51 protein-coding genes (1 of these 51 running past the window's edge) are annotated in these 57,671 nt (G+C 56.2%); 31 read left to right on the forward strand and 20 right to left on the reverse strand.

Annotated features, from left to right (window positions below):
• Positions 1-104: 104 nt before the first annotated feature.
• Complete coding sequence (locus NG99_RS09805; RefSeq protein WP_034891624.1) at positions 105-368, reverse strand: GrxA family glutaredoxin; 264 nt, start codon at positions 366-368, stop codon at positions 105-107.
• A gap of 200 nt (positions 369-568) precedes the next feature.
• Here NG99_RS09805 and NG99_RS09810 point away from each other — a divergent pair, with 200 nt between their 5' ends.
• The 10 genes from NG99_RS09810 (at position 569) to rlmC (ending at position 9,919) form a co-directional block, all read left to right on the forward strand.
• Complete coding sequence (locus tag NG99_RS09810) at positions 569-850, forward strand: DUF1418 family protein (RefSeq protein ID WP_034891627.1); 282 nt, start codon at positions 569-571, stop codon at positions 848-850.
• Positions 834-1,556: an oxygen-insensitive NADPH nitroreductase gene (nfsA, locus tag NG99_RS09815; protein WP_034891629.1), complete on the forward strand. Its 723-nt coding sequence runs from the start codon at positions 834-836 to the stop codon at positions 1,554-1,556. The genes NG99_RS09810 and nfsA overlap by 17 nt, the downstream gene beginning before the upstream one ends.
• An 18-nt stretch (positions 1,557-1,574) precedes the next feature.
• Positions 1,575-2,477 carry a 30S ribosomal protein S6--L-glutamate ligase gene (gene rimK / locus NG99_RS09820; protein ID WP_034891632.1) on the forward strand — a complete coding sequence of 301 codons (903 nt, stop codon included), beginning with the start codon at positions 1,575-1,577 and terminating at the stop codon, positions 2,475-2,477.
• A gap of 85 nt (positions 2,478-2,562) precedes the next feature.
• Complete coding sequence (locus tag NG99_RS09825; protein ID WP_034891635.1) at positions 2,563-3,042, forward strand: YbjN domain-containing protein; 480 nt, start codon at positions 2,563-2,565, stop codon at positions 3,040-3,042.
• A 420-nt stretch (positions 3,043-3,462) separates the two neighbouring features.
• Positions 3,463-4,572, forward strand: coding sequence for a spermidine/putrescine ABC transporter substrate-binding protein PotF (gene potF, locus NG99_RS09830; RefSeq protein ID WP_034891955.1), 1,110 nt, complete (start codon positions 3,463-3,465; stop codon positions 4,570-4,572).
• A 118-nt stretch (positions 4,573-4,690) separates the two neighbouring features.
• Entirely contained in the window at positions 4,691-5,824 is a 1,134-nt protein-coding gene (gene potG, locus NG99_RS09835; protein ID WP_157032602.1) for a putrescine ABC transporter ATP-binding subunit PotG, read from the forward strand.
• Between the two features lie 11 nt (positions 5,825-5,835).
• Positions 5,836-6,798 (forward strand): putrescine ABC transporter permease PotH, encoded by a 963-nt coding sequence (gene potH / locus NG99_RS09840; RefSeq protein WP_034891640.1) that lies wholly within the window; start codon positions 5,836-5,838, stop codon positions 6,796-6,798.
• Positions 6,795-7,640, forward strand: a complete 846-nt coding sequence (potI, locus tag NG99_RS09845; RefSeq protein WP_034891643.1) for a putrescine ABC transporter permease PotI — start codon at positions 6,795-6,797, stop codon at positions 7,638-7,640. Before potH ends, potI begins: the two co-directional genes overlap by 4 nt.
• A 611-nt stretch (positions 7,641-8,251) precedes the next feature.
• On the forward strand, positions 8,252-8,731 hold the full coding sequence (locus NG99_RS09850) for a YbjO family protein (protein WP_034891646.1): 480 nt from the start codon (positions 8,252-8,254) through the stop codon (positions 8,729-8,731).
• 57 nt (positions 8,732-8,788) lie between these two features.
• On the forward strand, positions 8,789-9,919 hold the full coding sequence (gene rlmC, locus NG99_RS09855; RefSeq protein WP_034891648.1) for a 23S rRNA (uracil(747)-C(5))-methyltransferase RlmC: 1,131 nt from the start codon (positions 8,789-8,791) through the stop codon (positions 9,917-9,919).
• On the opposite strand, the gene NG99_RS09860 is transcribed toward rlmC, so the two are convergent.
• The 6 genes from NG99_RS09860 to NG99_RS09885 all read right to left on the reverse strand — a co-directional run bounded on the left by NG99_RS09860 (position 9,916) and on the right by NG99_RS09885 (position 14,393).
• The gene (locus NG99_RS09860; protein ID WP_034891651.1) at positions 9,916-10,653 is read right to left on the reverse strand and encodes a transporter substrate-binding domain-containing protein; all 738 of its coding nucleotides are present in this window, start codon (positions 10,651-10,653) and stop codon (positions 9,916-9,918) included. The two genes, rlmC and NG99_RS09860, sit on opposite strands and share 4 nt — an antisense overlap.
• 127 nt (positions 10,654-10,780) lie before the next feature.
• Complete coding sequence (gene artM / locus NG99_RS09865; RefSeq protein WP_034891654.1) at positions 10,781-11,449, reverse strand: arginine ABC transporter permease ArtM; 669 nt, start codon at positions 11,447-11,449, stop codon at positions 10,781-10,783.
• The gene (gene artQ / locus NG99_RS09870) at positions 11,449-12,165 is read right to left on the reverse strand and encodes an arginine ABC transporter permease ArtQ (RefSeq protein ID WP_034891657.1); all 717 of its coding nucleotides are present in this window, start codon (positions 12,163-12,165) and stop codon (positions 11,449-11,451) included. The genes artM and artQ overlap by 1 nt, the downstream gene beginning before the upstream one ends.
• Positions 12,166-12,172: 7 nt before the next feature.
• Positions 12,173-12,904, reverse strand: a complete 732-nt coding sequence (artJ, locus tag NG99_RS09875; RefSeq protein WP_034891660.1) for an arginine ABC transporter substrate-binding protein — start codon at positions 12,902-12,904, stop codon at positions 12,173-12,175.
• Between the two features lie 14 nt (positions 12,905-12,918).
• Positions 12,919-13,647, reverse strand: a complete 729-nt coding sequence (gene artP / locus NG99_RS09880) for an arginine ABC transporter ATP-binding protein ArtP (RefSeq protein WP_034891663.1) — start codon at positions 13,645-13,647, stop codon at positions 12,919-12,921.
• 203 nt (positions 13,648-13,850) lie between these two features.
• Entirely contained in the window at positions 13,851-14,393 is a 543-nt protein-coding gene (locus tag NG99_RS09885; RefSeq protein WP_034891666.1) for a lipoprotein, read from the reverse strand.
• Positions 14,394-14,500: 107 nt separating this feature from the next.
• Here NG99_RS09885 and NG99_RS09890 point away from each other — a divergent pair, with 107 nt between their 5' ends.
• Positions 14,501-14,824 carry a heavy metal-binding domain-containing protein gene (locus NG99_RS09890; protein ID WP_034891669.1) on the forward strand — a complete coding sequence of 108 codons (324 nt, stop codon included), beginning with the start codon at positions 14,501-14,503 and terminating at the stop codon, positions 14,822-14,824.
• On the forward strand, positions 14,821-15,648 hold the full coding sequence (locus NG99_RS09895; RefSeq protein WP_034891672.1) for an N-acetylmuramoyl-L-alanine amidase: 828 nt from the start codon (positions 14,821-14,823) through the stop codon (positions 15,646-15,648). Before NG99_RS09890 ends, NG99_RS09895 begins: the two co-directional genes overlap by 4 nt.
• Before the next feature lie 34 nt (positions 15,649-15,682).
• On the opposite strand, the gene ltaE is transcribed toward NG99_RS09895, so the two are convergent.
• The 4 genes from ltaE to cspD form a co-directional block, all read right to left on the reverse strand.
• Complete coding sequence (gene ltaE / locus NG99_RS09900) at positions 15,683-16,681, reverse strand: low-specificity L-threonine aldolase (RefSeq protein ID WP_034891675.1); 999 nt, start codon at positions 16,679-16,681, stop codon at positions 15,683-15,685.
• Between the two features lie 62 nt (positions 16,682-16,743).
• Positions 16,744-18,465, reverse strand: coding sequence for a ubiquinone-dependent pyruvate dehydrogenase (poxB, locus tag NG99_RS09905; protein ID WP_034891678.1), 1,722 nt, complete (start codon positions 18,463-18,465; stop codon positions 16,744-16,746).
• Between the two features lie 123 nt (positions 18,466-18,588).
• A complete protein-coding gene (locus tag NG99_RS09910; protein WP_034891681.1) occupies positions 18,589-19,488 on the reverse strand; it encodes a lysine exporter LysO family protein in 900 nt (299 codons plus the stop codon).
• Positions 19,489-19,814: 326 nt separating this feature from the next.
• Positions 19,815-20,042: a cold shock-like protein CspD gene (gene cspD / locus NG99_RS09915; RefSeq protein ID WP_034891684.1), complete on the reverse strand. Its 228-nt coding sequence runs from the start codon at positions 20,040-20,042 to the stop codon at positions 19,815-19,817.
• A 317-nt stretch (positions 20,043-20,359) separates the two neighbouring features.
• On the opposite strand from cspD, the gene clpS reads away from it, so the two are divergent.
• Entirely contained in the window at positions 20,360-20,680 is a 321-nt protein-coding gene (gene clpS / locus NG99_RS09920) for an ATP-dependent Clp protease adapter ClpS (protein ID WP_034891687.1), read from the forward strand.
• A gap of 28 nt (positions 20,681-20,708) precedes the next feature.
• On the forward strand, positions 20,709-22,985 hold the full coding sequence (gene clpA, locus NG99_RS09925) for an ATP-dependent Clp protease ATP-binding subunit ClpA (RefSeq protein ID WP_034891690.1): 2,277 nt from the start codon (positions 20,709-20,711) through the stop codon (positions 22,983-22,985).
• Between the two features lie 99 nt (positions 22,986-23,084).
• Here the strand turns inward: clpA and infA are convergent, their stop codons facing one another.
• From infA to trxB, 5 genes are all read right to left on the reverse strand, one after another.
• Positions 23,085-23,303: a translation initiation factor IF-1 gene (gene infA, locus NG99_RS09930; protein ID WP_002211347.1), complete on the reverse strand. Its 219-nt coding sequence runs from the start codon at positions 23,301-23,303 to the stop codon at positions 23,085-23,087.
• A 361-nt stretch (positions 23,304-23,664) separates the two neighbouring features.
• The gene (aat, locus tag NG99_RS09935) at positions 23,665-24,357 is read right to left on the reverse strand and encodes a leucyl/phenylalanyl-tRNA--protein transferase (RefSeq protein ID WP_034891697.1); all 693 of its coding nucleotides are present in this window, start codon (positions 24,355-24,357) and stop codon (positions 23,665-23,667) included.
• A 32-nt stretch (positions 24,358-24,389) separates the two neighbouring features.
• Complete coding sequence (gene cydC / locus NG99_RS09940; RefSeq protein ID WP_034891701.1) at positions 24,390-26,117, reverse strand: heme ABC transporter ATP-binding protein/permease CydC; 1,728 nt, start codon at positions 26,115-26,117, stop codon at positions 24,390-24,392.
• Positions 26,114-27,883, reverse strand: a complete 1,770-nt coding sequence (gene cydD, locus NG99_RS09945; RefSeq protein WP_034891956.1) for a heme ABC transporter permease/ATP-binding protein CydD — start codon at positions 27,881-27,883, stop codon at positions 26,114-26,116. Before cydD ends, cydC begins: the two co-directional genes overlap by 4 nt.
• A gap of 147 nt (positions 27,884-28,030) precedes the next feature.
• Positions 28,031-28,999 carry a thioredoxin-disulfide reductase gene (gene trxB / locus NG99_RS09950; protein ID WP_034891704.1) on the reverse strand — a complete coding sequence of 323 codons (969 nt, stop codon included), beginning with the start codon at positions 28,997-28,999 and terminating at the stop codon, positions 28,031-28,033.
• Positions 29,000-29,531: 532 nt separating this feature from the next.
• Here trxB and lrp point away from each other — a divergent pair.
• The 10 genes from lrp to NG99_RS10000 all read left to right on the forward strand — a co-directional run bounded on the left by lrp (position 29,532) and on the right by NG99_RS10000 (position 43,276).
• Positions 29,532-30,026, forward strand: a complete 495-nt coding sequence (gene lrp / locus NG99_RS09955; RefSeq protein ID WP_013201514.1) for a leucine-responsive transcriptional regulator Lrp — start codon at positions 29,532-29,534, stop codon at positions 30,024-30,026.
• 119 nt (positions 30,027-30,145) lie between these two features.
• Positions 30,146-33,550, forward strand: a complete 3,405-nt coding sequence (locus NG99_RS09960; RefSeq protein ID WP_034891710.1) for a DNA translocase FtsK 4TM domain-containing protein — start codon at positions 30,146-30,148, stop codon at positions 33,548-33,550.
• 201 nt (positions 33,551-33,751) lie between these two features.
• Positions 33,752-34,363 carry an outer membrane lipoprotein chaperone LolA gene (gene lolA / locus NG99_RS09965; protein ID WP_034891713.1) on the forward strand — a complete coding sequence of 204 codons (612 nt, stop codon included), beginning with the start codon at positions 33,752-33,754 and terminating at the stop codon, positions 34,361-34,363.
• A gap of 7 nt (positions 34,364-34,370) precedes the next feature.
• Positions 34,371-35,714, forward strand: coding sequence for a replication-associated recombination protein A (locus NG99_RS09970; protein ID WP_034891715.1), 1,344 nt, complete (start codon positions 34,371-34,373; stop codon positions 35,712-35,714).
• Between the two features lie 95 nt (positions 35,715-35,809).
• Positions 35,810-37,102 (forward strand): serine--tRNA ligase, encoded by a 1,293-nt coding sequence (gene serS / locus NG99_RS09975; protein ID WP_034891718.1) that lies wholly within the window; start codon positions 35,810-35,812, stop codon positions 37,100-37,102.
• A 232-nt stretch (positions 37,103-37,334) separates the two neighbouring features.
• On the forward strand, positions 37,335-39,782 hold the full coding sequence (locus tag NG99_RS09980; protein ID WP_034891721.1) for a DMSO/selenate family reductase complex A subunit: 2,448 nt from the start codon (positions 37,335-37,337) through the stop codon (positions 39,780-39,782).
• 3 nt (positions 39,783-39,785) lie between these two features.
• The gene (locus NG99_RS09985) at positions 39,786-40,403 is read left to right on the forward strand and encodes a DMSO/selenate family reductase complex B subunit (RefSeq protein ID WP_034891724.1); all 618 of its coding nucleotides are present in this window, start codon (positions 39,786-39,788) and stop codon (positions 40,401-40,403) included.
• A gap of 1 nt (position 40,404) precedes the next feature.
• Positions 40,405-41,256 (forward strand): DmsC/YnfH family molybdoenzyme membrane anchor subunit, encoded by an 852-nt coding sequence (locus NG99_RS09990; protein WP_034891727.1) that lies wholly within the window; start codon positions 40,405-40,407, stop codon positions 41,254-41,256.
• A 14-nt stretch (positions 41,257-41,270) separates the two neighbouring features.
• Positions 41,271-41,882: a Tat proofreading chaperone DmsD gene (dmsD, locus tag NG99_RS09995; protein ID WP_034891730.1), complete on the forward strand. Its 612-nt coding sequence runs from the start codon at positions 41,271-41,273 to the stop codon at positions 41,880-41,882.
• Between the two features lie 242 nt (positions 41,883-42,124).
• On the forward strand, positions 42,125-43,276 hold the full coding sequence (locus tag NG99_RS10000) for an MFS transporter (RefSeq protein ID WP_034891733.1): 1,152 nt from the start codon (positions 42,125-42,127) through the stop codon (positions 43,274-43,276).
• A gap of 84 nt (positions 43,277-43,360) precedes the next feature.
• Here NG99_RS10000 and pflA read toward each other — a convergent pair whose 3' ends face one another.
• The 4 genes from pflA to ycaO form a co-directional block, all read right to left on the reverse strand.
• Positions 43,361-44,101: a pyruvate formate lyase 1-activating protein gene (gene pflA / locus NG99_RS10005; protein WP_034891735.1), complete on the reverse strand. Its 741-nt coding sequence runs from the start codon at positions 44,099-44,101 to the stop codon at positions 43,361-43,363.
• A gap of 158 nt (positions 44,102-44,259) precedes the next feature.
• Positions 44,260-46,542 (reverse strand): formate C-acetyltransferase, encoded by a 2,283-nt coding sequence (pflB, locus tag NG99_RS10010; protein ID WP_034891738.1) that lies wholly within the window; start codon positions 46,540-46,542, stop codon positions 44,260-44,262.
• A gap of 87 nt (positions 46,543-46,629) precedes the next feature.
• A complete protein-coding gene (gene focA / locus NG99_RS10015; RefSeq protein ID WP_034891740.1) occupies positions 46,630-47,487 on the reverse strand; it encodes a formate transporter FocA in 858 nt (285 codons plus the stop codon).
• A 339-nt stretch (positions 47,488-47,826) separates the two neighbouring features.
• Positions 47,827-49,584 (reverse strand): 30S ribosomal protein S12 methylthiotransferase accessory factor YcaO, encoded by a 1,758-nt coding sequence (gene ycaO / locus NG99_RS10020; RefSeq protein WP_034891742.1) that lies wholly within the window; start codon positions 49,582-49,584, stop codon positions 47,827-47,829.
• On the opposite strand from ycaO, the gene NG99_RS30200 reads away from it, so the two are divergent.
• From NG99_RS30200 to NG99_RS10050, 7 genes are all read left to right on the forward strand, one after another.
• A complete protein-coding gene (locus NG99_RS30200) occupies positions 49,576-49,710 on the forward strand; it encodes a hypothetical protein (RefSeq protein WP_269745673.1) in 135 nt (44 codons plus the stop codon). The genes ycaO and NG99_RS30200 overlap by 9 nt on opposite strands.
• Before the next feature lie 86 nt (positions 49,711-49,796).
• The gene (serC, locus tag NG99_RS10025; RefSeq protein WP_034891745.1) at positions 49,797-50,882 is read left to right on the forward strand and encodes a 3-phosphoserine/phosphohydroxythreonine transaminase; all 1,086 of its coding nucleotides are present in this window, start codon (positions 49,797-49,799) and stop codon (positions 50,880-50,882) included.
• Positions 50,883-50,958: 76 nt separating this feature from the next.
• Positions 50,959-52,242 carry a 3-phosphoshikimate 1-carboxyvinyltransferase gene (gene aroA, locus NG99_RS10030; protein WP_034891957.1) on the forward strand — a complete coding sequence of 428 codons (1,284 nt, stop codon included), beginning with the start codon at positions 50,959-50,961 and terminating at the stop codon, positions 52,240-52,242.
• 207 nt (positions 52,243-52,449) lie between these two features.
• On the forward strand, positions 52,450-53,136 hold the full coding sequence (cmk, locus tag NG99_RS10035) for a (d)CMP kinase (RefSeq protein ID WP_034891748.1): 687 nt from the start codon (positions 52,450-52,452) through the stop codon (positions 53,134-53,136).
• Between the two features lie 127 nt (positions 53,137-53,263).
• Positions 53,264-54,937, forward strand: coding sequence for a 30S ribosomal protein S1 (rpsA, locus tag NG99_RS10040; RefSeq protein WP_034891750.1), 1,674 nt, complete (start codon positions 53,264-53,266; stop codon positions 54,935-54,937).
• Positions 54,938-55,023: 86 nt separating this feature from the next.
• Positions 55,024-55,308: an integration host factor subunit beta gene (gene ihfB, locus NG99_RS10045; protein WP_013201528.1), complete on the forward strand. Its 285-nt coding sequence runs from the start codon at positions 55,024-55,026 to the stop codon at positions 55,306-55,308.
• Positions 55,309-55,516: 208 nt separating this feature from the next.
• Positions 55,517-57,671, forward strand: partial view of a ComEC family protein gene (locus NG99_RS10050; protein WP_034891752.1) — the 5' portion only. 110 nt of this gene lie beyond the right edge of the window; 2,155 of the gene's 2,265 nt are visible here — the first part of the coding sequence; it begins with the start codon at positions 55,517-55,519; the stop codon falls past the right edge of the window.

Consider the following 57,671-nt stretch of genomic DNA (forward strand, 5'->3'; position numbering starts at 1 on the left):
CGCTATTTAGGACGGGTCAAGGCATTTAAAAAGGTCGATAGCAACTATCGACCTTTTTTTATCCGCCGCCAGCCAGGCCCGTTAAAGCCAGTGGCAGAGAAGCATTACTGGAACAGGCCCAGGTTCTCTTTGGCGTAGGCTTCAAAATCGGTGCAGCCGCCAATGTGGTTCTCATCAAGGAAGATCTGCGGCACAGTTTCAACCGGCTTGCCGACGGTTTTTTCCAGATCGGCTTTGGTGATGCCTTCTGCGTGAATGTCCACGTAGCGGAAGTCGAAGTCATCACGCTCTTCGGTCAGCTTTTCGGCCAGCTCTTTCGCACGGACACAGTAAGGACAGCCAGGACGTCCAAAAATCACTGCAAACATAGGTTTCTCCTCAAAGGTCGATATTTGTGTGATGTATATCACAATTCATCAATTAATGGCGATTATCATGCCCGCTTCGTTCCGCGAAGGGAAGAAGGAATTACCTGTTGGTCCGATTCGCACAGGCTATGCAAAATCTGTCAGCTTAGGCTTTAATAACGGCTGGCAGGATAGAGCAACCCCCAGAGAGGAGATACACCATGCGTGCTTTTAGTCGTATGCCCAGGTTTGTACTGGTGCTGGAAGGACTGGGGGGAATATTGCTGCTGCTCTCTTACTTCACGCTACATCGAATGCTACCCTTACCGGCGCCTTTTTCCGGCCCGCTGGCCGCGACATTTATGATTTTCGCCGGGATTGCGCTGATGCTTCCTGCCGCGCTGCTGCTGATGTGGCGCACGGCCAAAGCGATGGCGCCGGAACTTTTTAACGCAAAGCCAGACCCAACTACTCCAGGAGAAAAGCATGACGCCGACCATTGAGCTACTGCGCTCGCACCGATCTATTCGGGCTTTTACCGAGAAGCCGATTGAGGAAGCGCAGCGTGAAGCTATTCTGGCCGCCGCTCAGTCAGCATCCAGCTCCAGCTTCCTGCAATGTTCTTCAATTATCCGCATCACCGATCGGGCCGTTCGCGACCGGCTGGTTGAGCTGAGCGGTGGACAGCAGTACGTAGGGAAAGCCGCTGAATTCTGGGTGTTCTGCGCCGACTTCAATCGCCATCTGCAAATTTGTCCTGAGGCCCAACTGGGCCTGGCGGAGCAGCTGCTGTTAGGCTGTGTGGACACCGCGCTGATGGGGCAAAATGCGATGATCGCGGCGGAATCCCTTGGGCTGGGCGGCGTATTTATTGGCGGCATTCGCAACGGTATTGCTGAGGTCACCGAGTTGCTGGGCCTGCCACACTACGTTCTGCCGCTGTTTGGCCTGTGCCTCGGCTGGCCTGCGCAGTCTCCGCAGCATAAACCAAGGATGCCTGCCGCGATGCTGGTGCATGAAAACCGCTATCAGCCGATCGACCCCGAGGTGCTGGCGACCTACGACGGCGAGCAGGTGGAATACTATCTCTCACGGGAGAGCAATCCGCGCCGTGAGAGCTGGAGCGAACATATCCAGAAAACCATCATCAAAGAGAACCGCCCGTTTATGCTGGATTACCTGCATCGGCAGGGTTGGGCAACGCGTTAAGCTCCCCGGAGGCAACTGGTGAAAATAGCGATTCTTTCCCGAGATGGCTCGCTTTACTCTTGCAAACGCCTGCTTGAGGCTGCGCGTGAACGCGGCCACAGCGTTGAGGTTATCGATCCGCTCTCCTGCTACATGAATATCAACCCTGGCTCCTCGGCCATTCACTACCGTGGTGAACAGCTGGGGCATTTCGACGCCGTTATCCCGCGTATTGGCTCGGCGATTACCTTCTACGGCACCGCCGTGCTGCGCCAGTTTGAGGTTTGCGGCAGCTATCCGCTGAATGAGTCGGTAGCGATCACCCGCGCGCGTGACAAGCTGCGCTCCCTTCAACTGCTGGCCCGCCAGGGCATTGATATGCCGGTGACAGGGTTTGCCCATTCGCCTGATGACACCAGCGATCTGATTAAAATGGTAGGCGGCGCACCGCTGGTGGTGAAGCTGGTGGAGGGAACGCAGGGAATTGGCGTGGTGCTGGCGGAGACGCGTCAGGCGGCAGAAAGCGTGATCGATGCTTTTCGCGGGCTGAACGCGCACATTCTGGTACAGGAATTTATTAAAGAAGCCCACGGGCGCGACATTCGCTGCCTGGTTATTGGCGGCGAAGTGGTGGCTGCGATAGAGCGCGAAGCTAAAGAAGGGGATTTTCGCTCCAATCTGCACCGTGGCGGCACGGCGCGCTGCGTGGAGATCACCGGAAGAGAGCGCGAAATGGCGATAAGCGCCGCCGCTACGCTGGGACTGGACGTCGCCGGGGTGGATATCCTCCGTGCCAGGCGTGGCCCGCTGGTGATGGAGGTGAATGCCTCCCCAGGCTTAGAAGGGATTGAAAAAACAACCGGTTTGGATATCGCGGCCATGATGATCGGCTGGATAGAAGAGCAGGCCCACCCCGGCTTCTGTCTGAAAACCGGCGGATAGTGGCTTATTTCTGTCACAATCGTGGTGTTCAAGCGGATTTTTCCGTAAGCTAGGGCGCAATTTTAAGGCGGTAAGAGAAAAGTACATGGATTCACTCGTCGTTCCAGATATTGACGTAATACGACGTTGGCTGGATCAGCAAAGCATCACCTGGTTTGAGTGCGACTCTTGTCAGGCGCTTCACCTGCCGCATATGCAAAATTTCGACGGGGTGTTCGATGCCAAGCTCGATCTGGTCGATAACGTTATTCTGTTTTCTGCCCTGGCCGAGGTCAAGCCAACGGCGCTGATCCCGCTGGTAGGCGATCTTTCGCAGATCAACGCCAGCTCGCTGACCGTGAAAGCCTTTGTCGATATCCAGGATGATAATTTGCCAAAGCTGATCGTCTGTCAGTCGCTTAGCGCCAGCGCAGGCTTGACCTACGGGCAGTTCGTCCACTTTATGAAGCAAAGCGAAGAGCAGATCTCCATGGTGGTGCTCGAAGCGTTCGCTAACCATCTACTGGTGCCGGGCGAAGAAGATGACCGTACCGAGGTTGTCTCCTCCCACTCATTACTGCATTAAAAACCTCCTGTTTATGCCGGGTCAATCGCTGATGGGCCCACTCATCCGCTGATTATTTATTCAGTCGCGCTGACCGGTTGCTACATTCCCCAGTTTAAAGCGCGAAATAACCATTTTTTATTCTGCTTTTTACCCGGATATGCCAGATATTTGTCGCCGTTTATGCCGTCTTTGGCGTATCACATAGAGGAAACAGGCATTAAAAATCGATAAAAGGCGTTTTTTACGCCGGGGGCTGGCCTGGGGGAAGCGGGGGGGCTATTCTTGCGAAGCTGCATTTCTCATGCAACGTCGTTACATGTATAGGTTTTTTCTATTTAACAGCACGGTGAATAATCATTCATTGTAGAGCTATAACTGGCCGGTTGTAGGTGGCTTTGCCTCAGGCTGTAATTATCCCTGTTCAGGAGAATGGAAAACATGTTCACCCCACGTAAAAAATGGTTGTCAGGTGTAGTTGCTGGCGTGCTGATGGCGGTTTCCGTCGGCGCAGGGGCTGCTGATAAGACGCTGCATGTTTATAACTGGTCAGACTATATCTCCCCGGATACCGTGCCGAATTTCGAAAAGCAAACCGGTATCAAAGTGGTTTACGACGTGTTTGACTCCAATGAAGTGCTGGAGGGCAAGCTGATGGCCGGCAGTACCGGCTATGATGTAGTGGTGCCTTCATCCAGCTTCCTCGCCCGTCAGTTGCAGTCCGGCGTGTTTCAGCCGCTGGATAAGAGCAAGCTGCCTAACTATAAAAACCTCGACCCAGACCTGCTGAAAAAACTGGATCAGCACGACCCGGGCAACAAATACGCCATTCCTTACCTGTGGGCCACCACCGGTATCGGCTATAACGTGGATAAGGTCAAAGCGGTGCTGGGCAAAGACGCGCCGGTTGACAGCTGGGATCTGGTACTGAAGCCGGAAAATCTGGAAAAACTGAAGAGCTGCGGCGTTTCCTTCCTCGACGCGCCGGAAGAAATTTTTGCCACCGTTCTGAATTACCTGGGCAAGGACCCGAACAGCTCTGATGCTAAAGATTACTCTGGCGCCGCCACGGACCTGCTGCTGAAGCTACGTCCCAGCATCCGCTACTTCCACTCTTCGCAGTACATTAACGATCTGGCTAACGGCAATACCTGCGTAGCGATTGGCTGGGCTGGTGACGTTCTGCAAGCGAAAAACCGCGCGGTTGAAGCGAAAAATGGCGTACACATTGCCTACAGCATTCCAAAAGAGGGCGCGCTGGCGTTCTTCGACATGCTGGCCATTCCTAAAGATGCCAAAAACGTTGATGAGGCCTACCAGTTCCTCAACTATCTGATGGAGCCGAAAGTCATCGCCGACATTTCCAATAAGATGTTCTATGCCAACGGCAACAAGGCTTCCGTGCCGCTGATCGATGCCGATGTCCGTAATAACCCGGGCATTTTCCCAACGCCGGACACCATGGCTAAATTGTTCGTGCTGAAGGTACAGGACCCAAAACTTGACCGTGTGCGCACGCGCGCATGGACTAAAGTTAAAAGTGGTAAGTAATTGACAAAAACGAGCCTGACTCGCTTTTGATTCAGCAACAGAGGCGCATTAACTGGCCTCTATTTGTCTTTTATATGGCTGAGTCGCCGTATTCAGTTAGCGCCGGAGAGTAATGGTAGTGAACGACGCGATCCCCCGTCCGCAACAAAAAGCTGGCAAGGCGTTGACGCCGCTGCTTGAGATCCGCAATCTGACCAAGTCTTTTGACGGCCAGAACGCGGTAGATGATGTCAACCTGACCATTTATAAAGGTGAGATTTTTGCGCTGCTGGGCGCATCCGGCTGCGGGAAATCAACGCTGCTGAGGATGCTGGCTGGCTTCGAACCGCCGACCTCCGGGCAGATAGTGCTGGATGGCCAGGACCTTTCCCATGTGCCGCCTTATCAGCGCCCAATCAACATGATGTTCCAGTCCTACGCGCTGTTCCCGCATATGACTGTGGAGCAGAACATCGCCTTCGGCCTGCAGCAGGATCGCCTGCCTAAAAACGAAATCGCCAGCCGCGTGGCGGAGATGCTGACGCTGGTGCATATGCAGGAGTATGCCAAACGTAAGCCGCACCAGCTCTCTGGCGGCCAGCGTCAGCGTGTGGCGCTGGCCCGCAGCCTGGCGAAGCGGCCTAAGCTGCTGCTGCTGGATGAGCCAATGGGCGCGCTGGATAAGAAGCTGCGCGATCGGATGCAGCTGGAAGTGGTCGATATTCTTGAGCGCGTCGGCGCAACCTGCGTGATGGTTACCCACGATCAGGAAGAGGCGATGACCATGGCCGGGCGTATTGCGATCATGAACCGCGGTAAATTCGTGCAGATCGGTGAGCCGGAAGAGATTTACGAGCATCCGACGACCCGCTACAGCGCGGAGTTTATCGGTTCGGTGAACCTGTTCGAAGGGATACTGCGCGAGCGTCAGGCCGATGGTCTGGTTATCGAAAGTCCGGGGCTTGTCCATCCGCTGAAGGTTGATTCCGACGCCTCAGTGGTTGATGGCGTACCGGTGCACGTCGCGCTGCGCCCTGAAAAAGTGATGCTTTGTGAAGAGGCGCCGGCTGACGGCTGTAATTTTGCGGTGGGTGAAGTGGCGCACATTGCCTATCTGGGCGATCTGTCTATTTACCACGTTCGTTTGCGCAGCGGCCAGACGATCAGCGCTCAGTTGCAAAACGCCCATCGCTTCCGCAAGGGTACGCCAACCTGGGGAGACGAAGTGCATCTCTGCTGGGACGCGGACAGCTGTGTGGTTCTGACGGTATAGCGGGGGAAGTAATGAGCCAACAATCTTCAAAAAACACCGAGCCGCCGACCCGTTCACCCGGCTCGCTGAGCGCTTTTCTCGGCCGGTTGCAGATGAAATACGGGCGCAGGCTGACGATCGCGATACCCTATATCTGGCTGGTGCTGCTGTTCCTGCTGCCGTTTCTAATCGTTCTGAAAATCAGCTTTGCGGATATTGCGCGCGCCATTCCGCCGTACACCGACCTGCTGACCTGGGCTGACGGCGAGCTGACCATGGTGATGAACCTTGGCAACTACCTGACGCTGACGGATGACCCGCTTTACATCGATGCTTATCTGCACTCGCTGGAGGTGGCGGCGATCTCAACGGTGGTCTGCCTGCTGATCGGCTATCCGCTGGCATGGGCCGTCGCGCACAGTTCGCCGTCGACGCGTAATATTTTATTGTTATTGGTGATCCTCCCTTCGTGGACCTCTTTCCTGGTGCGCGTCTATGCGTGGATGGGAATACTGAATAACAACGGTATCCTGAACCGGTTCCTGATGTGGACTGGGATTATCGATCACCCGGTGGCGATTCTGTATACCAACCTGGCCGTCTATATCGGCATCGTTTATTGCTATCTGCCGTTTATGGTGCTGCCAATTTATACCGCCTTAACCCGCATCGATTATTCGCTGGTCGAAGCCTCTCTGGACCTGGGCGCAAGGCCACTAAAGACCTTTTTCAGGGTGATTGTGCCGCTGACTAAAGGCGGGATTATCGCCGGTTCGATGCTGGTATTTATTCCTGCGGTGGGCGAATACGTGATCCCGGAACTGTTAGGAGGGCCGGACAGTATTATGATTGGCCGCGTCCTCTGGCAGGAGTTCTTTAATAACCGGGACTGGCCGGTAGCTTCAGCGCTGGCAGTGATCATTTTGCTGATTCTGATCCTGCCGATAATCTGGTTTCATAAGCATCAGAACAAAGAGATGGGGGAGAAGAAATGACGACGTTACCTACCATCCGTTCCCCATGGCGCATCGCGATTCTGGTGCTGGGTTTTGCTTTCCTCTACGCCCCGATGGCGCTGCTGGTGATCTATTCGTTTAACTCATCCCAGCTGGCGGCGTGGGAGAGCTTCTCCCTGCACTGGTATAACGTGCTGTTCCATGATGATGCGATGAAAAGCGCCGTGGCGCTGAGCCTGAGTATTGCCGCGCTGGCGGCTACGGCGGCATCGGTACTGGGCACCATTGCGGCAGTAGCGATCGTTCGTTTTGGCCGCTTTAAAGGCTCCACCGGCTTTGCCTTTATGCTAACTGCGCCGCTGGTGATGCCGGACGTGATTACCGGCCTCTCTTTGCTGTTGCTTTTTGTGGCGATGGGCAATGCCTTCGGCTGGCCTGCTGACCGCGGTATGCTGACTATCTGGCTGGCCCATGTGACGTTTTGTACCGCCTATGTCGCGGTGGTGATCAACGCGCGCCTGCGCGAGCTGGATCGTTCGATTGAAGAGGCGGCGATGGATCTGGGCGCGCCGCCGCTGAAGGTCTTTTTCGTTATTACCGTTCCGATGATCGCCCCGGCGATTGTCACCGGCTGGCTGCTGGCCTTCACGATTTCACTGGACGATCTGGTGATATCCAGCTTTGTGACGGGCCCAGGCGCGACTACGCTACCGATGCAAATTTTTGCCACGGTACGACGCGGCGTGAACCCGGAGATTAATGCGCTGGCTTCGCTGATCCTGTTTGTGGTGGGCATCGTTGGCTTTATCGCCTGGCGCTTTATGGCGCACGAAGAGAAAAAGCGGCAGAAGGATATTCAGAAGGCGCGCGGCGGTCATTGATCGTCGGCGGCGAGCGGCAGGGAGGCCGCTGCTGAATCTCCCCAGAGTGGATTCACTGTTTTTTTACGTGCAGCCGCCACGTAAATATTTCTCTGGTAAAACTCATCATCCCCGTTAATTTAGCCTCTCTGTAATAACATCAGCCATCACCTGGCTGGCATTCGATTATCAATAGCGAAAAGAAACAAACGGGTCGCAGCAAGCAGAAAGTCGTTATTGATTTAACCTGCGCTTCAATATGGCCAGGCGCTGATAATAACCCTATCGTTAGTCATATTCTTTTCGTTATTCAGCCCGTTGGTTAATGCGGGGAAAACGCTTTTCTGACTGGCGCTATTCCCTTTATTGCGCTAAGCATTAGCTGTTGCGCCGGGCAGCGAAAAGAAGTAATGAGTTTATGGCTGGCGGACTGAATAAAGCGAAGCTGCTGGTGAAAAACCGTTTCAGGCAGCATTATTCTGTTTGTCGGAGCATTAAAAAATATCGTATTATTATAGTAATTATTAATTATCCACCCCGTAATGATCGTTCAGGCCCAACGTTACCGGAGCTCCAGACTTGCGCAAAGGCACTATTCCGGGACCGCAGGTTCCGTCCGGCAGGAGAGTGATATGTCAGAGGTGTTCAGAGAGGGAAAGGCAGTCCTGACATCACCGTCGTCGGTGCCCGTTGCGGTGCTGGTAGCTGGCATTGCCATTATCGCTACCCGATTAATCAGTCTGGCCCTTCAGGTGCACGAGCTGGGGCTGGCGGAGGTCGCCAGTTTTGTTTACCGCAGCGCTCAGGCCTGGGATTCCACGCTGATTTTTATCGCCAGCCAGCTGCTGTTTTTCTTTGAACTGCGCTGTGCGGTGGCCCTGATGCGCGGAAAAAACTGGGGGCGCTGGGGATATGCCGTCGCTCAGGTGGTGGTGGTACTCTATATGTATAGCGCCTCAATGGGATGGATCTACCCTGAATTGTTCAGCATTAATGGGGAAAATAGCCTGCAAATTGTCCACCTGCTGATATCACAAAAGCTTCCCGACCTGCTGGTGATCCTGCTGCTGTTTGTCCCGGCGGGCTGCCGACAATTTTATCGCCAGCGCTAAAGGCTGGATGCTACAATCGCCGCCCGCTTTTCGCTTTACGGATTAACCGATTTTATCATGCACTGCGCTCTCTATGACGCCGATCGCTGCCGCTCCTGCCAGTGGCTGCCCATTCCTTATCCCCGACAGCTTGAACAGAAGCAGCAGCGGCTTAGCCAACTGCTGGCCAGTCAGCCGGTAAAAAGCTGGCTGCCGCCTGCGACCTCTGCCATGCAGGGATTTCGTAACAAAGCCAAAATGGTGGTAAGCGGCAGCGTGGAGCGGCCGGTGCTGGGTATTGTGCATCCTGACGGTACGCCTGTTGATTTGTGCGACTGCCCGCTGTACCCGCAGAGCTTTGGCGACATTTTTGCCAGGCTGAAACCCTTTATCGCTCAGGCCGGGCTGACGCCCTATAACGTGGCCCGCAGGCGGGGTGAGCTGAAATTTATTCTGCTAACGGAAAGCACGCTTAACGGCCAGCTTATGCTGCGTTTTGTCCTGCGATCCACGACGAAGCTGGAGCAGCTAAAGCGCGCGCTGCCAACGCTACAACGGCAGTTGCCCCAGCTGAGCGTCATTTCGGTGAATATTCAGCCGGTGCCGATGGCGATCCTCGAAGGAGAAGAGGAGATAGCGCTGACGGACAACCAAACGCTGGCCGAGCAGCTTAACGATGTTCCTCTGTGGATACGCCCGCAGAGTTTCTTCCAGACTAACCCCGCCGTCGCCGCCAGGCTCTATGCCACGGCGCGCGAGTGGGTGGGGGGGCTGGGTATCAGCAGCATGTGGGACCTGTTTTGCGGCGTCGGGGGTTTTGGTCTGCATTGCGCTACGCCGGAGATGTCGCTGACCGGGATTGAGATTGCCGCAGAGGCTATCGCCTGCGCGCGGCTTTCGGCTGAGCTGATGGGGTTGAAAAAGGTCAGCTTTGCGGCGCTGGACTCTACCGCTTTTGCTACCGGCGAAGCGGCCGTACCGGATTTGGTGCTGGTTAACCCGCCGCGCCGGGGGATTGGCGCGCAGCTTTGCCACTATCTCACCACCATGGCACCGCCTTATCTTCTCTATTCAAGCTGCAATGCGGCCACGCTAGCCAGTGATATCGCCCTGCTAAGCGATTACGCCGTTGAGAAGGTGCAGCTGTTTGATATGTTCCCGCACACCGCCCATAGCGAAGTCCTGGCCCTTCTCAAACGGCGGGGCTAGTCAGCGGCGCCAAACCAGCGACGACGAAGCTGGTCCAGCGTACCGTCGTTCTTCAGGCTTTCAAGCGCCTTATTAAGGTTATCCAGCAGTTGCGTATTGCCCTTACGCACCGCAATTCCCAGCCCTGAGCCAAAAAAGCGCTGGTCAGTGATCGGCTGGCCGACTACGGCAAGCTGCGGGTTAGTTTTTAGCAACTCCTGTATTGCCACCGTATCGCTGAAAATGCCGTCCAGCCTGCCGTTACGCATATCCAGCAGCGCATTCTGGTAGTTATCATAGGTGACGGCGATGATCTCCGGCCAGGTTACAGTCAGCCAGGCCTGATGGGTCGTTTCCGCGCCGATACCGACGCGTTTTCCCTTCATCTGCTCGATATTATTGTACAGCCCTTTCCCCGCGACCATCGTGCCGGAGTTGTTAATGTACGGGTTGGTGAAATCGACCAGCTTCTGCCGCTCTTCAGTGATATCCAGACCGGAGATTACCGCGTCGTAGCGGCGGAACTTGAGCGATGGCAGCAGGCGTTCGAAAATATTGTTGGTGAAGCTACACTGCTGCTGCATCCGCTCGCAGAGCGCCTTCGCCAGATCGATATCAAATCCTACCAGCTGATATTCGCTATTAAGAAACTCGAAAGGCGGATTGTTCGCGGTTGAGGCAAAACGCAGGGGGGCTGCTGCCTGGGCGCAGCTTATTATTGCGGTTAGCAGAAGGAGTAAAACAAGCTTAAGCATCACGTACCGTCCTTGCGGCCATATTACCTGGCTATTATGCCTTGCAGGACGCGCGCGCTATTCGCTGATTAACCGCTAAAGAAGGGCTGTGTCTGAGGGATTCCGGTGACCTGGGCCACCGGTGGGATCAGTTCCGACGCTCAAAGGCGAGGGCGCGGCGCTCAATCAGACGCATCATCAGCGTGAGTAATCCGTTCACGCAGAGATAAATCAGCCCGGCGGCGGCAAATACCGTGACGTCATAGGTCCGCCCATAAAGCAGCTGGCCGTGGCCCATCACTTCCATCAGCGTGATGGTGTAGGCAAGCGAGGTGCTTTTGAATACCAGCACCACCTCATTCGAATAGGAAGAGAGGGCGCGCTTAAACGCATACGGCAGCAGAATACGCAGCGTCTCCTGGCGGTTCATGCCCAGCGCAGAGCAGGATTCCCACTGGCCCGCTGGAATGGCGCGCATAGCGCCGTGAAAAAGCTGAGTCGTGTAGGCGGCGCTATTCAGTGACAGCGCCAGCAGCGCGCACAGCCACGGCTGCGAGAGAATATGCCACAGCCAGGGGATCGCCTGAATCGACGGGAACTGGCCCGGGCCGTAATAAATCAGGAAGATCTGCACCAGCAGCGGCGTGCCGGTGAACAGGGTGATATATCCCCGGACCGCCAGGCTCAACAGCGGCACTTTTAGCGATAAAATAACGGTGAACAGCAGGGCAAACGCCAGCGCCAGGATCAGTGAGGCTACGGTCAGGGTCAGGCTGGTGTGCAGCCCTTTAAGCAGTTCGGGTAGATAGCTCAGCATCAGGCATTCCCCTGCTCAAAACGCGTAGCGCGCCGATCGATGTGCTTCAGCACCTTCTGGCTCAGCAGGGTAATCACCAGATAAATAGCTGCGGCTATCAGATACCAGGTGAAAGGCTCCTGGGTGCGGGCGGCAATGCTTTTGGTTTGCAGCATAATATCGTTCACGCTGATCAGTGAGACCAGCGCAGTATCTTTCAGCAGCACCAGCCATTGGTTGCCAAGGCCTGGCAGCGCATGACGCCACATCTGCGGCATGATCAGGCGGAAGAAGATCGCCGGGGTTTTCATCCCAAGAGCGCGGCCTGACTCCCATTGCCCCACCGGCACGGCTTTCAGCGCGCCGCGAAGCGTCTGCGAGGCGTAGGAGGCATAGAGAATCGACAGGGCAATCACCCCACAGAGAAACGGGCTGACGTCGAAGTTCTGGATGGGAACCTGCACGGCAAAGCGGAACAGCCCAAGGTTAACCGTAAAGCCGTCGGACAGCGTCAGCAACAGCTGCGAAGCGCCAAAATAGACGAAGAGCACCACGAGGATTTCCGGCAGGCCGCGAAACAGCGTCACCAGCCCCGTACCCAGCCAGGCAACCGGGCGCCAGCGGGCCGATTCCCAGGCGGCGAAAAGCATCGCCAGAATCAGCCCGACCACCAGTGCGGAAACGGCAAGGCCAACGGTCATACCGGCGGCGCTTGCTAAAGGATAGAGTTCATTCATTCAGGAATTACTGCTGGAACCATTTGTTGTAGATGGTTTTGTAAGTGCCATCGGTCTTGACTTTATCCAGCGCGGTGTTGAACTGGCTTTGTAAATCCGCATTGCCCTGGCGGACAGCGATGCCCAGACCGGTGCCGAAGTAGGCTTTATCCGTGACTTTTTCGCCCACCGGCGCCAGGTTGGCGTTCTGCTTCAGCCATTCGTTAACCACGGCAGTATCGCCAAATACCGCGTCAATCCGGCCATTTTTCAGATCCAGAATGGCATTCTGATAGCTGTCATAAGGAACGGTATTCACCTCGCTCATTTTTTCAGTCAGGTATTTCTGGTGAGTTGTGCCGTTCTGTACCCCGACCCGCTTGCCCTTCAGCGCATCAACCGCCGCGATTTTGCCTTTCTGCGCAATAAACATCGCCGAGTTGTCATAGTAGGCTTTGGAGAACAGTACCTGCTTTTCACGCTCAGGCGTGATATCCATACCGGCCATCACCGCGTCAAAACGGCGGAACTTCAGGCTTGGGATCAGGCTGTCGAAGGCCTGGTTGGTAAAGGTACAGGTGGCGTTCATTTCGCGGCACAGGGCGTTTGCCAGGTCGACATCAAAGCCCTGAATTTTGTTATCTGAATCGACAAATTCAAATGGAGGGTAGGAGGCTTCGGTAGCAAAACGGATAGTTTGCGCGGCGCTCGCGCTCAGGCTTAAACCCGCTAACAGTGCGGCAAGTACGACTTTTTTCATCATTATACCCTGCATTAGTGCGATAGATAATTGGCAAACGCTTCGGTTTGCGGCTGTGTAAAGCGACTGGCGTCACCCTGTTCGACCACGTAGCCATTTTCCATATACACCACCCGGCTGGCCGTCTTGCGAGCCACTTCGACTTCGTGGGTGACGATCACCTGGGTAATGTTGGTCTGCGCCAGTTCCTGAATGATCGAGACGATCTGCGCGGTAATCTCCGGGTCGAGCGCGGCCGTTGGCTCATCAAACAGCAGCACCGCAGGCTCCATCATCAGCGCGCGGGCAATGGCTACGCGCTGCTGCTGTCCGCCGGAAAGGTGCAGTGGAAAACGGTCGGCAAATTTGGTCAGGCGCAGGCGATCGAGAAGCTTACCGGCGCGGGCAAACGCCTGCTCTTTGCTTAAGCCCAGCACGCGGCAGGGCGCTTCAATCAGGTTGTGCATGACGGTCAGATGCGGCCAGAGATTATACTGCTGGAAAACCATGCCGACGTTCTGCCGCAGCTCGCGTATGGCCGCGGCGGACGGGGTTTTAGCGAAGTCGATTTGATGACCTGCTATGCTCAGCGTGCCGGAACGGGGCATCTCCAGCAGGTTCAGAACGCGCAGCAGAGAGCTTTTACCGGCGCCGCTTGGCCCCAGCAGAACCAGCGTTTCCCCTTCCGGGCACGCCAGTTGAATGTCGAACAGGGCCTGATGGGCGCCGTAAAAGCAGTTAATACCGTTTAGTTGAATACTCATGCGCAAAAAGTGAATAGCAATTGATGCTGCGAATCTTAACGTTGACGGCATACTTATGCAATCATCGTGCGTTAAAATACCTTTATGACTAGCCGTAAAGTCAAAGGCTAGCACAAAATCGCGCGTTTTGATGGTTTTTGCCGCAGGCAGGAGAACAGTGTGCAGCAGAGCGTGCCATCAGGCGATGGCACGAGGGAATAGCCCTATCTCAGCAGACGCTGGCTGAGAGAGCCGCCCTGCAAATGCGGATTCGGGCCGTTATAGCGTACGTCATCGACCGTCCAGCAGGTTCCTTCCCGCACCATCAGCACCTCGTCCTGCCATTCAACAGGTTTGCTGCCGTCGCGGCTCAGCGTCACGCGCAGCGGGATGTTGCGCGCATCGGTATTTGGAATGGTTGAGGAATCAGCCACGCTGGCCGAGGTGGGACCGGCCGCCAGGCTTGAGAAGAGATCTCCCTGGCTCAGATCGGCATCACTGCGGCTCTCGCTGTTAGCCTTCAGCAGCGTGTTGTAAAGCTTGTCGCTCAGGTAAGGACGATATTTTGCCAGCTGCTGCGCCGTTGGCAGGCCCTGAGTGGGCTCCTTCAGACGCAGATCGTAAAACTGCTCCGCGACTGAATCCGGGCCGCCATCAACGCAAGGACCCATGCGTGTACCGATGTCCTTATAGGCGGGTTCTACGGTGGTACAGGCGCTAAGCAGCAGCGCCACTGGAGCCAGTGCAGCAATCGCTTGGTATTTCATCTTGATTTCCTTATTGTTTCTGGATGACGGTTTTTAGCATAGAGTATAGCCGCTCTGCTTAGCCAGAAGGGCTACACTCGGAAAGAACAGCAAAAGGAGAATGAACCATGAAATTTTCTACCACTCCAACCCTGGAAGGTCATCGCATTACGGATTACTGCGGCGTAGTCACCGGCGAAGCGATTCTGGGCGCCAATATATTTCGCGATTTTTTTGCCGGCATCCGCGATATCGTCGGCGGCCGCTCCGGCGCTTACGAAAAAGAGCTGCGCAAAGCCCGGCAGATTGCCTTCGCCGAGCTGGAGGAGCAGGCTAAAGCGCTGGGAGCGAACGCGGTCGTGGGGATTGATATCGACTATGAAACCGTCGGTAAAGACAGCAGTATGCTGATGGTCAGCGTCAGCGGTACAGCCGTCAAAGTCAGCCAGTGAGGCGTCTGCTGCTGACCTCGGTAGCGGCCCTGCTACTGAGCGCCTGCGGCTCATCTGGTTTTGAGTCGCACAAGGGCTACACCGTCGATACGCGCCATTCTGCTTATGGCGCGCGTCCGCGGGTGAAAGTGCTGGTGATTCATTACACGGCCGAAGATTTCCCAACTTCGCTGGCTACCCTGACCAGTCGTGAGGTCAGCGTTCATTACCTGATCCCCGCCGCGCCGGAGCAGAAGCAGCATCAGCCGGTGGTACTGCGTCTGGTGCCGGAGTCCGAGCTTGCCTGGCACGCTGGCCCCAGCTTCTGGCGCGGCGCCTCAAGGCTGAATGATACTTCGGTGGGCATTGAGCTGGAGAATCAGGGCTACAGGAACGCCCCCGGCGGGCGGAGCTGGTCGCCGTTTCCGCCGCCGCAGATGGCGGCGCTGATGCCACTGGCGCGGGATATTGTTCAGCGCTACCACATTCTGCCGCAGGATGTGGTGGGTCACAGTGATATCGCGCCGCAGCGCAAGCTGGACCCTGGCCCACTATTTCCCTGGCAGTGGCTGGCGAAGCAGGGGATCGGGGCCTGGCCGGATGCCTCGCGGGTGAGCTTCTATCTCGCGGGCAGAGCGCCGCAGCAGCCGGTTGAGCAGGGGCGCCTGCTGACGCTGCTCTCGCTTTACGGCTATCAGGCCAGCCCGGAGATGCCGCAGGAAGAGCAGCAGAAGGTGATTGCCGCCTTCCAGATGCATTTCCGCCCGTCGGACTATCGGGGGCTGCCGGATGCGGAGAGTGAGTCGATTGTTCGGGCGCTGCTGGAGAAATACGGCGAGGGTTAAAATTGGCGGCCGCTTGGCCGCCTCTTTACGTCCGTTATCCTAAAAACGCTTTCCACTGGGCGACCAGCGTTTCCAGCGCGGGGCGATCGATATCCAGATGCGTCACCAGCCGCGTCACCGCACCGGTGCCGATCAGAATGCCGTGCTGCTCCATCCACGCTTTCAGCGGGGCTATCTGCGCTTCCGGCAGGCGGACAAACACCATGTTAGTGTCCTGACGTAAGACATCCACGCCAATGGCTTTTAGCCCTGCGGCCAGCCACGCGGCATTATCGTGATCCTCCTGCAGGCGGGCGACATTATGCTCCAGCGCATACAGGCCGGCAGCGGCAAGAATACCGGACTGACGCATTGCGCCGCCGGTCATCTTCCGCCAGCGGCGCGCGCGCTGAATATACTCTTCGCTGCCGCAGAGTAATGACCCCACCGGCGTGCCCAGCCCCTTGGACAGGCAGATGGTCAGCGTATCGCAGTAGCGGGCCAGCGCCTCCAGCTCCACGCCCAGAGCCACGGCGGCGTTAAAAATGCGCGCGCCGTCAACGTGCAGCGCCAGCTTGCGCTCGCGGGTGAATGTCCACGCTTCCTGTAGATAAGCCAGTGGCAGGACCTTGCCGTTATGGGTGTTTTCAAGGCTCAGCAGTTTCGTGATGGCGAAGTGAAAATCATCAGGCTTGATAAACTGGGCAACCACGTCCAGCGGCAGCGTCCCGTCGTCGGCGGCGAGCACCGGCTGGGGCTGAATGCTGCCCAGTACCGCCGCACCGCCAGCCTCATACTTGTAGTTATGCGCCAGCTGGCCGACGATGTATTCTTCGCCGCGCTGGCAGTGGCACAGCAGCGCCACAAGGTTGGCCTGGGTGCCGGTGGGTAAAAAGAGGGCGGCCTCTTTGCCGCTCAGCTGCGCCGCTTTTGCCTCAAGGGCGTTGACCGTCGGATCATCGCCGTAGACATCATCTCCGGTTTCGGCGGCCATCATCGCTGACAGCATTGCTGTGCTGGGGCGGGTTACCGTATCACTGCGAAAATCAATCACGCTTGCGCTCCTCTAATCAAAAACGGACGCCGCAGCGTCCGTAAAACATACCTGCAAGTGTTTTACCGCAGCCAGTTGGTTTTTGCCAGTTCAACCACTTCGTCGCCCCGACCGTTGATGATCGCTCTGAGCATATACAGGCTGAAGCCCTTCGCCTGTTCCAGCTTGATCTGCGGCGGCATCGCCAGCTCTTCCTTGGCGGTGATGACGTCCAGCAACACCGGGCCGTCGTGATTGAGGGCTTGCTGAATGGCATCATCGAGTTCGGAGGCCCGTTCAACCCTGATGCCCTTTACCCCGCAGGCCGTGGCGATCTCGGCAAAATTTGGATTGTCCAGATCGGTGCCGTCGGTCAGATAGCCGCCGGCCTTCATCTCCATCGCCACAAAGCCGAGCACGCTGTTATTGAAGATGACCAGCTTAACCGGCAGTTTTAGCTGGGCAACGGAGAGAAAATCGCCCATTAACATGCTGAAACCGCCGTCGCCGCACATCGCAATCACCTGGCGCTGCTTATCCAGCGACTGTGCGCCGAGCGCCTGCGGCATGGCGTTAGCCATCGAACCATGGTTAAACGAGCCAATCAGCCGTCGCTTACCGTTCATCTTCAGATAGCGGGCGGCCCAGACGGTTGGCGTGCCCACGTCGCAGGTGAAAATCGCATTGTCATCCGCGTGGTGGCTCAACTGCTGCGCCAGATACTGTGGATGAATGGCCTGCTTGTCGTTGGCTTTAGCCAGATCGTCCAGGTCCTTGCGCGCATCGACATAATGCTCAAGCGCCTTATCGAGGAAGTCGCGATCGTGCTTGACGTCTAACTGGGGCAGCAGGGCGGTCAGGGTCGTTTTGATATCGCCGATCAGCGCCATATCGACGTGGCTGTGCGCGCCGATGCTGCCTGGGTTAATATCTATCTGAATGATTTTGGCATCGGCCGGATAGAATGCCCGGTAGGGAAACTGCGTGCCCAGCAGCACTAGCGTGTCGGCGTTCATCATCGCGTGGAAGCCGGAAGAGAAGCCGATCAGGCCGGTCATGCCGACATCGTACGGGTTGTCATACTCTACGTGTTCTTTACCCCTGAGCGCGTGCACCACTGGGGCCTTCAGCGTTTCGGCCAGCTTCACCACTTCCGCATGGGCTCCGGCGCAGCCGCTGCCGCACATCAGGGTAATATTGCCCGCCTCGTTGAGTAACGCCGCCAGCTTCGTCATCTCTTCGGCGGGCGGCTGGATAACCGGCAATTGAGGCGGATACCAGCCCGAGGTTGCGCCCTCCGGTGCTGGTTTCAGGGCCACATCGCCAGGCAGAACCACTACCGACACGCCCCGGTTGAGAATGGCTTTGCGCATGGCAATTCCCAGCACCTGCGGCAGCTGTTCCGGGTTGGAGACCAGCTCGCAATAATGGCTGCATTCGCGGAACAGCTCCTGCGGATGGGTTTCCTGGAAATAGCCGCTGCCAATCTCGCTGGAGGGAATATGGGCGGCAATCGCCAGCACCGGAACGTGATTACGGTGGCAGTCAAACAGCCCGTTGATCAGGTGCAGGTTGCCCGGTCCGCAGGAGCCGGCGCAGACCGCCAGCTCGCCGCTGATTTGCGCTTCGGCTCCGGCGGCAAACGCTGCGACCTCTTCATGGCGGGTGGGCATCCATTCAATGGTGCCCATTTTATTCAGGCTGTCTGTCAGCCCGTTCAGGGAGTCCCCGGTGACGCCCCAGATCCGTTTAATCCCGGCGCTTTCTAAGGTTTTCGCCACCAGTGCGGCTACGGTTTGCTTCATCCCTTTCTCCTTTTAGCTTATCCCAAAATAGTCAGACTAAAGCATAGACGAAGGCGAAGCGTTGTCAGGGCGAGGCAGGAGGTGAAACGTGCGGTTTACGGCAGCCCGAAGGCTGCCGGAGGGTCAGGAAGAGAACAACGCGATCAAAATCGGCGCAAACAGGCTGAGGATAAAACCGTGGACGATCGCGGCCGGAACGATCTCCGTTCCGCCGCTGCGCTGTAGCACCGGCAGGGTGAAATCCATCGAGGTGGCGCCGCACAGACCCAGCGCGCTGGAACGGTGGCGGGCAATTAGCGCCGGGATGAGCATAATCGCCAGCAGTTCGCGCAGCAGGTCGTTAAAAAAGGCCGCGCTGCCGATCACCGGCCCAAACGATTCGGTCATCAGAATGCCCGAAAGCGAATACCAGCCGAAGCCGGAAGCCATCGCCAGCCCGGTTTTCAACGGCAAACCGAGCGCGAGGGCAGCAAGCAGCCCACCGACCATCGCGCTAAGGAACACCACCATCGCGACCATCATGCCGCGCCGGTTAAGCACGATCTGGCGCAGCGTCATACCGCTGCCGCGCAGCTGTAAACCGACGAGGAACAGCAGAAACAGCAGGGCATATTCGCTGGCCTGAGAGGCGAATTTCAATGGCGCCCAGCGGCTTAAGCCCAGCAGAAAGCCAGCGACAACCACGCCGCACAGCGTCAGCGATTCCAGCGCCATATGCAGCCTGGAGGGGAGGGCTTCCTGACGATGACTGTGCCTCCAGGGCTGGCGGGAGTCAAACAGCCGCAGCGCAAGCAGATTGCATAGCAGGATGCAGGCTGCGCTGACCAGACAGTAATGAAAAATAGCCAGCAGATTGCGGCCGAGATCGTCCAGAAACGCCAGGCTGATGCCCATAAAAAACAGGATTACATACACCATCCAACTGAGGAGTTTGTTGACCAGTCGCTGGAGGGAAAGATGTTTGGCGGGCAATAAATAGCCGACGATAAGCGGCAAAAGAATGATCATCAATCCTGAGTACATGGAGCAGGCCATCCGTGGGAAAAGGTGAGGCGACAAGCTAGCGAAAATTGTGCAGGGAGTAAAGCGATCTCAGTACCTTACCCGCACCTTAGGAAGAGCATTTGCGGTAAAAGCAGGAAATTCTGGCAGGTTATCATTGTCCCGGTCGACCTTTCCCTGCGGCCAACGCTTCGAATTGGGCTAACCGGGGGAATTCTGCAATCATCCCCTTGAAAAGCCGAACCGTATCCCAATCTTAAAGGTATTGCCGATCGATACCCATAAAAATGCCAGCGTGCATGGCTGGCATTTTATCGTAGGGTTGGTCAGAATGAGGTAAGGAAAGGTCAGGCACTGACTGCCATCGCCGTTTCCACAGGGACTATAAGACTGGCGTGATTGCCCTTGGGCCCCTGATGCACATCAAACTGGACTTGTTGCCCGGCTTTCAGCGTTCTGTAACCATCCATCTGGATGGTTGAGTAGTGCGCGAAGATATCCTCGCCGCCACTGACTGGACAGATAAAGCCAAAGCCTTTGGCATTATTGAACCATTTAACAGTACCCGTCTCCATGCTTCTACATCCCTCGCAAGACGTTTAAATGAGTGAGGTGACAAGGCTTTAAGCCTCTAAGCTGGTTAAAACGCATCCAGCTTATGCCTGTACTGTAGAGAATTGACATTGAGCGTCAAGCAAATGGGACGCTGAAACGGGGACGAAATGATCAAAATTTGAAGCAGTTAACGCTATTGCAAATTTTGTGATGAAGGTCGCGAAGCAGCAGATGATGACAAAAAATCACCGGCGTGGGCCAGCATTCTGGGCGTGTTAAACTTACCCTTAGTAATGTTAGTCTGACCTGAGTAAGTAACGTTTGAGACTGGGTACGTATGGGAAACACAAACGATTGGCTTAACTTTGAACATCTTGCAGATGACAAAGTCCGTGAAGGGCTTAAGCCGCCCTCGATGTATAAAGTTATTTTAAACAATGACGATTATACGCCTATGGAATTTGTTATTGACGTACTGCAAAAGTTCTTTTCTTATGATGTTGAACGTGCAACGCAACTGATGCTTGCGGTCCATTACCAGGGAAAAGCGATCTGCGGTGTTTTTACTGCCGAAGTGGCAGAGACCAAAGTCGCTCACGTAAATAAGTACGCCAGGGAGAACGAGCATCCGTTGCTGTGTACGCTGGAAAAAGCCTGAATAAGGCGATCTATTGGGGGAGGTGCCTATGCTCAATCAAGAACTGGAACTCAGTTTAAATATGGCTTTCGCCAGAGCGCGCGAGCACCGTCATGAGTTTATGACCGTCGAGCATTTGTTACTGGCACTGCTCAGTAACCCGTCGGCCAGAGAGGCTCTGGAAGCCTGTACGGTCGATATCGTGGCTCTCCGGCAGGAACTTGAAGCCTTCATCGAACAAACCACCCCGGTCTTGCCGGTCAGCGAAGAAGAGCGCGACACTCAGCCAACGCTCAGTTTCCAACGCGTACTGCAGCGTGCCGTTTTTCACGTACAGTCATCCGGTCGCAGCGAAGTGGCCGGCGCTAACGTTCTGGTCGCGATTTTCAGCGAGCAGGAGTCGCAGGCGGCCTATCTGCTGCGTAAGCATGAAGTGAGCCGCCTTGACGTGGTGAACTTCATTTCCCACGGTACTCGTAAAGACGAACCGGGCCCGGCCTCTGGCGCGGAAAATCCGGTTAACGAAGAGCAAGCAGGCGGGGAGGATCGTATGGAAAACTTCACCACCAATCTTAATCAGCTTGCTCGCGTAGGTGGCATCGATCCACTGATCGGGCGCGATAAAGAACTGGAACGCACGGTTCAGGTACTTTGCCGTCGTCGTAAAAATAACCCGCTGCTGGTGGGCGAGTCAGGCGTCGGTAAAACGGCCATTGCGGAAGGCCTGGCCTGGCGCATTGTGCAGGGAGACGTCCCGGAAGTGATGAAAGATGCCACGATTTATTCGCTGGACATCGGCTCACTGCTGGCTGGCACCAAATACCGGGGCGATTTTGAAAAACGCTTTAAGGCGCTGTTAAAACAGCTTGAGCAGGACAACAGCAGCATTTTGTTTATCGATGAAATTCACACCATCATCGGTGCTGGCGCCGCATCCGGCGGCCAGGTGGATGCCGCTAACCTGATCAAGCCGCTGCTTTCCAGCGGGAAAATCCGCGTGATGGGTTCCACAACCTATCAGGAATTCAGCAATATCTTTGAGAAAGATCGCGCGCTGGCTCGTCGTTTCCAGAAGATCGACATTACCGAACCTTCTGTTGATGAAACCGTGCAGATTCTGAATGGCCTGAAGCCGAAGTACGAAGCTCACCATGACGTGCGCTATACCGCGAAGGCGGTCAGAGCAGCCGTGGAGCTGGCGGTGAAATACATCAACGACCGTCATCTGCCCGATAAGGCGATTGACGTAATTGATGAAGCGGGCGCGCGGGCGCGTCTGATGCCGGTCAGCAAGCGCAAGAAAACGGTCAATGTCTCGGACATCGAATCGGTGGTTGCCCGCATCGCGCGCATTCCAGAGAAGAGTGTCTCTTCTACCGACCGCGATACGCTGAAGACGCTGAACGAACGTCTGAAAATGCTGGTGTTCGGACAGGACAATGCTATCGAAGCCTTAACCGAAGCGATCAAAATGAGCCGCGCCGGTCTGGGCCAGGATCGTAAACCTGTCGGCTCCTTCCTGTTTGCCGGCCCTACGGGCGTAGGTAAAACAGAGGTGACCGTTCAGCTGGCGAAAGCGCTGGGTATTGAGCTGCTGCGTTTCGATATGTCGGAATATATGGAGCGCCACACCGTCAGCCGGTTGATTGGTGCGCCTCCGGGCTACGTGGGCTTCGATCAGGGCGGGCTGCTGACCGATGCGGTAATCAAACATCCGCACTCCGTTGTGTTGCTCGATGAGATTGAAAAAGCGCACCCGGATGTCTTCAACCTGCTGTTGCAGGTGATGGATAACGGCATGTTGACCGATAACAACGGGCGTAAAGCCGACTTCCGTAACGTGGTTGTCGTTATGACCACCAACGCCGGCGTGCGGGAAACTGAGCGTAAGTCGATTGGTCTGATCCATCAGGATAACAGCACCGATGCGATGGAAGAGATCAAAAAGATCTTTACCCCAGAGTTCCGCAACCGTCTCGACAACATTATCTGGTTCAAACATCTCGATACCGAGGTGATTCATCAGGTGGTGGACAAGTTTATTGTCGAGCTTCAGGCGCAGCTGGATGCCAAAGGCGTGTCGCTGGAAGTCAGCGACGAAGCCCGGCAGTGGCTGGCGGCGAAAGGGTACGACAAAGCGATGGGCGCACGCCCAATGGCGCGTACCGTGCAGGAAAGCCTGAAAAAACCGCTGGCGAACGAGCTGCTGTTTGGTTCACTGGTGGATGGCGGATCGGTGTCGGTTGCGCTGGATAAAGAGAACAACCAGCTGACCTACGATTTTGTTAGCGCTGAGAAGCGTAAAACGGAAGGGTCGCTGCACTAACTCTCCACGGGCGTCAGAAACAGAAAAGGCCGGATAGATGATATCCGGCCTTTTTTTATGGGTGCTGCGGCAGAGCGCGGCAGCACGGCTGAATGCTAATTAGCGACTACGGAAGACAATGCGGCCTTTGCTCAGGTCGTACGGGGTCAGCTCAACAGTGACTTTGTCGCCCGTCAGGATGCGGATATAGTTTTTGCGCATTTTACCGGAGATGTGAGCGGTAACCACATGTCCGTTTTCTAACTCAACGCGGAACATGGTGTTAGGTAACGTATCCAGTACGGTACCCTGCATTTCAATATTGTCTTCTTTGGCCATCGAATCCTCTAGGTGTTACAACCTTAGTTTTGAACCGGCAAGATAATGCCGAATTTCAAGTATTATGTAAAGAATTGTTGGTGATTTCACCAGCATCAACCCCTCTGTAACGCGGTCTGCGCAGAGGAGCTTAAGATTAAATCTGAGTAGCGTATCGACGTCAGCGTGGGGAATTGCGGGCTAAGAATGGGTCTCGCATTCGCTCGTGCGCAATGCAAACCGAAAGACAAGGTGCGTTAATATTCCCAGCCAGGCCAATCCCGGCTCGCCTGCATCAGGAGGCGAAGGGCGGACGACATACCAAACGCGCATATTATATCACTGATATCACTTCTTGCGTGGAAAACATCGGCGAATAGCACTAAAAAAGGGTCTGCGGCTGCCAGCAGCCGGTGGAAAGGGGCAGAACAGCCAGAGAATTGACCAGGTTCAGATAATCCGCGCGGGAGATCTCCTGCGCGCCAAGCGAAGCGGTGTGCGGGTTCAATACCTGGCAGTCAATCAGTTTGCCGCCCTGCTGGTCAAAATAACGGCTAAAGACCATCAGCGCGGTTTTTGAGGCGTTTTCACGGCGGCTGAACATCGACTCGCCGCAAAATATCTGGCCGAGAGCAAGGCCGTACAGGCCCCCGACCAGCTCGTTCTGGTGCCAGACCTCAACCGAGTGCGCATGGCCGGTCTCAAACAGCTTCAGCCAGGCTCGCTGAACCTGAGTGGTGATCCACGTCCCTTCCTGGCGATCGCTGGCGCAGCCCTCAATTACCTCGTGAAAATTCTGGTTGAGCGTCACGCGGTAGGGGGAGTTGTTGTGAAAGCGTTTCATGCTGCGACTCAGGTGAAATCGCTGAGGATAGAGCACGGCGCGGGGATCTGGCGACCACCAGAGAATCGGGTCGCCCGGCGAGAACCAGGGAAAGATGCCGCGATGATAGGCACTCAGCAGGCGGGCGGGGCTGAGGTCGCCGCCCATTGCCAGCAGTCCGTTTGGCTCACGCAGGGCCATTTCCGGCGGTGGAAAATTAAGTGACTCCCTGGAGAGTTGGATCAGGCGCATAGTGACAGTCTCAGCGACACGAAGGGCTATGACTATAGCGCAAACCGCTGGTGAAAATACCAGTAACGTCCGCGTTTTGAGATTAATTCCAGGTGATTTCCCTGCTCGATAATTCTGCCGCTGTCCATAATGCAAATTTTGTCAAAGTGCTGGAGCCCCTGCAAACGGTGGGTCACCACGATCATCGTTTTGCCCCGGGCGACCTGCTGGAGCAGCGTCAGAATTTGCTTTTCAGTTTCCGCATCAAGCCCTTCGGTTGGTTCATCCAACAGCAGCAGCTCGCCGCCGTGCAGCAACGCGCGGGCCAGGCCCAGCCTGCGCAGCTCACCGCCTGAAAGCTGGCGACCGCCTTCGCCCAGCCAGCCGTTCAGGCCCTGAGGGTCGTCCAGCAGATTCTGAAGGCCAACCTGCCGCAACACCTCGCTTAACCGCTCGTCGCTGCTTTCCGGCGAGGCCAGCAGCAGATTTTCCCGCAGCGTATTGCTGAACAGATGAACGCGCTGGGTGACCACGCTGGTAACCGCACGCAGCGAGGCTTCGTCCCAGTTTTTCAGCGGCTGTCCGTTAAGAATCACCGTGCCTGCTTCGGGGTCCCAGCCCCTGGTCAGCAGTTGCAGGAGCGTTGATTTGCCGCAGCCCGTACGGCCAAGTAGCGCCACGCGCTCTCCCTGCGCCACTTCCAGCGACAGCGAGCTGAGCGCTGGCCGATCCGCCGCGTAGCTGAAGGTGAGGTCCTGAATGCTCAAAGCGGCACCTTTAGTAGGCTGTGGCCCATGGTTTTCAAAGCGAACCGCAGGCTGCTGGGCAATGGCTTCGGTGACGCGCTGGGCGGAAGCCATCACCTGCGCCAGATGCAGGAAAGCCCCGCCAACCGGGGCAAGGGCTTCAAAGGCCGCCAGCGTGCAGAAGACAAACAGCGCGATAAGCGCGCCGGGCTGAGCGTCGCCGCCAACACCCCCGGCGCTGAGCCAGAGAATCAGCACCACGCTAAAACCGCTAATCAGCATCAGTAAAGCCTGGGACAGCCCCATCAGGCTGGCCTGGCTTTTCTGCGCCGACAGCCAGCGCAGCTCCGTCTGGTCCAGCTCTGTATGGAACAGTTTTGCCGCGCCGTACAAAGCTAACTCTGCCTGACCCTGTAGCCACTCCGTCAGCTGGCTGCGATACTGGCCGCGCAGAGAGGCCATGGCAATACCGGCAGGTCGTCCTGCCCGGTAGAACAGGGGAGGGAGCACCAGCAGAGTAAGCAGCATTATCCCGCCAAGCGTTACGGCCAGCTGCCAGTCCAGCCAGCTCAGTCCGAGGGTGACGGTGAGGATCACCAGCAGCGCGCCTGTCAGCGGGGAAATGATCCGCAGGTAGAGATGGTCAAGGGTGTCGACATCGGCGACCAGCCGGTTGAGCAAGTCGCCTTTACGGTAGCCAGTCAGTCCGGCGGGAGAGAGCGGCAGTAGTTTGCTGAAGGTGAAGACACGCAGGTGCTGGAGCACCCGAAAAGTACCGTCGTGGCTGACCAGACGCTCGAAATAGCGCGCGGCGGTACGGGTTATCGCCGCGCCGCGAACGCCAGCCGCAGGCAACATATAGTTAAAGCTGTACAGGCCAGCGAAACCCGCCAGCGAGGACGCCGCCAGGAACCAGCCGGAAAGCGTCAGCAGGCCGATACTGGCTAACAGCGTGACGATAGCCAGCAGCACGCCTGCCGAAAGCCGCCAGAAGTGTCGGCGGTAGAGAGCTAAGTAGGGCAATAAGATTTTCATTCTACGGTTTCCTGACGCTGCGCGGCCAGCTCGGCAAAGGCACCCGGCGTGTGCAGCAGCTGCGCAGGGTTGCCCTGTTGGACAATTTTTCCGTTACGCATCAGCCACACCTCATCCCAACGGTCGAGCCGATCCAACTGATGGGTAATCATCAACGTCGTCTGGTTAAAGGAGGCGTTCAGTAACGCCTCGTTGACGCGCTGCTCGCTATGGCTGTCCAGGCTGGCGCCTGGCTCATCCAGCAACAGGAAATGGCAGGGCTTATACAGCGCTCTGGCTACCGCTACCCGCTGTGCCTGACCAACGGAAAGCGCGGCAGCCTGTTCGCCAATCTCGCTGTCCAGACCCTCGGCAAGCTGATCAAGAAATTCCGTCACTCCCGCCAGCTCGCAGACGCTGTCGAGCTTCGCCGAATCCGGCAGCGCGCCCAGCGTAATGTTCTGCCGCAGCGTGGCCGCAGGGAGATGAGGATTTTGTCCGACCCACGCCAGCTGCTGCTGCCAGAACTCAGGGGCGATATCGCGCAGCTCGACGCCATTTACCCGCAGCGATCCCTGATAGGGTAGAAAACCGAGCAGAACATTGAGCAGGGAGGTTTTCCCGGCTCCACTTTGCCCGACCAGCACAACCCGCATCCCCGGCAGCAGCATAAAGCTCAGCGGTCCAGCCAGCACTTTGCCGTCGGGGGAAAGAATTTCCAGTTCGCTGGCCTGAAATGTGAAGCCATCCTGCGTCGCTATCTGCCGATCGCCTTGGGAGGACGTGAGCGTTTCGCTGTGCGTCAGGAAGGTTTCCAGCGCGTCAGCCCCGCCTACCGCCTGAGCTTTAGCATGATAGAAGGTGCCCAAATCGCGCAGCGGCTGGAAAAATTCAGGGGCGAGGATCAGCGCAAGGAAGCCCGCGAACAGCGTGACGCCTGGGCCATAGTGGCCGAAATTCAGCTCGCCGAGGTAGGAGAAACCGAAATAGACCGCCACTACCGCGATGGAGAGCGAAGCGAAAAACTCCAGTACGGCGGAAGAGAGAAAGGCCAGGCGCAGGACTTCCATCGTGCGCTGGCGGAAATCCTCGGAGGCCTCGCGGATGCTGGCCGTCTCCGCCTCTGCCCGATGAAACAAGCGCAGCGTTTCGAGGCCGCGTAAACGGTCGAGGAAGTGGCCGCTGAGCCTGGCAAGCGCCTTAAAGTTACGCCGGTTGGCATCGGCGGCGCCCATGCCGACCAGCGCCATAAATAGCGGGATCAGCGGGGCAGTGCAGAGCAGAATCAACGCCGCTGCCCAGTTAACCGGGAAAAGAGCCAGCAAAATGAAGCAGGGGACAAAGACCGCCAGCAGCATCTGCGGCAAATAGCGGGAATAATAATCCTGCATCTCTTCAATTTGCTCCAGCAGCAGCGTAGCCCAGCTGCCGGCGGGTTTGCCCTGAATCCAGGCCGGGCCGAGCGAGCTGAGCTGGTTGAGTACGCTACGACGCAGCGTGGTACGGATGGCCTTGCCGCACTCAAACCCGACCTTCTCCCGCAGCCAGGCAAGCACGCCACGCAGGGTAAAACAGACCAGCAGCAGGATGAACTGCGTTACCAGCGCCTCACGCGGGAGATGCTCCACAATCAGCGCCTGAAGCAGCGAGGCGAGCAGCCACGCCTGGCAGACAATCAGCAGGGCGCTTAGCACACCCAGCAGCAGGGAGAGCCTTAACCAGCGTTTACCGTGGCCGGTCTGGTTCTTCAACCAGCGGAGTAACTGTTGCTGTCGTGTTTTGTTCATGCCTTTCCAACTGAGCGTCAAGCGAAACAGGGTGGAAGCGTCCCTGTAAACCACAGGGAGAATGGGAGGGTAATGTTACAATGTGGAAAGAAAAAAGGCGACCTGTTGAGGTCGCCTGGGGCAAGATTGATGCAAGAACTTAACAACTTACCGAGAGTTTTTAACTAATCCATCCAGATAGCGTTCCGCATCCAGCGCGGCCATACAGCCTGTTCCGGCGGAGGTGATCGCCTGGCGGTAAATATGGTCCATCACGTCACCCGCGGCAAAAACGCCGGGGATACTGGTCTGGGTGGCGTTGCCTTGTAACCCGGACTGGACTTTAATGTAGCCATTTTCCAGCTCAAGCTGATCCTTAAATATAGCGGTGTTCGGGCTGTGCCCGATGGCTACGAACAGCCCGGCAACGTCGAGTTCTTCGGTTTGCTGCTCGTCCAGCGCGGAGCGCAGGCGCAGGCTGCTAACGCCCATCTGATCGCCGATCACTTCATCCAGCGTCTGGTTGGTGTGCAGCACGATGTTGCCGTTCCGCACTTTATCCATCAGGCGGTCAATCAGGATCTTTTCCGCCCTGAAGCTGTCACGACGGTGAATCAGATGCACTTCAGCGGCGATATTCGCCAGATACAGCGCTTCTTCCACGGCGGTATTGCCACCGCCGATCACCGCGACTTTCTGGTTGCGGTAGAAGAAACCATCACAAGTGGCGCAGGCAGACACGCCGCGTCCCTTAAACGCCTCTTCAGACGGCAGACCAAGGTAGCGTGCGGAAGCGCCGGTAGCGATGATTAGCGCATCAGCAGTGTATTCGGCGCTGTCGCCGGTCAACCGGAATGGACGGGTTTGCAGATCGACCGTGTGGATATGGTCAATAATAATCTCCGTGTTGAATTTTTCGGCATGCTGCTGCATACGTTCCATCAGCAACGGCCCCGTCAAATCGTTTGGGTCGCCCGGCCAGTTTTCGACTTCGGTTGTGGTGGTCAGCTGACCGCCTTTTTCCAGCCCGGTAATTAACACCGGGTTGAGGTTAGCGCGCGCAGCATAGACAGCCGCGGTGTAACCCGCCGGGCCAGAGCCCAGAATAAGCAATTTACTGTGTTTGGCCGTGCTCATGAGACCCTCATTGGTTGTCTGGCAAACATTTTTTTTGATTGTAGGGAATTTCGTGCGGCAACAAAAGCGTTCTGCGATTTTGTTAACGATGGCTGCAAAAGGTTTGACCAATGAGCGTAGCGTACCAACATGGTGAAGATTGCGCCATGATGGGGCGAAATATGACACTTGTTAGTGCAGCGAAGTAAAAATATCTATTTAAAAACAGTCACGCAGCGATACTTCTGGCACGTTCTACTGGTTTTAGTTGTTTTGCTTTGACAATCGGCTGCGCTTTTGCGAAAACAGTGTAGGAAGCAGAGGGGATTTAGGCTGGCAGAGCAGGTTTTCATCTCATGTTCTGGCAATCTGGCCGAATAAACTCAGCCTGTCATTGGTGATGACGCATGGTGTGGACAGACAACATGCGTCATACGGATGGGCGCTTTATGAAAAGCGCAGCAGGCTCCTGACTTCACTTAGAACAACCCTGCACAGCGAACTTGTTCAGGGTATGGCAAGTCAAGGGAAGGCATCTAGAGAGACAATAATAATGGTAGACAATAAAAAACGACCTGGTAAAGATCTCGACCGGATCGACCGCAACATCCTTAATGAACTGCAAAAGAACGGCCGAATTTCCAACGTCGATCTTTCCAAAAGCGTGGGCTTATCGCCAACGCCCTGCCTCGAACGCGTCCGTCGTCTGGAGCGCCAGGGGTTTATTCTGGGCTATACTGCGCAGCTGAATCCTCATTATCTGGACGCTTCGCTGCTGGTATTCGTTGAGATTACTCTGAATCGTGGTGCGCCGGATGTGTTTGAGCAATTTAACGCCGCTGTGCAAAAACTTGAGGAAACTCAAGAGTGTCACCTTGTTTCAGGCGATTTTGACTATCTGCTGAAAACGCGCGTTCCTGATATGTCGGCCTACCGCAAATTGCTGGGTGAAACCCTGCTGCGTCTGCCGGGCGTTAACGATACGCGCACCTATGTGGTCATGGAAGAAGTGAAACAAAGTAACCGGTTAGTCATTAAAACTCGGTAACACAGGGCAGGTGCAAAACCTGAAAGATTTCGGTACACTCCTGTGAATTCATACAGGTCCAGCGTCGGGTATGCCCGACGCTGTTGCCTCCATAGTTTACAGGCACCTGGAGAGTACTCTTGAGCCAGGAATACACAGAAGATAAAGAAGTTTCCTTACAGCCGCTGAGCAGCGGGCGTCGCCTGCTGGAAGCGCTGTTGATTGTTGTGGCTCTTTTCGCCGTCTACCTGATGGCGGCTTTAGTGAGCTTTAATCCTTCCGATCCCAGCTGGTCTCAGACCGCCTGGCATGAACCTATCCATAACGTAGGCGGCGGCATTGGCGCCTGGCTTGCGGATACCCTGTTCTTCATTTTCGGGGTGATGGCCTATGCCATTCCTCCGGTGATCCTGGGGCTGTGCTGGATAACCTTCCGCCAGCGGCATTCGCAGGATTACATCGACTATTTTGCCGTAGCGCTGCGGCTGATTGGCGTGCTGGCGCTGGTGGTCACCTCCTGCGGCCTGGCGGCGCTGAATGCCGATGACATCTGGTATTTTGCCTCCGGCGGCGTGATTGGTAGCCTGCTCAGCAACGCGATGGCTCCCTGGTTCAGTGGGGCAGGGGGCACCCTGACGCTGCTCTGCATCTGGGCGGCCGGTCTGACGCTGTATACCGGCTGGTCATGGCTGACCATCGCCGAGAAGATCGGCGGGGTAGTAATGGGCGTGCTGACGTTTGCCAGCAACCGCTCACGTACCGACGAGCGCTGGCATGAGGAAGACGACGAGTACGATCGGAGCGAGGAAGGCGATGCGGCGCCGCTGCTGAAACAGCGTGCCGATAGCGATGAAGACGACATTCTGCTGGCGGCGCCGAAGAAAGCGCAGCCTGAAGAAGAGTACGAGGAAGAGGAGAGCGATCCTCTGCTCAGCAAGCCGGCCGCCGTGGCCGCCGCTGCCTCCGTACCTGCCGCAGCTTCACAGCCTGCCGCCGCCGCTTTGCAACCGACTTTAGCCGTGACTCAGCCTGCGCAGGCGGCACCTGCCGCGCCAGTTGCTGAAACCCCTGAACTCTATCGTTTCGACATGCCTGCGGAAACCCCGGCGCCTTCAGTCCAGGTGGACGATGAAGACGAGGGGCCGCGCATGGGCAACTGGCGTGACACTACTTCCTCGTCACCTTTTGACTTCTCCACGCCGCAGACCACGCAGCCGACTGATATGGCCGCTGGCGCGGCTGGCATCGCTGGAGCCGCAAGTGCGGCCAACGTGGCGGCGGCCTCCGCACCCTTTATGCCAGGCTTCAGCGCCACCAGCGAAGGCAGCAACCCTCAGATGAAGCAGGGCATAGGTCCAGCTCTGCCTCGTCCTAACCCGGTTAAGTTGCCTACGCGCCGCGAACTGGCGTCCTATGGCATTAAATTGCCTTCTCAGAGAATGGCGGAAGAAAAGGCCAAAGAAGAGCAGGATCGACTACAGCCGACGTCGCAGACGATGCCTGCGACCGGCCAGGATGACGAGGCGATGGAAAGGGAAGAGGCGCATCTGCGTGAGGCCTTTATGGCTCAGCAGCAGACGCGTTATGGCGAGGAGTTTGCCGAAGATGACGAAGAGGCGCTACAGCAGGCCGCCCTTGCCCGTCAGTTTGCCGAGCAGCAAAATCAACGCTATAGCGAAGAGCTTCGTCCGGAGAACCCGCAATCTCACCGACTGGATACGGCTGGCGCCTTCGACTTCTCGCCAATGGACGATCTGGTTGATGACGCGCCAGGCGAACCGCTGTTTACTCTCCCGCCAGATGCGGAAATAACGGCGGAGCCGTCGCAGTGGCAGCAGCATAGCCAGGCTCCTCAGCAGGCGCCTGTTGAACCGCACGCTGCGGCTCCGTGGCAGACAACGCCGCAACCGCCCGCTCAGCAACCGGTAACGCCGGCCTGGCAGACGCCTCCGAGCGTTGAACCGCAGAGGGTGGAAGAGGAGCCAGAGCCGGCTAAACCTGCTCAGGACAGCCTGTTCCATCCGTTCCTGGTGCGCCACGAGCAGCCGCTGGAAAGGCCAACGACGCCGCTGCCTTCCCTTGATTTGCTGTCGGCTCCGCCGGTAGAAGCCGAGCCGGTCGATATGTTTGCGCTTGAGCAAATGGCGCGGCTGGTCGAGGCCCGACTGGCGGATTATCGGGTGAAAGCGGAAGTCGTTGGCATCTCGCCTGGCCCGGTCATCACCCGCTTCGAGCTTGATCTGGCGCCGGGAGTGAAAGCCGCGCGTATTTCCAACCTGTCGCGTGACCTGGCCCGTTCGCTTTCGGCGGTTGCGGTGCGCGTGGTGGAAGTGATCCCCGGTAAGCCTTACGTCGGCCTGGAACTGCCTAATAAGCATCGCCAGACGGTCTACATGCGTGAAGTGCTGGAGTGTTCTAAATTCCGCGACAACCCCTCTCCACTGGCCGTGGTGCTGGGTAAAGATATCGCCGGACAGCCGGTGGTAGCGGACCTTGGTAAAATGCCGCATCTGCTGGTCGCCGGTACTACTGGTTCCGGTAAATCGGTCGGCGTTAACGCCATGATCATCAGTATGCTGTATAAAGCCACCCCGGAAGAGGTGCGCTTTATCATGATCGACCCGAAAATGCTGGAGCTGTCGGTTTATGAAGGCATCCCGCATCTGCTGACCGAAGTGGTTACCGACATGAAGGATGCGGCCAACGCGCTGCGCTGGAGCGTGGGTGAGATGGAGCGTCGCTACAAGCTGATGTCGGCGCTGGGCGTGCGAAATCTGGCTGGCTACAACGAAAAGATTGAGCAGGCAGAGGCGATGGGCCGTCCGATTCCTGATCCGTTCTGGAAACCGGGCGACAGTATGGACACCACGCCGCCAGTGCTGGAAAAACTGCCTTACATTGTGGTGCTGGTGGATGAATTCGCCGACCTGATGATGGCGGTGGGCAAAAAAGTGGAAGAGCTGATTGCCCGTCTGGCACAGAAGGCCCGTGCGGCCGGTATTCACCTGGTTCTGGCAACGCAGAGGCCGTCAGTGGATGTGATCACCGGCCTGATTAAAGCCAACATTCCGACCCGTATCGCGTTTACCGTTTCCAGTAAAATTGACTCCCGTACTATTCTCGATCAGGGGGGAGCGGAATCCCTGCTGGGGATGGGTGACATGCTCTATATGCCACCAAACTCCTCAATGCCGGTGCGCGTTCATGGCGCGTTCGTTCGCGATCAGGAAGTTCATGCCGTTGTTCAGGACTGGAAAGCTCGCGGTCGTCCGCAGTACATCGACAGTATTACTGCAGGTGAAGAGAGCGAAGGCGGGCTTGGGCTTGAAGGAGGCGATGAAGAGCTGGACCCGCTGTTTGACCAGGCCGTTGGCTTCGTGGTGGAAAAACGTCGGGCCTCCATTTCAGGCGTGCAGCGCCAGTTCCGTATCGGCTATAACCGTGCGGCGCGCATTATTGAGCAGATGGAAGCGCAGGGCATTGTTTCCTCGCCGGGCCATAATGGTAACCGCGAGGTGCTTTCGCCGCCGCCGCATGAGATGTAACCCAGCGGGTTTGGCTGTTTCACCGTAAATAACGGGCCGGGGAGACCCGGCCCGTTGAGTTTTTGGGGCCAGTCCCCATATCTACCCCATTGACGGTCTCAGCCAGGCTAACCGGCTGGTGATGTCGCCAGCGCCTGGCTACAGTGATCCTCCAGGCTACCCCGCTCACCGGGATAAAAAAGTTTTAATAAGGATGCCGTAATGAAAAAGTTAATGATTTCCTGCTCTCTGCTCGCCGCTTTAAGCTCTGCCAGCGTGCTGGCCGATGCGTCTTCTGACCTTCAGCAGCGCCTGGACAAAGTCAAAAGCTTCCATGCCAGCTTCACGCAGAAAGTCACCGACGGCAGCGGCCAGTCCGTGCAGGATGGCGAAGGAGAGCTGTGGGTGAAGCGTCCTAATCTGTTCAACTGGCATATCACCGCGCCGGATGAAAGCGTGCTGATTTCCGACGGCAAAACGCTGTGGTTCTACAATCCCTTCGTTGAGCAGGTCAGCGCAAGCTGGCTGAAAGATGCCACCAGCAACACGCCGTTTATGCTGATTGCGCGTAATCAGAGCAGCGACTGGAAGCAGTACAACATTAAGCAGCAGGGCGACAATTTTGAACTGACGCCCAAATCTACCGATGGCAACCTGAAGCAGTTCACCATCAACGTTTCCGGCAACGGCACCATTAATCAGTTCAGCGCCGTGGAGCAGGATGGGCAGCGCAGCAGCTACGCGCTGAAAACGCAGCAGAATGGCGCCGTTGAGGCCAGTAAATTCCAGTTCACGCCGCCGAAAGGCGTGACGGTGGACGATCAGCGTCAGTGAGGTCAGCTTGAGTAATCTGTCTCTGGATTTCTCCCACAATGAGTTTCAGCCGCTGGCGGCACGAATGCGGCCGCGCACGCTGGCAGAATATATTGGGCAGCAGCATCTGCTGGCTGCCGGTAAGCCGCTACCGCGAGCGATAGAGGCCGGACATCTGCATTCGATGATCCTGTGGGGACCGCCAGGGACAGGAAAAACCACCCTCGCCGAAATTATCGGCCGCTATGGTCAGGCGGACGTTGAGCGTATTTCTGCGGTCACCTCCGGCGTAAAGGAGATCCGCGAGGCGATTGAGCGCGCGAGGCAGAATCGTGATGCGGGCCGTCGCACTATCCTGTTTGTGGATGAGGTGCACCGCTTCAATAAAAGTCAGCAGGATGCTTTTCTCCCGCACATTGAAGATGGCACCATCACTTTTATCGGCGCCACCACTGAAAACCCTTCGTTCGAACTGAATTCGGCACTCCTGTCGCGCGCGCGCGTTTATCTGCTGAAATCCCTGACCAGTGAAGATATCGAAACCGTCCTCGATCAGGCGATGAAAGACGGTGAACGCGGCTACGGTGGCGAAAACATTGTGTTGCCTGCCGACACCCGGCGAATGGTCGCTGAACTGGTGAATGGGGATGCGCGCCGGGCGCTTAATACGCTGGAGATGATGGCCGATATGGCCGAAGTCGATGCTAAAGGGCAGCGCGAGCTGACGGCTAAGCTGCTGAATGAAGTTTCCGGCGAGCGCAGCGCAAGGTTCGATAACAAAGGCGACCGCTATTACGATCTGATTTCGGCACTGCATAAGTCAGTGCGCGGGTCGGCTCCCGATGCCGCCCTGTACTGGTACGCGCGAATTATCACCGCCGGGGGCGATCCGCTTTACGTTGCGCGTCGACTGCTGGCGATCGCTTCGGAAGACGTGGGCAATGCCGATCCTCGCGGTATGCAGGTGGCGATTGCCGCCTGGGACTGTTTTACCCGAGTTGGCCCGGCGGAAGGCGAGCGGGCCATTGCTCAGGCTATTGTTTATCTCGCCTGTGCGCCGAAAAGCAACGCGGTTTATACCGCGTTCAAGGCGGCGATGCGCGATGCTAAAGAGAACCCGGATTACGACGTGCCCGAGCATCTGCGCAACGCGCCAACCCGGCTGATGAAAGAGATGGGGCTGGGCGCGGAATACCGTTATGCTCACGATGAGCCGAACGCTTACGCCGCAGGCGAGGATTATTTCCCGGCGGAAATGGCACAAACGCGCTACTACCAGCCAACTTCCAGAGGGCTTGAGAGCAAGATTGGTGAAAAGCTAGCCTGGCTGACTGAGCAGGATCAAAATAGCCCGACAAAACGCTACCGTTGACTGTATCCTTGCGGTAAGGTTAGCAAGGAATTCAACGCATTCGCTTGCCGGATGCGCCCCTCTTTTCACACAATCAAACTATTCACAGGACAAGCATGCTCGATCCCAATCTGCTGCGTAATGAGCCAGACGCAGTCGCTGAAAAACTGGCACGCCGGGGCTATAAGCTTGACGTTGATACGCTGCGTTCGCAGGAAGAGCGCCGCAAAGTTCTGCAGGTTGAAACTGAATCGCTGCAGGCGGAACGTAATTCCCGATCCAAAAGTATCGGGCAGGCCAAGGCGCGTGGGGAAGATATCGAGCCGTTACGTCAGGAAGTGAACGCGCTGGGCGAACGCCTGGACGCGGCCAAAGCGGAACTGGACGAACTGCAGAATGCCATTCGCGACAGGGCTTCCGCGATCCCTAATATCCCGGCTGATGAAGTGCCGTTGGGGAAAGACGACAGCGAAAATCTGGAAATCAGCCGCTGGGGCACGCCAAAAGCATACGATTTTGCCGTCCGCGACCACGTCGAACTGGGTGAAATGGCCTCCGGGCTGGATTTTGCCATGGGCGCTAAGCTCACCGGCGCGCGCTTCGTGGTGATGCAGGGGCAAATAGCGCTGATGCACCGTGCGCTGAGCCAGTTCATGCTGGATCTGCACACCGGGCAGCATGGCTACCTCGAAACGTACGTGCCTTATCTGGTGAACCACACCTCGCTGTACGGTACCGGCCAGTTGCCGAAGTTTGGCGAAGATCTTTTCCATACCCGTCCGCTGGAAGAAGAAGCCTCCAGCAGCGATTATGCGCTGATCCCGACATCTGAAGTGCCGCTGACCAACATGGTGCGCGACGAGATTCTGGAAGAAGAGTCTCTGCCGCTGAAGTTTACCGCTCACACGCCTTGCTTCCGTTCTGAAGCCGGAGCCTACGGGCGCGATACCCGTGGCCTGATCCGTATGCATCAGTTCGATAAGGTCGAGATGGTGCAGATAACCCGCCCGGAAGACTCCATGCAGGCGCTGGAAGAACTGGTTGGTCATGCGGAAAAGGTGCTGCAACTGCTGGATCTGCCTTACCGCAAGGTGCTGCTGTGCACCGGTGATATGGGCTTTGGCTCCTGTAAAACCTACGATCTGGAAGTGTGGCTGCCGGCGCAGGATACCTACCGTGAAATCTCATCCTGCTCCAATATGGGCGATTTCCAGGCGCGTCGTATGCAGGCTCGCTGTCGCAGCAAAGCGGAGAAGAAAACACGTCTGGTTCACACCCTCAACGGGTCTGGCCTGGCGGTCGGACGCACGCTGGTTGCGGTACTGGAAAACTATCAGCAGGCTGACGGCCGCATTGCGGTGCCTGAAGTGCTGAAACCATATATGAAAGGGCTGGAATTTATTGGCTGAGTAAAAGCCTGACGTGACTGCCGGAAAAAACCTGCCGCCCTGCGCCGCAGGTTTTTTTTTGATTTAAATCGTCTGATCGACTGTTTCTGGCCGTAATAAACCCTTTGTTGATACCTGTCAAAATTCTCTTCTTGCGCCAAATTCAGACTACTTCCTAAGAGGTAGTTTCTTGCACGCCAAAAATTACCCCCCGCAGTGAAAAGGAAGCTAATTGCTGAGAGGTATTTATTTAATGAACAACGAACAGTCAGCAAATTTACTCAGCCGCAGGATGAGCAGGCGTACGCTGGTGAAAACGAGCGCTGTCGGCGGCGCGCTGGCCGCAGCGGGCAGCCTGGCGTTGCCCTTCAGCCGCATCGCCTGTGCGCTGACGCCAGCGGCGGCTGAAGCGCCTGAAAAGGTGGTCTGGAGCGCCTGTACGGTGAACTGCGGCAGCCGCTGCCCGCTGAGAATGCACGTCTCCGGCGGGGAGATCCGCTACGTTGAAACGGACAACACCGGTGATGACCTCTACGGCGGCCTTCATCAGGTCAGAGCCTGTCTGCGCGGCCGCTCGATGCGTCGTCGGGTTTATCATCCCGACCGGCTGAAATACCCGATGAAGCGCGTAGGGAAAAGAGGAGAGGGGAAGTTTGAGCGCATCAGTTGGGATGAGGCGCTAAACAGCATCGTGAGCAGTATGCGCTCGATAAAAGCCCGTTACGGCAATGAAGCTTTCTATCTCAACTACGGCACCGGCACGCTGGGAGGGACGATGACGCGTTCCTGGCCGCCGGGAGAAACGCTGATTGCCCGCCTGATGAACTGCTGGGGCGGTTACCTGAATCACTATGGCGACTACAGCACGGCGCAGATAGCCGCCGGGCTGAACTATACCTATGGCGGATGGGCCGACGGCAATAGCCCGTCCGATATTGAAAATACCCGCCTGGTGGTCCTGTTCGGCAATAATCCTGGCGAAACCCGAATGAGCGGCGGCGGCGTGACTTATTTCCTTGAGCAGGCGCGGGAAAAGTCCAATGCCCGGCTGATAGTCATCGATCCGCGCTATACCGATACTGCCGGAGGGCGAGAGGACGAGTGGATACCTATCCGCCCGGGAACCGACGCCGCGCTGGTCGCGGGCCTTGCCTGGGTACTGATTACCGAAGATCTGATCGATCGGGCGTTTCTCGATCGTTACTGCGTTGGCTTTGACGAAAAAACGCTGCCCGCAAGCGCGCCAAAGAATGGCGACTATCAATCGTGGATTTTAGGGCAGGGCGAGGACGGCATCGCCAAAACGCCTGCCTGGGCTGCGGCCATCACCGGCATTCCTGTTGAGCGCATTATCAAACTGGCGCGTGAAATCGGTCAGGCAAAACCCGCGTGGATTGCGCAGGGATGGGGGCCGCAGCGTCATGCTAACGGCGAGCTCACCTCGCGTGCCATTGCTATGTTGCCGATCCTCACCGGCAACGTCGGTATTCCCGGCGGCAACAGCGGTGCACGCGAAGGGGGCTGGGAGCTGGATTTTGTGCGAATGCCCGCGCTGGAGAATCCGGTGCAGACCAGTATTTCAATGTTCACCTGGACCGATGCCGTGGCCAGAGGGCCTGAGATGACCGCGCTGCGGGATGGCGTTCGCGGCAAGGAGAAGCTGGACGTGCCGATCAAATTTATCTGGAACTATGCCGGAAACTGCCTGATTAATCAGCATTCGCAAATTAATCGCACCCACGAGATCCTCCAGGACGACAGCCAGTGTGAAACCATCGTGGTGATCGATAACCATATGACGGCTTCGGCAAAATATGCCGATATCCTGCTGCCGGACTGCACCGCATCGGAACAGATGGATTTTTGCCTCGATGCTTCCAGCGGCAATATGGGTTACGTCATCTTTGCTGAACAGGCGATCAAGCCGCGTTTCGAATGCCGGACCATTTATGACATGACCAGCGATTTAGCCAAGCGGTTGCAGGTGGACGAAGCGTTTACCGAAGGACGCACTCACGAAGGCTGGCTGCGCCATCTCTATGCTCAGTCTCAGAAAAATATCCCGGAACTGCCTTCATTTGAGCAGTTCCGCCAACAGGGGATCTTTAAGCAGCGCGATCCTGACGGCCATCATATCGCCTACCGGGATTTTCGTAACGATCCTGAAGGCAACCCGCTGACCACGCCTTCTGGAAAAATTGAAATCTACTCCGCCCAGCTTGCGGACATTGCTGCCAGCTGGCAGCTGGAGCCGGATGAAACAATCCATCCTTTACCTGTTTATCATGCGGGATTCGAAGGGGCGCACGATCCGCTGCGCAAGAAATTTCCCCTTCAGCTGACCGGTTTTCACTATAAGGCGCGCACCCACTCCACCTATGGCAACGTTGAGGTGCTAAAGGAAGCCTGTCGTCAGGAGGTATGGATCAACCCTCTGGACGCTCGCGCGCGTAATATCGCCAATGGTGAGAGGGTGAAAGTGTTTAACGATCGTGGTGCGCTGATCGTCGCGGCCAGGGTGACGCCGCGCATTATACCCGGCGTTATTGCGCTGGGCGAAGGGGCCTGGTATACGCCTGACGCCAACGGCGTGGACCAGAACGGCAGCATTAACGTGCTGACAAGCCAGCGCCCCTCTCCGCTAGCCAAAGGAAATCCTTCGCACTCTAATTTAGTCGACGTCAGCAAAGTGGAGGGATAACCCATGCAGACACAGTACGGATTTTATATTGATTCAAGCCGCTGCACCGGCTGCAAAACCTGTGAACTGGCCTGTAAGGATTTTAAAAATCTCTCTCCTGAGGTCAGCTTCCGCCGCATCTATGAATATGCGGGCGGTGAGTGGCAGCGGGACGGGGATGGCTGGCATCAGGACGTGTTTGCTTACTATCTCTCCATTGCCTGTAATCACTGCGCCGATCCTGCCTGCACAAAGGTTTGTCCCAGCGGTGCGATGCATAAGCGAGAGGATGGGTTTGTGGTTGTCGATGAGGATGTTTGCATTGGCTGTCGCTATTGCCACATGGCATGTCCTTATGGTGCGCCGCAGTATGATGCCGAAAAAGGGCATATGACCAAGTGCGACGGCTGCTGGCAGCGGCTGGCCGAAGGCAAGAAACCGATATGCGTTGAATCCTGCCCGCTGCGCGCGCTGGATATGGCTCCGATTGAGGTACTGCGTGAAAAATATGGCGATCTTGCTGAAGTCGCTCCGCTTCCGGCGGCGCATTTTACCCGGCCGAACATCGTGATTAAGCCTAACGCTAAAACCCGCCCGTTCGGCGACACAACGGGTCAGCTGGCCAATCCACAGGAGGTTTGAGATGGGTAACGGATGGAGTGAATGGCCACTGATAATCTTTACCGTGATCGGCCAGTGCGTGGTCGGCGGATTCGCGGTGGTTGCTGTGGTGTTTATCAGGGACCGGCTGACGCCGGAGGTAAGGATGCGGCTGATCCAGCGGATGTTTTTCCTCTGGGTGCTGATGGGGGTAGGCTTTGTGGCCTCGATTATGCATTTGGGCTCACCGCTGCGGGCAGTTAACTCGTTAAACCGCCTCGGCGCCTCGGCACTGAGCAATGAGATTGCGGCAGGCTCGCTATTTTTTGCGCTTGGCGGCTTCTGGTGGCTGCTGGCGGTGCTGAACAAAATGCCCAGAGCGTTGGCGAAGGGCTGGCTGATCCTCACGATGCTGGCCGGCGGCGGTTTTGTCTATGCCATGTGCCGGGTCTATGCCATTGCCACCGTGCCGACCTGGAGCAGTGGCTGGACGCCGTTTAATTTTGTGCTGACGGTCATTATTGGCGGGCCGCTGCTGGGCTATCTGCTGTTGCACTGCGCTCGGGTGACGGATCGGGTTACACGCTTTTTACCGCCGCTCGGCGTTGCGGCGCTGCTGATCAGTTTCGCGGTCATGATCCTACAGGGCGCGGATCTACATACCCTTCACAGCTCGGTTCAGCAGGCTACGACGTTAATCCCACGTTACGGGCAGCTACAGGTCTGGCGTCTGGCTCTGCTGGTGCTGGGCCTTGGATTATGGATCGTGCCGCTGTTTCGCCATAAAACACCTTCTACCTTATGGCTGTCTGTCGGGCTGGCGCTGATTTTTACCGGTGAAATTATTGGCCGTGCTCTCTTTTATGGCCTGCATATGACCGTTGGCCTGGTATAGCCAGGAGGAAACTGATGAGAGAGATAGCCGAGATTGCGCTGACCGCGCGCCTGCTGGGCACGCTTTTTTACTACGCCCCGGACGATGAGCGCAACAGGGAGATCGTGACGACATTCCATATTGCTGACTGGCAGCATGACTGGCCCTGCGGTGACCCGCTGGAGATCGAGCAGGCCGCCGCCCTGATCGGCAGCGCTCTGGCCGATCCTGAAAGAGTAAAAGCCAGCTGGCAACGGCTTTTTATCGGCCCGGACCCTTTTAAGGCTCCGGCGTGGGGATCGGTCTATCTCGATCGGGAATCGGTCCTTTTTGGCGATTCGACCCTCTCTCTCCGTCACTGGATGAAAAATCGCGGTATCAGCCCCGACCTGCCGTCGCCGGAACCGGAAGATCATTTCGGGCTGCTGCTGCTGCTGACGGCCTGGTGCGCCGAACAGCAGCCTGAATGGTTGGATGAACTGCTGCCGCAGCATATCCTGCCGTGGGCCGGTCGCTACCTCGAACTTCTCAGCAGACAGGAGCAAGACGTTTTCTATCCAGGACTGGCCTTGCTGGCCCTCACCACGCTGAAAGAGTGGGTGCGCAGAGGGAAGTGGAAAACAGACAGGGTTGAACTCTATTTTTGAGATGAAGATATCCAAAAATAAATGTTATCGACAGATATGGCGGCGGAATTGGTAAAGCTGTCATTTTTCATAGAGATAACTTCGCCATGCCGACGGCTGAATTACAACCTAAGTTACTGTAGATAAAAAAATTAAATCGGCCCGCAGCAAATCGTGCTGCGGTCGTTTTCTGGCCGTTGACTTTATTTAAGCGAATGGCATTATGCGCGCAAAATCTTCGCCTCTTTGGTAGTTCCACGATTATGTCCACCTGGTCTCGCCCTGTGTTTATGCTGCTCTGCGGCCTGATGCTGCTGACGGTTTCTATTGCCGTGCTCAATACGCTGGTGCCGCTTTGGCTTACCCACGATTTGCTGCCGACCTGGCAGGTGGGGATCGTCAGCTCGGCATACTTCACGGGAAATCTGGCGGGAACGCTGTTTGCGGGCTGGACGATTAAAAAGCTGGGCTTTAACCGCAGCTATTACGTTGCCTCGCTGCTGTTTGCGTTGGCTACCGCCGCGCTGGGTCTGGAAAGCGGCTTCTGGTCCTGGGTCATGTGGCGTTTTATCGCCGGGGTTGGCTGCGCGCTGATTTGGGTCGTCGTGGAGAGCGCCCTGTTATGCAGCGGAACCCTGCGCAATCGCGGTCAGCTGCTGGCCGCTTATATGATCGTTTACTATCTCGGCACCGTTGCGGGCCAACTGCTGGTCAGCAAAGTTTCCACCGGCCTGATGCACGTTCTGCCCTGGGTCACGGGCCTGGTGGTGGCCGCTATTCTGCCGCTGGTCTTCACTAAAGTGACGGCTAAAGGGGATGATGAAGACGCCGCGCCAGGCCGCATGTGGCCGATGCTGCGCCGCCGTAGCGCCCGCCTTGGTATTAACGGCTGCATCATTTCCGGCATCCTGCTGGGGTCGCTGTATGGCCTGATGCCGCTTTACCTCTCCCATCAGGGAATGAGCGATTCTACGGTCGGCTACTGGATGGCGCTGTTGGTTAGCGCCGGGATTGTCGGGCAGTGGCCGGTTGGGCGGCTGGCGGATCGCTATGGCCGCCTGCTGGTGCTGCGCGTTCAGGTATTTGTCGTTATCCTCGGGGCGTTTGCGATGCTGGGCAACGCCGCTATGGCTCCTGCGCTTTTTGTGCTGGGCTGTGCGGGCTTTACGCTCTATCCGGTTGCCATGTCCTGGGCCTGCGAAACGGTTGCCCACCATGAGCTGGTGGCGATGAATCAGGCGCTGCTGCTGAGCTATACCGTCGGTAGCCTGGCCGGACCGGCCATGACTTCAATGCTGATGCAGAACTACTCCGACCGGGTGCTGTTTATGATGATTGCTGCCGTCGCCTTTATCTACCTGGTTATGCTGCTGCGCAAGGCAGACAAACATGCCACGCCGATTGCTCATGCCTGATACGATGCAGAGCGTTCGTTACCTGTAAGAAAGGGAGCCGCGTGGCTCCCTTTTTACTGGTTGATCGGGCTGGCGATCGATCGCTCAGTACATCACATAATGACCGTAGCCTTCCAGGATACCCTTAACCCGATCCATCGTCTCTTTTTTCGGTGGATGTACGCCATCCAGCTTGTACTCTTCGCCCATAGCCACCCACTTGTGCTTGCCCAGTTCGTGATAGGGCAGCAGCTCGATTTTTTCGACATTGCCCATATCACGGGTAAATTCGCCAAGGCGGTGGGCTGAATCATCATCGTCTGAGTAGCCCGGCACCACAACGTAGCGAATCCAGGTGCGGATTTTCTTTTTCGCCAGATAGCGGGCAAAGTCCAGGGTGCGATGGTTAGAAACGCCGACCAGAATTTGGTGAACGTCATCATTGATCTGTTTGAGATCCAGCATGACCAGGTCGGTAACGTCCAGCAATTCATCAATCACCGGGTCATAGCGCCGGACGAAGCCGTTAGTATCCAGACAGGTATTGATGCCTTCAGCATGGCAGGCGCGGAACCAGTCGCGCACAAACTCAGCCTGTAAGATCGCTTCGCCGCCGGAGGCCGTGACGCCGCCGCCGGAAGCATTCATAAAGTGCCGGTAGGACACGACATCCTTCATCAACTCTTCTACCGTGACCTCTTTGCCGCCGTGGGTGTCCCATGTGTCGCGATTGTGGCAATACAGGCAGCGCATCAGGCAGCCCTGGAAGAAGGTGATAAAGCGGATGCCGGGGCCGTCAACGGTCCCGCAGGATTCAAACGAGTGGATACGGCCGGTAACTGACATTGCGATGAATTCTCCACGGTAAGCCTGCCTCTGGCAGGTACGCAGTCTTTAAGCTGCGTTAAGTCTGTTTTGCCAGCCATCTGTGACGATAAGGGGGGAGGTGGCTGGCAAACAAGACTGAGGAAGGCTCCACCGAAGTGGAGCCTGATACTCAGATATTACATGGTTTTGGTGAAGGTACGGGTAATCACATCCTGCTGCTGCTCTTTAGTTAAAGAGTTGAAGCGAACCGCATAACCGGACACGCGAATGGTCAGCTGAGGATATTTCTCTGGATTTTCCATCGCCTCAAGCAGCATTTCGCGGTTCATCACGTTAACGTTCAGATGCTGGCCGCCCTCAATGCTGGTTTCGTGATGGAAGTAGCCATCCATCAGGCCAGCGAGGTTAGCTTTACGCACGTCATCATCTTTACCCAGCGCGTTAGGCACAATAGAGAAGGTGTAGGAAATCCCATCTTTCGCGTAGGCAAACGGCAGTTTGGCTACGGAAGTCAGCGAGGCTACGGCACCTTTCTGATCGCGACCGTGCATTGGGTTAGCACCAGGGCCGAACGGCGCGCCTGCGCGACGTCCATCAGGGGTATTACCGGTTTTCTTACCATACACCACGTTAGAGGTGATGGTCAGCACGGACTGAGTAGGAACCGCGTTACGGTAGGTTTGCAGTTTCTGAATTTTCTTCATGAAACGTTCAACCAGGTCGCAGGCGATATCATCGACGCGAGCGTCGTTGTTACCAAACTGCGGATATTCCCCTTCAATTTTGAAGTCGATGGCCAGGCCATCTTCATCGCGGATGGTAGACACTTTGGCGTACTTGATCGCCGACAGCGAGTCAGCCGCTACGGAAAGGCCAGCGATACCACAGGCCATAGTGCGGTAAACATCACGGTCATGCAGGGCCATCAGCGACGCTTCGTAGCTGTATTTATCATGCATGTAGTGAATAACGTTCAGCGCGGTCACGTACTGTTTGGCCAGCCAGTCCATAAAGTGATCCATACGAGCCATCACTTTGGTGTAATCCAGCACTTCGTCCATCATCGGAGCTTCTTTCGGACCAACCTGCATTTTCAGCTTTTCATCCACGCCGCCGTTAATTGCGTACAGCATGGTTTTTGCCAGGTTGGCGCGAGCGCCGAAGAACTGCATCTGTTTGCCGACGACCATTGGGCTGACGCAGCAGGCGATGGCGTAGTCATCATTGTTGAAGTCCGGACGCATCAAATCATCGTTTTCATACTGCACGGATGAGGTATCGATAGAGACTTTAGCCGCAAATTTCTTAAAGCTGAGCGGCAGCTTCTCAGACCACAGGATGGTCATGTTCGGTTCTGGAGACGGCCCCATAGTGTACAGGGTGTTCAGGAAGCGGAAGCTGTTTTTAGTGACCAGAGTACGGCCATCCACGCCCATACCGGCGAGAGATTCTGTTGCCCAGATGGGGTCGCCGGAGAACAGTTCATCATACTCAGGAGTACGCAGGAAGCGAACCATGCGCAGCTTCATAACCAGATGGTCGATCAGCTCCTGGGCGTCCTGTTCGGTAATTTTACCCGCTTTCAGGTCGCGCTCAATGTAGATATCCAGGAAGGTGGAAACGCGACCAAAGGACATTGCCGCGCCGTTCTGCGACTTCACCGCGGCCAGATAGCCGAAGTAGGTCCACTGGACAGCTTCCTGCGCGGTTTGCGCCGGACCAGAAATGTCGCAGCCATATTTAGCCGCCATCTCTTTGATCTGTTGCAGCGCGTGGTGCTGGTCAGCAATCTCTTCACGCAGGCGGATAGTGGCTTCAAGATTAACGCCGTTTTCCATATCTGCCTGCAGCGAGGTGAACTGGGCAAATTTGTCTTTCATTAGCCTGTCAATGCCATAGAGCGCAACGCGACGGTAGTCACCGATGATACGGCCACGACCGTAGGCATCCGGCAGGCCGGTCAGCACGCCAGATTTACGACAGCGAAGAATATCCGGGGTATAAACGTCAAAGACGCCCTGGTTATGCGTTTTACGGTATTCGGTGAAGACTTTTTTCAAGCCAGGGTCCAGCTCGCGACCGTAAACTTTACAGGAGCCTTCGACCATCTTGATGCCGCCGAACGGGATCAGCGCACGTTTCAATGGCGCTTCGGTCTGCAAACCAACGATGGTTTCCAGTTTTTTGTTGATGTAACCCGCATCGTGAGAGGTGATGGTAGAAGCCAGGTCGGTATCAAAATCCACCGGCGCATGGGTGCGGTTTTCCAGCTTGATGCCTTCCATCACTTTATCCCACAGGGTGGTAGTGGCTTCAGTAGCACCGCTCAGGAAGGCCTCATCACCTTCATACGGGGTATAGTTTTTCTGAATGAAGTCACGCACGTTAATGCTGTTCTGCCATTCACCTTGTGCAAAGCTTTCCCAGGCCGCAACCTGTTTTTCGTTGTGCTCGCTCATTTGATACCTACCTTAATTACGTGGAGTTCTGTTGTTCCTGCCGCCAGTATGATGCAGCCGCAGGCGTTAAATCAGTCAGGTTCGCAATCAGTGACGATCGCCGTCGCGCAGATAGATTACCCAGTAGGTTAAGCCTACGAGGAAACCTCCGCCGATAATATTGCCCAGCGTGACCGGGATCAGGTTGTCGATAATAAAGTTGCTGACGGTCAGGTGTGAAAACTGCGCTGCCGTCGCGCCTGTGGCCTGCCAGAATTCGGGTCCGGAAAAATCACGAATAATAATAGCCAGAGGGATCAGAAACATGTTGGCGATGCTGTGCTCAAATCCGCTGGCGACGAACATCGCTACCGGCAGCACCATCGCTAACATTTTGTCGGTCAGGCTGCGGCCGGAATAGCTCATCCATACCGCCATGCAGACCATCAGATTTGCCAGGGTTCCCAGGCAAACGGCCTCAATAAAAGTATGGTGCATTTTATGGTCAGCCGTTTGCAGAACATTTAACCCCCATGCACCATTGTCGGCCATAGCCTGACCGGCAAACCAGATCAGCGCCACAAAGAACATTGCGCCGAAGAAATTCCCGATATAAACGTTAATCCAGTTGCGGGCCAGCTGGCCCCAGCCAATACGCCCGCTGGCTTTCGCCACCATAGTCAGGACGGTGGAAGTAAAAAGGTCCGCTCCGCAGACCACCACCAGCATCAGACCAAGCGAGAAGCAGATACCGCCAACCAGCTTGCTCATCCCCCATGGAGCGGCGCCTGAGCCGGTTGTAGCCGTGATATAGAAGACAAACGCGATGGAGATAAAGACACCGGCAGTGATGGCCAGGAAAAAGGTGGTGAAGGTTTTTTTCGTCGCTTTATAGACCCCGGCCTCTTCGGCAACTTTGGCCATTTCAGACGGTAAAATCAGGTCAAACGGGTTGCCAGCTTTCACACTAACTACTCCCAAAATTAGTCAACAACAGAATACTAACAAAGGAGTATAGGTTAGAAATTGACGTGGATCATATTGACCTGGACTAGCCGGGGTAAACGGCCTGCTTAAGGCAAGATTGTTTATTTATGTTATTGAAACTAAATAAATAAATAGTTTTTAGTTTTCTAAAAAAAAGTTGAAATGAGCACGATTTGTGCGTAACGAAAGGGACATATTTAGGGGATATGTATCTGTAAAGTTAAGCGATAGCTTTTATTGCAAATCACAGTTACTTTTTATTAACGTTTTAAGTGTGCAGGGCGATCGCTATTCCAGTATCACGATCGCCCTGAGGCTTTATTTCCAGTTCTGGCGCTTCGCCTGCTGCAATTTTTCATAGGCGGCCAGCAGCGACCGGTGGGCCGGGAAGGCCATCAGATCTTCGTCCACCGTTTGCAGACCATAAAACGGCGCTTCACCGCTGATTGCCGCCGAGGCGGCTTCCACCGCGTCCTGCCCATACATCCGCACAAAGGCCGTATGATACTGAACCGGATCGCGTTCTTCTTCCTGGCTCAGCAGCAACAGCGTTTGCAGGCAGCGATAGTAGTTGGCGCGGGCTGGCGTAAAGATTGAGCTGTTAAACTCCATCGTCCATTCAGTCCAGATCAGCGCCTGCTCCAAATCGCCTCCGGCCAGCGCCAGCATGGCTTTGAGCTCGCCGATGCGCAGGGTATACCAGCCATTATCTTTGCCGGTTGCCAGGCCCAGCAGCTCACGAACGCGGGTGAAATCGTCGTGGCCGTCTTCATCAAGGCGCTCGATCAGCGACAGATAGTCCTCTTTTTCCCACTGGGATTCCGGCAGCGACAGCAGCGTCTCGCGCAGGTAAGCGCCCATGCTGTTGTTGGCCAGCAGCAGATCTTCCGCAGGATAAATGTCGGACATGCCCGGCACGATGATACGGCAGGCATAGACATCAAGATGCTGATAGTCGGCGATGTAAACTTCCTGGTCTTCCGCGTTAAAGATCGCCATCAGCGTGGCGAACTCTTCTTCGGTTGATCCGTCGAAGCGCCAGTCAACGAACGGATAGTCCGCGTCGTCTTTAAACATATCCCAGGAGATCAGGCCGCTTGAATCAATAAAGTGGGTCTCGAGATTGGCATGCTCGGCAACTTCTTCATCGTCAAATGTGGGCGGCGTGAAGACATCCAGATCTTTCAGGCTGCGGCCCTGTAGCAGTTCAGTAACGGTCCTTTCCAGCGCCACGCCAAAGTCAGGGTGCGCGCCGAACGAGGCGAAACAGGTGCCGTTTTCAGGGTTGAACAGCACCACGCAAATAACCGGATACTTGCCGCCAAGCGAAGCATCGTAAGCGAAGATTGGGAACCCTTCGGCTTCCAGCTTAGCGATAGCTTCCACCACGCCAGGGTAGCGGTCGAGCACCGCCTGCGGAATGGCTGGCAGGCTGATGGATTCGGCAATAATGCGGTTTTTGATATAGCGCTCGAACACTTCCGACAGGCCCTGTACACGCGCTTCATTCGGCGTGTTTCCGGCAGACATGCCGTTAGAAACGTACAGGTTGCCGATGATATTCATCGGGATATACACCGTCTGCTGGTCGGACTGACGCGTAAACGGCAGGGCGCAGATACCGCGTTCGCCGTTGCCAGACTGCAAATCAATCAGATCGCTGGCGCTGACTTCCTGTTCAGGGTCGTAAAAGGCCTTCAGGCGCTGATCCAGGATACCGGCAGGCAGGCTGTCATCCTCCGGCAGCGGGAACCATTTTTCGTTTGGATAATGAACGAAGTCGCCGTTAGCAATTGCGTTGCCCAGCCAGAAATCGGCGAAGAAGTAGTTGGTGGACAGGCGCTCAAAATATTCGCCCAGCGCGGAGGCCAGCGCCGCTTTTTTACTGGCGCCTTTGCCGTTGGTAAAGCACAGCGGGCAGTCGCGATCCCTGATATGCACGGACCAGACGTGAGGAACCGGGTTCAGCCAGGAAGCCTCTTCAATATTGAAGCCGAGATCCTGCAATTTTTGCTGAAAGCGTGCGATGGAATCTTCCAGCGCGGCGTCTTTGCCTGGAATATAAGTTTGCGTCATAGTGCCCACTCGTTTTGGGTTGTGGCGAAAGTGCGCAATGATACGGGGTTTCTGCCCGATTCGCTACGCGAGGCGGGGAAATTCCTGCCGCCGCTGGCCGGTATCTTTTCGCAACTGGTCGGCTGACCGGATAAAACATTGCAGCCGGGGAAGGGCAATGATAAAACCGATAGCTGAATCGAAACCGATTGATCTGAAAGTGGTGAGGGGAAATGAGTCAGGTTTTCAATTTTAGCTCCGGCCCAGCGATGCTGCCGGCTGAAGTTCTGCGTCGTGCGGAACAGGAACTGCGTAACTGGCAGGGGTTAGGGACATCGGTGATGGAGATCAGCCATCGCAGTAAAGAATTTATTCAGGTTGCTCAGGAAGCTGAGAAAGATTTTCGCGACCTGCTTAAAATCCCTTCCAATTATAAAGTCTTATTCTGCCACGGCGGGGCTCGCGCTCAGTTTGCGGCTATCCCCATGAACCTGTTGGGCAGCCAGACTACCGCCGACTACGTTGACGGCGGCTACTGGGCGCATAGCGCAATCAACGAGGCGAAGAAATACTGCACGCCAAACGTGATTGAGGCGAAAACTACCGTTGATGGCCTGCGGGCAATCACGCCGATGAGCAGTTGGGTGCTTTCCGATAACGCGGCCTATGTTCACTACTGCCCGAATGAAACCATTGACGGCGTCGCCATCAATGAAGAACCTGACTTTGGTGACAAAGTAGCGGTTGCGGACCTCTCTTCAACCATCCTCTCTACACCGCTCGACATCCAACGTTATGGCGTGATCTATGCTGGCGCGCAGAAAAATATCGGCCCGGCGGGGTTGACGCTGGTGGTGGTGCGGGAAGACCTGCTGGGCAAGGCGAAGAAAGAGCTGCCGTCGATCCTGGATTATCAGGTGCTGAGCGATAATGAGTCGATGTTCAATACGCCGCCGACCTTTGCCTGGTATCTCTCTGGCCTGGTGTTCAAATGGCTGAAAGAGCAGGGCGGCGTGGCCGAACTGGATAAACGCAATCAGGCCAAGGCCGATTTGCTGTACGGCACCATCGACAAAAGCGATTTTTACCGCAATGAGGTGGCTACGGCTAACCGTTCACGCATGAACGTGCCGTTTCTGCTGGCAGATTCCGCGCTGGATAAAGTCTTCCTTGAAGAGTCCTTTGCGGCAGGCCTGCATGCGCTGAAAGGGCATCGCGTGGTTGGCGGTATGCGAGCCTCGATTTATAATGCTATGCCGCTGGAAGGCGTTCAGGCACTGACCGACTTTATGCTCGACTTCGAGCGCCGTCACGGTTAGGCCCGTCGCTGAAAGCTGGAACCCCGCAAGGCTGCGGGGTTTCCTCGTTTTTTTCCTGGAGAATATGTTTCACATGCTGGAATCCCTGACCTTACAACCCATCGCGCTGGTAGACGGCACCGTTAATTTACCCGGATCTAAAAGCGTCTCTAACCGCGCTTTGCTGCTGGCGGCGCTGGCCAAAGGCACCACTCGCCTGACGAATCTGCTGGACAGCGATGACGTTCGCCACATGCTGAACGCGCTGAAAGCGCTTAATGTCAGCTACACGCTCTCTGCTGACCGTACCGTCTGTGAAGTGACCGGTCAGGGCGGCCCACTGCATGCTGACGGCCCAACAGAGCTCTTTTTAGGCAATGCGGGAACCGCAATGCGCCCGCTGGCTGCCGCTCTCTGCCTGGGCAGCAATGATATTGTGTTAACCGGCGAACCGCGGATGAAAGAGCGTCCGATTGGTCACCTGGTCGACGCGCTGCGTCAGGGCGGCGCTGAAGTGAACTACCTTGAGCAAACGGACTATCCGCCGCTGCACCTGAAAGGCGGATTTAGCGGTGGCGAAGTCTCTGTAGACGGCAGCGTCTCCAGTCAGTTCCTGACGGCGTTGCTGATGGCTGCGCCGCTGGCGCCGAATGATACCCGAATTGTGATTAAGGGCGAGCTGGTCTCCAAACCTTATATCGACATTACGCTGAACCTGATGCAGACCTTCGGCGTGGCGGTGAAAAACGAAAGCTATAGCGTGTTCCAGATTGCCGGTAATCAGCAGTATGTCTCCCCGGGCGACTACCTGGTGGAAGGCGATGCTTCCTCGGCGTCTTACTTCCTGGCCGCTGCGGCAATTAAGGGCGGTACGGTTAAAGTTACCGGTATTGGCCGTAACAGTATGCAGGGCGATATCCGCTTTGCCGACGTGCTGGAGCAGATGGGCGCCGTTATTGCGTGGGGGGATGACTATATTGCCTGCACGCGCGGCGAGCTGAACGCCGTCGATCTGGATATGAACCACATCCCGGATGCGGCGATGACCATTGCTACCGCCGCGCTGTTTGCCAAAGGCACCACCGTCATGCGCAACATTTATAACTGGCGCGTGAAGGAGACGGATCGCCTGGCGGCAATGGCGACCGAGCTGCGCAAGGTCGGGGCTGAAGTGGAAGAAGGGCACGATTACATTAGGATCACGCCGCCGGAAACGCTGAAGTTTGCTGAGATTGGCACCTATAACGATCACCGTATGGCTATGTGCTTCTCGCTGGTGGCGCTCTCGGCGACGCCGGTAACGATCCTCGATCCCAAATGTACGGCAAAAACCTTCCCTGATTACTTTGAGCAGCTGGCCCGCCTCAGTAAGTTGGCATAAATCTGCAAATCCGCTGCACTCTGGTGCAGCGGATTGCGAGCTAACTCACGCCCCGCAAGGATGTTCTCGCCTCAGCCCATTTTATTCTGACAATTAATTTAATCTCGGCCAGACTTAAGGGGTAACGATCGCCGCATAAGCTGCGTATAATGCCCGTCGATATTTGCCTGTGCGGCATAGCAGGCATTCCACCGACAGGAGAACGAGATGACGGCTATAGCCCCGGTGATCACTATTGATGGCCCCAGCGGTGCGGGTAAAGGGACCTTGTGTAAAGCAATAGCTGAAGCCTTGCAGTGGCACCTGTTGGATTCGGGCGCGATCTATCGTGTGCTGGCGCTGGCTGCGCTGCATCACCAGGTCGATATCGCTTCTGAAGAGGCGCTGGTGCCTCTCGCGGCGCACCTGGACGTGCGTTTTGTGTCGACCGACGGCGAGATGGAAGTGATCCTTGAAGGGGAGGACGTTTCTGGCGAAATTCGCACGCAGGATGTCAGCAATACCGCTTCTAAAGTGGCGGCATTTCCCCGGGTGCGCGAGGCGTTACTTCGCCGCCAGCGCGCCTTCCGCGATGCGCCAGGGCTGATTGCCGACGGGCGCGATATGGGCACCGTGGTGTTCCCGGACGCGCCGGTGAAAATCTTTCTGGACGCCAGCTCGGAAGAGCGGGCGCACCGCCGTATGCTACAGTTGCAGGAGAAAGGCTTTAGTGTTAACTTTGAGCGCCTTTTATCCGAGATAAAGGAACGTGATGAACGCGACCGTAACCGCGCCATCGCGCCACTGATACCGGCAGACGATGCGCTGGTGCTGGATTCAACCAGCATGTCGATTGAGCAAGTTATTGAAACTTCGCTTAATTATGCGCGTGAAAAGCTGTCGTTGCCGCAGTGAGCCACGGGTCGGAAACCCGTAAAATTTTCTTAACCCTGTGATATGGACGTCATGGGGCATGTGAAACAACCCCACCCGTCAGGATGTCAGGTGGACGTTAAATTGAAGAATCCATAAGATTATCAATATGACTGAATCTTTTGCTCAACTCTTTGAAGAGTCCCTGAAAGAAATCGAAACCCGTCCGGGTTCCATCGTTCGTGGTGTTGTTGTCTCTATCGACAAAGACATCGTTCTGGTTGATGCGGGTCTGAAATCTGAATCTGCAATTCCTGCAGAGCAGTTCAAGAACGCAGCTGGCGAACTGGAAATCCAGGTTGGCGACGAAGTTGACGTAGCTCTGGATGCCGTAGAAGACGGCTTCGGTGAAACGCTGCTGTCCCGTGAGAAAGCTAAGCGTCACGAAGCCTGGATCACGCTGGAAAAAGCATACGAAGAAGCTGAAACCGTTACCGGTATTATCAACGGCAAAGTCAAGGGCGGCTTCACTGTTGAGCTGAACGGCATTCGTGCGTTCCTGCCAGGTTCCCTGGTTGACGTGCGTCCAGTGCGCGACACGCTGCACCTGGAAGGCAAAGAGCTTGAATTCAAAGTGATCAAGCTGGATCAGAAACGCAACAACGTGGTGGTTTCACGTCGTGCGGTTATCGAATCCGAAAACAGCGCAGAGCGCGATCAGCTGCTGGAAAACCTGCAGGAAGGCATGGAAGTTAAAGGTATCGTTAAGAACCTCACTGACTACGGTGCATTCGTTGATCTGGGCGGCGTTGACGGCCTGCTGCACATTACTGACATGGCATGGAAACGCGTTAAGCACCCAAGCGAAATTGTCAACGTTGGCGACGAAATCACTGTTAAAGTGCTGAAATTCGACCGCGAGCGTACCCGTGTGTCTCTGGGTCTGAAACAGCTGGGCGAAGATCCTTGGGTCGCTATCGCTAAGCGTTACCCAGAAGGCACCAAGCTGACTGGCCGCGTGACCAACCTGACCGACTACGGCTGCTTCGTTGAAATCGAAGAGGGCGTTGAAGGCCTGGTGCACGTTTCAGAAATGGACTGGACCAACAAAAACATCCATCCGTCCAAAGTTGTTAACGTTGGCGATGTGGTTGAAGTTATGGTTCTGGATATCGACGAAGAACGTCGTCGTATCTCCCTGGGTCTGAAGCAGTGCAAAAACAACCCATGGCAGCAGTTTGCAGAAACCCACAACAAGGGCGACCGTGTTGAAGGTAAAATCAAGTCAATCACTGACTTCGGTATCTTCATCGGCCTGGACGGCGGCATCGACGGCCTGGTTCACCTGTCTGACATCTCCTGGAACGCTACCGGAGAAGAAGCGGTTCGTGAATACAAGAAAGGCGACGAAATCGCTGCGGTGGTTCTGCAGGTTGACGCAGAGCGCGAGCGCATCTCCCTGGGCGTTAAGCAGCTGGCGGAAGATCCGTTCAACAACTACATCTCTCTGAATAAGAAAGGTGCGATTGTTAACGGTAAAGTGACTGCTGTTGATGCTAAAGGTGCTACAGTTGAACTGGCAGACGGCGTTGAAGGCTACCTGCGTGCTTCTGAAGCCTCTGTTGACCGCGTAGAAGACGCAACGCTGGTACTGAATGTTGGCGACGATGTTGAAGCTAAATTCACCGGTGTTGACCGTAAAAACCGCGTTGTCAGCCTGTCTGTTCGTGCTAAAGACCAGGCAGACGAGAAAGAAGCCATCAATACTGTTAACGCTAAGCAGGAAGAAGGTAACTTCTCTAACGCAATGGCTGAAGCGTTCAAAGCGGCTAAAGGCGAGTAATTGCTTTTGCAACAGGGCAGTGTATGCTGCCCTGATACAGCCCGTTACCGTCAGAGCTTTTCCAACAGGAATTTACCGGAGGATTTATGACCAAGTCAGAACTTATTGAACGACTTGCTGGCCAGCACTCTCATATTCCGGCGAAAGTCGTTGAGGATGCGGTCAAAGAGATGCTTGAGCACATGGCGACCACCTTGGCGCAGGGCGAACGCATTGAAATCCGGGGCTTCGGTAGTTTTTCTTTGCATTATCGCGCGCCCCGTACCGGCCGTAACCCTAAAACGGGTGACAAAGTGGAGTTGGAAGGTAAATACGTTCCACACTTCAAGCCGGGCAAAGAGCTGCGCGACCGTGCAAATATTTACGGCTAACGCTTAAAGTATTACGCAAATAAAACGACACTTCGGTGTCGTTTTTTTTTTTGCCCGCCATCTGACTACTGCGAGCCAGCGCGCAATCAGTTGCGTAAGGTTGCAATCAGGCGCGAAAGGTTACGGCCCGGCCCGGAAAGCCGATTTTCTCACCGCGAACGGACTCTTTTCTGTGGGTAGACTGGTTATCCGGAAAAGGAGAGCCGTTATGCCGTACAGTCTCAGCCGCCTGGCGATGTGGGTTCTGATCGCTACGCTACCCCTCACTTTGCTTCCCCGGCTGCCTGCGGCCAGCGACGATCTCTGGCTGATACTGCCTGCACTGGCGCTTTTACAGCTGCGCTGGCGCTGGACGACCGATCTGGCGCTCATGCTGCTGCTTTTCCTCTGGGCCGTTATTGCCGGAAGAACCTTAACTGAACAGATTGATGCGCTTTCAGGTAAAACCCCCGATGTTACGGTTGGGGTGGAAGCGGTGCTGGCCGACGCTCAAAGGGTAAAGCTGCGAATTGTCAGCGTGGCGGGCAACATCGTTTTTCCTCCCATTTATGCGACGGTGGGCACCGAAGGGGTGAATCAGCCCTTATGCCCGGGGCAGCGCTGGCAGGCGACGCTGAATTTAAAGCCGGTACACGCCAGGCTCAATGAAGGCGGTTTTGATTCGCAACGCTTTGCGCTGGCGAACAGCACGCCTTTGACCGGGAGATTCATCGCGTTTGCCCCGCTCGACACGGCATGTAGCTGGCGCGACAGGTTAATACAGAAAAGCCGGGAATATTACGGCGAACGTCCCTGGCAGGCGATACTCTCCGCGCTGGCTTTTGGCGAGCGGGGAGAAATCAGCCGGGAGATGACCCAACTGCTGCGTGAGACCGGCACCGCGCATCTGATGGCTATCTCCGGTATGCATATCAGCCTTGCGGCCAGCGTGGGCTGGCTGTTTGCGCGCGGTTTGCAGCTCGGCTTTCGGGTGGCCTGGATAGGCTATCGTTTTCCGCTGTTTTGTAGCCTGCTGCTGGCGCTGGTTTACTGTTGGCTTGCTGGCGCTAATCCTCCGGCAGTCAGAGCGTTACTGGCCCTCAGCATCTGGGCTGGCCTGCGCGTGGCTGGTGTGCGATGCAGTAGCTGGCAAGTCTGGCGGCTGTGTATCGGCGGTATCCTGTTTTTCGACCCGCTGAGCGTGCTTTCCTACAGCCTCTGGCTGTCAGGCGGAGCCGTTGCCGGGCTGCTGCTCTGGTTTCAGTGGTTTCCATTACCGGCGATCTTTCGCGGTAAAAAACGCTGGCTCCCTGTGCAGCTGCTCCATTTACAGCTGGGGATCTTTTTACTGCTAATGCCAGCGCAGCTGGCTATTTTTCACGGCATCAGTCTGAGCGCGCTGCTGGCGAATATCTGGGCGGTGCCGCTGGTTACCCTGCTGACGGTGCCGCTGCTTCTCGCTGCGCTGGCGCTGCTGCCGTTTGCCGGGGCCAGCCAGCTGCTGTGGTGGCTGGCCGATCGTTCGCTTGAACTGGTGTTTGTTCCCCTCTCTTATTTGCCTGCTGGCTGGCTGCCGCTGGACAAACGGGCGCTGTGGGCTGGCGGACTGGTATGGCTGCTGCTGTTGAGCTGGCGATTCAGCTGGTGGCGTTCGTCACCCGCGTCCGTCATCACCCTTTGCCTGTCGATAGCCTGTGGGCGGCTGAGCGTCGTGCAGCCATTATGGCGGCTGGACATGCTGGATATCGGCCACGGGCTGGCGGTGGTGATCTCAAGCCGGGGTGAGGCGCTGGTTTATGATACCGGCAACCGCTGGCCCGGAGGCAGCGCGGCGGAGAGCCAGATCCTCCCCTGGCTAAACTGGCAGGGATTGCAGGTCAGGCACATTGTGCTCAGTCATGAGCACCTCGACCACATCGGCGGGCTGGAGAGCCTTCAGCAGGCCTTTCCAGAGGCTCTTGTGCACAGTGGGTTGGGCTGGAAGGGGCACCTGCCCTGCCGGCGTGGCGTCAGCTGGCGCTGGCAGGAACTGTCCTTTCAGGCTCTCTGGCCCCCACCTGGAGAGGATAAAACCGGGAACAATCAGTCCTGCGTGCTTAGCGTGAGCGACGGGAAATGGCGGGTTTTGCTGACCGGCGATCTTGAGGCGAAGGCAGAGTACCAGCTGGTTCAGCTTGACCGCGAGGCGCTGCGCGCCGATATTCTCCAGGTGCCTCATCATGGAAGCGGGACCTCTTCTGTGCCTCCGCTGCTTCGCGCCGTGCGGGGGAGGGTCGCGCTGGCCTCAGCCGCACGTTACAGCGCCTGGAAATTACCGGCGAAAAGGGTGGTTGACCGCTATAAAAATCATCACTATATCTGGCACGACACCGCGCTTGAAGGGC

Source organism: Erwinia typographi (genome assembly GCF_000773975.1).
Lineage (GTDB): Bacteria > Pseudomonadota > Gammaproteobacteria > Enterobacterales > Enterobacteriaceae > Erwinia > Erwinia typographi.

Coding starts and splice junctions, on each gene's coding strand:
- NG99_RS09805 (WP_034891624.1), bottom strand. CDS start 368: ATGTTTGCAGTGATTTTTGGACGTCCTGGCTGTCCTTACTGTGTCCGT.
- NG99_RS09810 (WP_034891627.1), top strand. CDS start 569: ATGCGTGCTTTTAGTCGTATGCCCAGGTTTGTACTGGTGCTGGAAGGA.
- nfsA (WP_034891629.1), top strand. CDS start 834: ATGACGCCGACCATTGAGCTACTGCGCTCGCACCGATCTATTCGGGCT.
- NG99_RS09825 (WP_034891635.1), top strand. CDS start 2,563: ATGGATTCACTCGTCGTTCCAGATATTGACGTAATACGACGTTGGCTG.
- potF (WP_034891955.1), top strand. CDS start 3,463: ATGTTCACCCCACGTAAAAAATGGTTGTCAGGTGTAGTTGCTGGCGTG.
- potH (WP_034891640.1), top strand. CDS start 5,836: ATGAGCCAACAATCTTCAAAAAACACCGAGCCGCCGACCCGTTCACCC.
- potI (WP_034891643.1), top strand. CDS start 6,795: ATGACGACGTTACCTACCATCCGTTCCCCATGGCGCATCGCGATTCTG.
- NG99_RS09850 (WP_034891646.1), top strand. CDS start 8,252: ATGTCAGAGGTGTTCAGAGAGGGAAAGGCAGTCCTGACATCACCGTCG.
- rlmC (WP_034891648.1), top strand. CDS start 8,789: ATGCACTGCGCTCTCTATGACGCCGATCGCTGCCGCTCCTGCCAGTGG.
- NG99_RS09860 (WP_034891651.1), bottom strand. CDS start 10,653: ATGCTTAAGCTTGTTTTACTCCTTCTGCTAACCGCAATAATAAGCTGC.
- artM (WP_034891654.1), bottom strand. CDS start 11,449: ATGCTGAGCTATCTACCCGAACTGCTTAAAGGGCTGCACACCAGCCTG.
- artQ (WP_034891657.1), bottom strand. CDS start 12,165: ATGAATGAACTCTATCCTTTAGCAAGCGCCGCCGGTATGACCGTTGGC.
- artJ (WP_034891660.1), bottom strand. CDS start 12,904: ATGAAAAAAGTCGTACTTGCCGCACTGTTAGCGGGTTTAAGCCTGAGC.
- artP (WP_034891663.1), bottom strand. CDS start 13,647: ATGAGTATTCAACTAAACGGTATTAACTGCTTTTACGGCGCCCATCAG.
- NG99_RS09885 (WP_034891666.1), bottom strand. CDS start 14,393: ATGAAATACCAAGCGATTGCTGCACTGGCTCCAGTGGCGCTGCTGCTT.
- NG99_RS09890 (WP_034891669.1), top strand. CDS start 14,501: ATGAAATTTTCTACCACTCCAACCCTGGAAGGTCATCGCATTACGGAT.
- poxB (WP_034891678.1), bottom strand. CDS start 18,465: ATGAAGCAAACCGTAGCCGCACTGGTGGCGAAAACCTTAGAAAGCGCC.
- NG99_RS09910 (WP_034891681.1), bottom strand. CDS start 19,488: ATGTACTCAGGATTGATGATCATTCTTTTGCCGCTTATCGTCGGCTAT.
- cspD (WP_034891684.1), bottom strand. CDS start 20,042: ATGGAGACGGGTACTGTTAAATGGTTCAATAATGCCAAAGGCTTTGGC.
- clpS (WP_034891687.1), top strand. CDS start 20,360: ATGGGAAACACAAACGATTGGCTTAACTTTGAACATCTTGCAGATGAC.
- clpA (WP_034891690.1), top strand. CDS start 20,709: ATGCTCAATCAAGAACTGGAACTCAGTTTAAATATGGCTTTCGCCAGA.
- infA (WP_002211347.1), bottom strand. CDS start 23,303: ATGGCCAAAGAAGACAATATTGAAATGCAGGGTACCGTACTGGATACG.
- aat (WP_034891697.1), bottom strand. CDS start 24,357: ATGCGCCTGATCCAACTCTCCAGGGAGTCACTTAATTTTCCACCGCCG.
- cydC (WP_034891701.1), bottom strand. CDS start 26,117: ATGAAAATCTTATTGCCCTACTTAGCTCTCTACCGCCGACACTTCTGG.
- cydD (WP_034891956.1), bottom strand. CDS start 27,883: ATGAACAAAACACGACAGCAACAGTTACTCCGCTGGTTGAAGAACCAG.
- trxB (WP_034891704.1), bottom strand. CDS start 28,999: ATGAGCACGGCCAAACACAGTAAATTGCTTATTCTGGGCTCTGGCCCG.
- lrp (WP_013201514.1), top strand. CDS start 29,532: ATGGTAGACAATAAAAAACGACCTGGTAAAGATCTCGACCGGATCGAC.
- lolA (WP_034891713.1), top strand. CDS start 33,752: ATGAAAAAGTTAATGATTTCCTGCTCTCTGCTCGCCGCTTTAAGCTCT.
- serS (WP_034891718.1), top strand. CDS start 35,810: ATGCTCGATCCCAATCTGCTGCGTAATGAGCCAGACGCAGTCGCTGAA.
- NG99_RS09980 (WP_034891721.1), top strand. CDS start 37,335: ATGAACAACGAACAGTCAGCAAATTTACTCAGCCGCAGGATGAGCAGG.
- NG99_RS09985 (WP_034891724.1), top strand. CDS start 39,786: ATGCAGACACAGTACGGATTTTATATTGATTCAAGCCGCTGCACCGGC.
- NG99_RS09990 (WP_034891727.1), top strand. CDS start 40,405: ATGGGTAACGGATGGAGTGAATGGCCACTGATAATCTTTACCGTGATC.
- dmsD (WP_034891730.1), top strand. CDS start 41,271: ATGAGAGAGATAGCCGAGATTGCGCTGACCGCGCGCCTGCTGGGCACG.
- NG99_RS10000 (WP_034891733.1), top strand. CDS start 42,125: ATGTCCACCTGGTCTCGCCCTGTGTTTATGCTGCTCTGCGGCCTGATG.
- pflA (WP_034891735.1), bottom strand. CDS start 44,101: ATGTCAGTTACCGGCCGTATCCACTCGTTTGAATCCTGCGGGACCGTT.
- pflB (WP_034891738.1), bottom strand. CDS start 46,542: ATGAGCGAGCACAACGAAAAACAGGTTGCGGCCTGGGAAAGCTTTGCA.
- ycaO (WP_034891742.1), bottom strand. CDS start 49,584: ATGACGCAAACTTATATTCCAGGCAAAGACGCCGCGCTGGAAGATTCC.
- serC (WP_034891745.1), top strand. CDS start 49,797: ATGAGTCAGGTTTTCAATTTTAGCTCCGGCCCAGCGATGCTGCCGGCT.
- cmk (WP_034891748.1), top strand. CDS start 52,450: ATGACGGCTATAGCCCCGGTGATCACTATTGATGGCCCCAGCGGTGCG.
- rpsA (WP_034891750.1), top strand. CDS start 53,264: ATGACTGAATCTTTTGCTCAACTCTTTGAAGAGTCCCTGAAAGAAATC.
- ihfB (WP_013201528.1), top strand. CDS start 55,024: ATGACCAAGTCAGAACTTATTGAACGACTTGCTGGCCAGCACTCTCAT.